This is a genomic window from Micromonospora sp. MGP-C2 (assembly GCF_057766525.1).
Map to the genome: position 1 here is coordinate 2,049,645 of NZ_JBYMEN010000002.1, position 57,671 is coordinate 2,107,315.

General features: G+C 69.0%; 43 protein-coding genes (2 of these 43 cut by a window edge). 20 read left to right on the plus strand and 23 right to left on the minus strand.

Annotated elements, in window-relative coordinates; genetic code table 11:
* From AC3CF1_RS08980 to AC3CF1_RS08995, 4 genes are all read right to left on the minus strand, one after another.
* On the minus strand, positions 1-709 hold the 5' portion of the coding sequence (locus tag AC3CF1_RS08980; RefSeq protein WP_354981035.1) for a carbohydrate ABC transporter permease. It extends 134 nt beyond the left edge of the window; the window shows 709 of its 843 coding nt (coding positions 1-709); the start codon lies at positions 707-709; its stop codon lies beyond the left edge, outside the window.
* Position 710: 1 nt separating this feature from the next.
* Positions 711-1,706 (minus strand): carbohydrate ABC transporter permease, encoded by a 996-nt coding sequence (locus AC3CF1_RS08985; protein ID WP_354981036.1) that lies wholly within the window; start codon positions 1,704-1,706, stop codon positions 711-713.
* 114 nt (positions 1,707-1,820) lie between these two features.
* Entirely contained in the window at positions 1,821-3,107 is a 1,287-nt protein-coding gene (locus tag AC3CF1_RS08990; RefSeq protein WP_488450083.1) for an ABC transporter substrate-binding protein, read from the minus strand.
* Between the two features lie 287 nt (positions 3,108-3,394).
* Positions 3,395-3,649 carry a flavin reductase gene (locus AC3CF1_RS08995; protein ID WP_328376252.1) on the minus strand — a complete coding sequence of 85 codons (255 nt, stop codon included), beginning with the start codon at positions 3,647-3,649 and terminating at the stop codon, positions 3,395-3,397.
* A 280-nt stretch (positions 3,650-3,929) separates the two neighbouring features.
* On the opposite strand from AC3CF1_RS08995, the gene AC3CF1_RS09000 reads away from it, so the two are divergent.
* Positions 3,930-4,730: a helix-turn-helix domain-containing protein gene (locus AC3CF1_RS09000; RefSeq protein ID WP_488450084.1), complete on the plus strand. Its 801-nt coding sequence runs from the start codon at positions 3,930-3,932 to the stop codon at positions 4,728-4,730.
* Positions 4,724-4,906 (plus strand): DUF397 domain-containing protein, encoded by a 183-nt coding sequence (locus AC3CF1_RS09005; RefSeq protein WP_112583309.1) that lies wholly within the window; start codon positions 4,724-4,726, stop codon positions 4,904-4,906. Before AC3CF1_RS09000 ends, AC3CF1_RS09005 begins: the two co-directional genes overlap by 7 nt.
* Before the next feature lie 197 nt (positions 4,907-5,103).
* Here the strand turns inward: AC3CF1_RS09005 and AC3CF1_RS09010 are convergent, their stop codons facing one another.
* Entirely contained in the window at positions 5,104-6,177 is a 1,074-nt protein-coding gene (locus AC3CF1_RS09010) for a hypothetical protein (protein WP_488450085.1), read from the minus strand.
* Positions 6,174-6,515 (minus strand): PadR family transcriptional regulator, encoded by a 342-nt coding sequence (locus AC3CF1_RS09015; protein ID WP_396679363.1) that lies wholly within the window; start codon positions 6,513-6,515, stop codon positions 6,174-6,176. The genes AC3CF1_RS09010 and AC3CF1_RS09015 overlap by 4 nt, the downstream gene beginning before the upstream one ends.
* 115 nt (positions 6,516-6,630) lie before the next feature.
* Between AC3CF1_RS09015 and AC3CF1_RS09020 the strand changes: the two genes are divergently transcribed.
* From AC3CF1_RS09020 to AC3CF1_RS09030, 3 genes are all read left to right on the plus strand, one after another.
* Entirely contained in the window at positions 6,631-7,335 is a 705-nt protein-coding gene (locus AC3CF1_RS09020) for a VOC family protein (RefSeq protein WP_210926221.1), read from the plus strand.
* 185 nt (positions 7,336-7,520) lie between these two features.
* Entirely contained in the window at positions 7,521-7,952 is a 432-nt protein-coding gene (locus AC3CF1_RS09025) for a RusA family crossover junction endodeoxyribonuclease (protein ID WP_354981042.1), read from the plus strand.
* Positions 7,953-7,999: 47 nt separating this feature from the next.
* Entirely contained in the window at positions 8,000-8,278 is a 279-nt protein-coding gene (locus tag AC3CF1_RS09030; RefSeq protein ID WP_210795617.1) for a hypothetical protein, read from the plus strand.
* Between the two features lie 132 nt (positions 8,279-8,410).
* Here AC3CF1_RS09030 and AC3CF1_RS09035 read toward each other — a convergent pair whose 3' ends face one another.
* From AC3CF1_RS09035 to AC3CF1_RS09050, 4 genes are all read right to left on the minus strand, one after another.
* Positions 8,411-9,196 carry a L,D-transpeptidase family protein gene (locus AC3CF1_RS09035; RefSeq protein ID WP_488450086.1) on the minus strand — a complete coding sequence of 262 codons (786 nt, stop codon included), beginning with the start codon at positions 9,194-9,196 and terminating at the stop codon, positions 8,411-8,413.
* Positions 9,197-9,606: 410 nt separating this feature from the next.
* Entirely contained in the window at positions 9,607-10,317 is a 711-nt protein-coding gene (locus AC3CF1_RS09040) for an HAD family hydrolase (protein ID WP_488450087.1), read from the minus strand.
* Between the two features lie 43 nt (positions 10,318-10,360).
* Positions 10,361-10,984 (minus strand): TetR/AcrR family transcriptional regulator, encoded by a 624-nt coding sequence (locus AC3CF1_RS09045; protein WP_488450088.1) that lies wholly within the window; start codon positions 10,982-10,984, stop codon positions 10,361-10,363.
* A 175-nt stretch (positions 10,985-11,159) separates the two neighbouring features.
* Positions 11,160-12,044 (minus strand): RNA polymerase sigma-70 factor, encoded by an 885-nt coding sequence (locus tag AC3CF1_RS09050; protein WP_488450089.1) that lies wholly within the window; start codon positions 12,042-12,044, stop codon positions 11,160-11,162.
* A gap of 179 nt (positions 12,045-12,223) precedes the next feature.
* Between AC3CF1_RS09050 and AC3CF1_RS09055 the strand changes: the two genes are divergently transcribed.
* Positions 12,224-12,601 (plus strand): DoxX family protein, encoded by a 378-nt coding sequence (locus AC3CF1_RS09055; RefSeq protein ID WP_488450090.1) that lies wholly within the window; start codon positions 12,224-12,226, stop codon positions 12,599-12,601.
* A gap of 119 nt (positions 12,602-12,720) precedes the next feature.
* Here AC3CF1_RS09055 and AC3CF1_RS09060 read toward each other — a convergent pair whose 3' ends face one another.
* The 8 genes from AC3CF1_RS09060 to AC3CF1_RS09095 all read right to left on the minus strand — a co-directional run bounded on the left by AC3CF1_RS09060 (position 12,721) and on the right by AC3CF1_RS09095 (position 32,121).
* The gene (locus AC3CF1_RS09060) at positions 12,721-13,173 is read right to left on the minus strand and encodes an Imm26 family immunity protein (RefSeq protein WP_488452055.1); all 453 of its coding nucleotides are present in this window, start codon (positions 13,171-13,173) and stop codon (positions 12,721-12,723) included.
* A 165-nt stretch (positions 13,174-13,338) separates the two neighbouring features.
* Complete coding sequence (locus AC3CF1_RS09065; protein ID WP_488450091.1) at positions 13,339-14,046, minus strand: hypothetical protein; 708 nt, start codon at positions 14,044-14,046, stop codon at positions 13,339-13,341.
* 15 nt (positions 14,047-14,061) lie between these two features.
* Positions 14,062-15,033 carry a hypothetical protein gene (locus tag AC3CF1_RS09070; protein ID WP_488450092.1) on the minus strand — a complete coding sequence of 324 codons (972 nt, stop codon included), beginning with the start codon at positions 15,031-15,033 and terminating at the stop codon, positions 14,062-14,064.
* 1,177 nt (positions 15,034-16,210) lie between these two features.
* Positions 16,211-16,771: a nucleotidyltransferase family protein gene (locus AC3CF1_RS09075; RefSeq protein WP_488450093.1), complete on the minus strand. Its 561-nt coding sequence runs from the start codon at positions 16,769-16,771 to the stop codon at positions 16,211-16,213.
* 814 nt (positions 16,772-17,585) lie between these two features.
* On the minus strand, positions 17,586-18,284 hold the full coding sequence (locus AC3CF1_RS09080) for a hypothetical protein (protein WP_488450094.1): 699 nt from the start codon (positions 18,282-18,284) through the stop codon (positions 17,586-17,588).
* Between the two features lie 273 nt (positions 18,285-18,557).
* The gene (locus tag AC3CF1_RS09085; RefSeq protein ID WP_488450095.1) at positions 18,558-27,215 is read right to left on the minus strand and encodes a golvesin C-terminal-like domain-containing protein; all 8,658 of its coding nucleotides are present in this window, start codon (positions 27,213-27,215) and stop codon (positions 18,558-18,560) included.
* A 212-nt stretch (positions 27,216-27,427) separates the two neighbouring features.
* On the minus strand, positions 27,428-29,263 hold the full coding sequence (locus AC3CF1_RS09090; RefSeq protein WP_488450096.1) for an AfsR/SARP family transcriptional regulator: 1,836 nt from the start codon (positions 29,261-29,263) through the stop codon (positions 27,428-27,430).
* A gap of 149 nt (positions 29,264-29,412) precedes the next feature.
* On the minus strand, positions 29,413-32,121 hold the full coding sequence (locus AC3CF1_RS09095) for an MGH1-like glycoside hydrolase domain-containing protein (RefSeq protein ID WP_488450097.1): 2,709 nt from the start codon (positions 32,119-32,121) through the stop codon (positions 29,413-29,415).
* Positions 32,122-32,163: 42 nt separating this feature from the next.
* Between AC3CF1_RS09095 and AC3CF1_RS09100 the strand changes: the two genes are divergently transcribed.
* The 12 genes from AC3CF1_RS09100 (at position 32,164) to AC3CF1_RS09155 (ending at position 49,250) form a co-directional block, all read left to right on the plus strand.
* Positions 32,164-34,107, plus strand: coding sequence for an amylo-alpha-1,6-glucosidase (locus AC3CF1_RS09100; protein WP_488450098.1), 1,944 nt, complete (start codon positions 32,164-32,166; stop codon positions 34,105-34,107).
* Between the two features lie 137 nt (positions 34,108-34,244).
* Positions 34,245-35,579 carry a glycosyltransferase family 4 protein gene (locus AC3CF1_RS09105; protein ID WP_488450099.1) on the plus strand — a complete coding sequence of 445 codons (1,335 nt, stop codon included), beginning with the start codon at positions 34,245-34,247 and terminating at the stop codon, positions 35,577-35,579.
* An 83-nt stretch (positions 35,580-35,662) separates the two neighbouring features.
* Positions 35,663-37,366 (plus strand): serine/threonine-protein kinase, encoded by a 1,704-nt coding sequence (locus tag AC3CF1_RS09110; RefSeq protein WP_488450100.1) that lies wholly within the window; start codon positions 35,663-35,665, stop codon positions 37,364-37,366.
* Positions 37,367-37,485: 119 nt separating this feature from the next.
* Positions 37,486-39,123: a serine/threonine-protein kinase gene (locus AC3CF1_RS09115; protein ID WP_354981054.1), complete on the plus strand. Its 1,638-nt coding sequence runs from the start codon at positions 37,486-37,488 to the stop codon at positions 39,121-39,123.
* Positions 39,124-39,226: 103 nt separating this feature from the next.
* Entirely contained in the window at positions 39,227-40,036 is an 810-nt protein-coding gene (locus AC3CF1_RS09120) for a metal-dependent hydrolase (protein ID WP_354981055.1), read from the plus strand.
* Positions 40,033-40,941, plus strand: coding sequence for an amidohydrolase family protein (locus tag AC3CF1_RS09125; RefSeq protein ID WP_354981056.1), 909 nt, complete (start codon positions 40,033-40,035; stop codon positions 40,939-40,941). Before AC3CF1_RS09120 ends, AC3CF1_RS09125 begins: the two co-directional genes overlap by 4 nt.
* 335 nt (positions 40,942-41,276) lie before the next feature.
* A complete protein-coding gene (locus AC3CF1_RS09130) occupies positions 41,277-42,317 on the plus strand; it encodes a LacI family DNA-binding transcriptional regulator (RefSeq protein ID WP_210795792.1) in 1,041 nt (346 codons plus the stop codon).
* Positions 42,318-42,395: 78 nt separating this feature from the next.
* Complete coding sequence (locus AC3CF1_RS09135) at positions 42,396-43,700, plus strand: ABC transporter substrate-binding protein (RefSeq protein WP_354981860.1); 1,305 nt, start codon at positions 42,396-42,398, stop codon at positions 43,698-43,700.
* 67 nt (positions 43,701-43,767) lie between these two features.
* Positions 43,768-44,733, plus strand: coding sequence for a carbohydrate ABC transporter permease (locus tag AC3CF1_RS09140; RefSeq protein ID WP_354981861.1), 966 nt, complete (start codon positions 43,768-43,770; stop codon positions 44,731-44,733).
* 1 nt (position 44,734) lies between these two features.
* Positions 44,735-45,616, plus strand: a complete 882-nt coding sequence (locus tag AC3CF1_RS09145; RefSeq protein WP_088949141.1) for a carbohydrate ABC transporter permease — start codon at positions 44,735-44,737, stop codon at positions 45,614-45,616.
* Positions 45,613-47,844, plus strand: a complete 2,232-nt coding sequence (gene yicI / locus AC3CF1_RS09150) for an alpha-xylosidase (protein ID WP_355161538.1) — start codon at positions 45,613-45,615, stop codon at positions 47,842-47,844. The genes AC3CF1_RS09145 and yicI overlap by 4 nt, the downstream gene beginning before the upstream one ends.
* Complete coding sequence (locus tag AC3CF1_RS09155; RefSeq protein ID WP_354981863.1) at positions 47,841-49,250, plus strand: GH1 family beta-glucosidase; 1,410 nt, start codon at positions 47,841-47,843, stop codon at positions 49,248-49,250. Before yicI ends, AC3CF1_RS09155 begins: the two co-directional genes overlap by 4 nt.
* A gap of 164 nt (positions 49,251-49,414) precedes the next feature.
* Here AC3CF1_RS09155 and AC3CF1_RS09160 read toward each other — a convergent pair whose 3' ends face one another.
* The 3 genes from AC3CF1_RS09160 to AC3CF1_RS09170 form a co-directional block, all read right to left on the minus strand.
* Complete coding sequence (locus AC3CF1_RS09160) at positions 49,415-50,173, minus strand: hypothetical protein (protein ID WP_354981864.1); 759 nt, start codon at positions 50,171-50,173, stop codon at positions 49,415-49,417.
* Between the two features lie 56 nt (positions 50,174-50,229).
* Positions 50,230-50,823 (minus strand): nucleotidyltransferase family protein, encoded by a 594-nt coding sequence (locus AC3CF1_RS09165; protein ID WP_088951889.1) that lies wholly within the window; start codon positions 50,821-50,823, stop codon positions 50,230-50,232.
* A 171-nt stretch (positions 50,824-50,994) separates the two neighbouring features.
* Complete coding sequence (locus AC3CF1_RS09170; RefSeq protein WP_435794542.1) at positions 50,995-52,674, minus strand: bifunctional 3'-5' exonuclease/DNA polymerase; 1,680 nt, start codon at positions 52,672-52,674, stop codon at positions 50,995-50,997.
* Between the two features lie 150 nt (positions 52,675-52,824).
* Between AC3CF1_RS09170 and AC3CF1_RS09175 the strand changes: the two genes are divergently transcribed.
* Together AC3CF1_RS09175 and AC3CF1_RS09180 are read left to right on the plus strand one after the other, a co-directional pair.
* Positions 52,825-54,558 carry an ABC transporter transmembrane domain-containing protein gene (locus AC3CF1_RS09175; RefSeq protein WP_355161539.1) on the plus strand — a complete coding sequence of 578 codons (1,734 nt, stop codon included), beginning with the start codon at positions 52,825-52,827 and terminating at the stop codon, positions 54,556-54,558.
* Between the two features lie 50 nt (positions 54,559-54,608).
* On the plus strand, positions 54,609-56,306 hold the full coding sequence (locus tag AC3CF1_RS09180) for an ABC transporter ATP-binding protein (protein ID WP_488452056.1): 1,698 nt from the start codon (positions 54,609-54,611) through the stop codon (positions 56,304-56,306).
* 4 nt (positions 56,307-56,310) lie between these two features.
* Here AC3CF1_RS09180 and AC3CF1_RS09185 read toward each other — a convergent pair whose 3' ends face one another.
* Both AC3CF1_RS09185 and AC3CF1_RS09190 read right to left on the minus strand, forming a co-directional pair.
* A complete protein-coding gene (locus tag AC3CF1_RS09185; RefSeq protein ID WP_088949148.1) occupies positions 56,311-57,240 on the minus strand; it encodes a carbohydrate ABC transporter permease in 930 nt (309 codons plus the stop codon).
* A protein-coding gene (locus AC3CF1_RS09190; RefSeq protein WP_099855633.1) for a carbohydrate ABC transporter permease crosses the window boundary here: on the minus strand, positions 57,240-57,671 show its 3' end. The gene runs 477 nt beyond the window's last position; 432 of the gene's 909 nt are visible here — the last part of the coding sequence; the start codon falls outside the window, past its right edge — the gene reads right to left on this strand; its stop codon occupies positions 57,240-57,242. Before AC3CF1_RS09190 ends, AC3CF1_RS09185 begins: the two co-directional genes overlap by 1 nt.

The following is a 57,671-nucleotide window of genomic DNA, read 5'->3' on the forward strand; positions in this document are numbered from 1 at the left end:
CGCCGGTGAAGAACGACAGGGCGACCGGCACCGTACGGGCGCGTTCGGTGGAGGTCAGCGTGATGGCGAACAGGAAGTCGTTCCAGCAGAAGATGAAGACCAGAATCGCCGTGGTGAACAACCCGGGCGCGGCCAGCGGCGCGATCACCCGCCGGAACGCCTGCCCCTGCGTGGCGCCGTCCATCTTCGCGGCCTTTTCCAGGTCCCACGGGATCTGCTTGAAGAACGCCGACAGCGTGTAGATCGCCAGCGGCAACGCGAAGGTGATGTACGGCAGGATCAGCCCGGGCCAGGTGTCGAAGAGGCCGAGTTGCCGCTCGATCTCGAACAGCGGCGACACCAGCGACACCTGCGGGAACATCGCGATCAGCAGGGAGACGCCGACCAGCAGCTTCTTGCCCGGGAAGTCCAGCCGGCTGATCGCGTACGCGGCCATCGCCCCGAGCACCACCGCGATCAGCGTGGCGATCAGCGCGATGCCGATGGAGTTGACCAGGGCCCGGACGAACTGGTCGGTGTCGAAGATGGTCTTGTAGTTGTCCAGCGTCCACTCCCGGGGGATGAACTTCCCGTCGGTGAGGGTGCCCGGCGTCTTGAACGACAACGACGCGATCCACAGCACCGGGACGAGCGCGAAGACGACCACCAGGACGTCCAGCAGCCCCCAGCGCACCTTCGCCCGGGTGGTGGTTTCGGTACCGGTGGCCATGTCAGCGCCTCTCCCCGTCGTCGCTGCCCGGGGCAGCGGTGCCGAACAGCTTCACGAAGACGAAGGCGATGATCGCCACGGTGATGAAGATCAGCACCGACATCGTCGAACCGATGCCGAGGTTGAGACCCCGGATCAGGTTGTTGTAGGCGAGCATCGACACCGACGACGTCTCGTTGCCGCCGGCGGTCAGCACGAAGATGTTGTCGAAGACGCGGAACGCGTCCAGGGTGCGGAACAGCAGCGCGACCAGGATCGCCGGCTTCATCACCGGCAACATGACCTTGGTGAACTTCTGCCAGGCGGTCGCGCCGTCGGTCGAGGCGGCCTTGAGCAGGTCCTCCGGCACCAGCGCCAGCCCGGCCATCAACAGCAGCGCCATGAACGGGGTGGTCTTCCAGATCTCCGCCAGCATGATGATCGCCAAGGAGCTGGCCCGCTCGGTGAGCGGCGCGCCGTCGCTGAACAGGTTGGCCAGGTACCCGGTCTCCGGCGTCCAGGCGTACCGCCAGGAGAACGCGGCGACCACGGTGACGATCCCGTAGGGAATGAGCGCCGAGGTTCGGACCAGGCCGCGCCCGATCAGGGTGCGGTGCATGATGATCGCCAGGCCCATGCCGAGCACCAGCTCGACGGCCACGGTGACCACCGTGATCAACGCCGTCACCCCGAACGCGGTCCACCAGAACTCGTTGGTGAGCACAGTGACGTAGTTGTCCAGCCCGATGAACTCGCGCTGGTCGGGAAAGCGCAGGTCGAAACGCTGCAACGACAACCAGACCGAATAGATGATCGGGTACGCGGTCACCAGGACCATGACCAACGCGGCGGGTGCGCAGAGAAGCAGACCCAACCGGCGTTCGGCCTTCTTGTTCTCACTCAACGGCCCCTTGCCACGGCCGCCGCGTTGCTTCGGGACGGTGGCGGGCCGGCCGGTGGAGCGGTCGGTCTCCTCGGCGGCGACATCGGCGCCCGTCGGCGTGGCGTTGATACTCACGGGGCCACCTTCCTTCGCGACTGCGGGGCTCGCAGGAACGGCTCACTCCTCGCGCTCACGGGGCCACCTTCCTTCGCGACTGCGGGGCTCGCAGGAACGGCTCACTCCTCGCGCTCACGGCAGCACCCCCTTCGACTGGAGGGCATCGGCGATGGCGCCACGCAGCTCGTCGGCGGTCTTCTGCGCGTTGATCGCCGACGGCGGGGACAGGATCGCCGACATCACCGTGGAGATGCTCTGGTAGGCGGGGGTCAACGGCCGGGTGGCCGGGTCCTTCAGCTCCTCCAGGATGGTGTCCTTCATCGGGTACGCCTCGGTCATCTCCGGCTCGTCGTAGACGGCTTCGATAGTGGGAGGCACACCGTCGTTGATGGCGGAGAACTTCTGGTGCTCGGCGCTGCGAATGCACCGGGCCGCCTCAAACGAAATCTCCGGGTGCTTGGAGTAGGAGCTGACCGCCAGGTTGACCCCACCGATGGTGACCTTGCTGGGGGTGCCCTCGTCGATGCCGGGGATCCGCGCCCAGCCGACCTGCTTGGCCAGCTCCGGGTTGGCCTCCTGCATGGCCGGGTAGACGAACGGCCAGTTCACCTGGAAAGCGCCGGAACCGGACTGGAACTCCAACCGGACCGGGTCCTCGGTGGCGTTGCTGAACGACGGCGAGGTCACGCCCGACGTGGCGAACTTCTTCAACTGCTCCAACGCCCGCACCGTGCCGTCGTCCATCACGGCCTGCTTACCGTCGTCGCTGAGGATCTTTCCGCCGGCACTCTCGGCCAGGGTGTTGTAGAGGACGACCAGACCCTCGTACTGGGCGCCCATGGTGAGCACCCGGTACGGCTTGTCCTGGTCCTTGAGCTGCTGGGCCGCGCTGATCATCTGGTCCCAGGTGGTCGGCGGCTGCGGCACGAGGTCCTTGCGGTACCAGAGCAACTGCACGTTGGTGTTCTTCGGTGCCGCGTACAGCTTGTCCTCGTAGCGGGCGGTGTCCAACGGCCCGGCGAGGGTGCCCTGCTCGACCTCGGCCTTGTCCTGGCCGGTCCACTCGCGGATCCAGTCGGCGCTGGCGAACTCCTGGGTCCACGTGACGTCCAGACCGAGCAGGTCCATGCCGCTGTCCTCGGCTGCGAGCCGGCGCACCATCTGCACCCGCTGGTCGTCGGCCTGCCGGGGCAGCACCCGGTAGGCGATCTCGTAGCGCCCCTGGGCCTGCGCGTTGCAGTCGTCGACGACCTTCTGCAGGTTCTGCTCCGGCGGGTAGTACAGGTTGAGCGTCGGTGGGCCACCAGCGTCGTCGGCGCCGCACGCGGCCAGCGGTGCGACCAGCGCCAGCGTGGCGGCCGCCGCCCCCAGCCGAACAATCGGCCGGCGTCGGTGTCGAGCCGTTTCGGGGTCCGTCATCGCCCTCCCCCTCTCTTCGGCGAAAACCGGGGAGGGGCCATCCGTGCCCCGGCGCACGGCGAGACGATTCCGGGCCAGTGAGCTGCGGAAACACCCCGACCCGGATGCTCCGTGCGGCTACTCTGCCCCACCTGCGGAGTCGCGAAACCTGGCTGTCACACCGAGAGTGCGCACAGCGACCGGCCCTGTGTGCCCTGCGCCCCGACACCGCTCATGATCGACTCGGCCGCCCTGATCCGACGGGGTGCCTGATCCACTTTCCGGGATGAACAACAGCGGGCCGAGCGTCAGCCCCGGGCCCTGGCCCAGGAGAGGAAGCGCTCGGTCATCCTGGTCGGTGGATGATCCGGGTGGAGTTGGGTGAGCTGGTTCGTCGCCTCGTGCATCAGAGTGCCGAGGTAGATCAGCAGTGCGGTCCGGCTGGCCCGGTACTCCGTCAGCAGAGCGAGCTTGGCCGGTTGGCAGGGCCACTCGGTGCCACAGTTCCGGCACCGCCAGAGCGGGCGCATGGCGACGTGCGGGACGGGCGGCCGGACCACCATCACCGCCACCGCGCCGAGGGCTGCTGGACTATCGAGGTGAGCACATCGACCTCCTCGGGGACGGGGAAGGGGCCGCTCCCGCAAGGGGGAAACGGGAGCGACCCCCGAGGGCAGGGCCCGCCGCCGCCATTCCGGCCACCGGCGGACCCGCCACTGGTGACAGTGTGGTGATGAGGCGACTACCGTCGATACGTGCTCGCGCCATTTGTGCAGCTCAGCGGTCCAGGTGAGCACCCCTGAGGGACACGCCGAGCCAGACTGAGCGAAGGTTGGGGAATCGATGGGGACGGTCACCGACTACGTACTGGAGGAACTGCGTCTGTTCCGGACGGGGTTCGGGCTCAGTCAGGACGACTTCGGCAGGGGCATCGGTTATTCGGGTTCGCACGTCAGCTCGGTGGAGACCGGCGGGCGACCGCCCACGAAGGAGTACATGAGGGCGGTCGACACCCACCACCAGACCGGCGGACGTTTCCTCCGCATGCTGGACGGGTTGGCCCGGCTCGACGCCGAGCCGGCCTGGCTCCGCGAGTGGATCGAGTTCGAGCGGGAGGCGACCACGCTGCGCTGGTTCGAGCTGGCGTACGTGCCGGGCCTGCTTCAGACCGAGCGGTACGCCCGCGCCACGCTGGCCGGTGGCCGGTTCGACGCCGAGGATGTGGACCGGATCGTCGCCTCCCGGCTGGAGCGCCAGGCGATCCTGCAACGCCCACGCCCGCCACAGCTCATCGCCGTGCTGGACGAGGCGGTGCTGCGCCGGCCGGTGCTCGACCAGCCGGGTCTCATGGTCGAGCAGTGCGAGCCCCTGGCCCAGTTGGCGACGGCGGAGCATATCCAGGTGCACATCGTGCCTGTGGATGCTGGGATGTACCTGGGGATGGGCGGTCAGTTCATCATCGCCGAGATGCCCGACGGTGAGCGCGTGACCTATGCCGACAACCAGCTCACCGCGCAGATCGTCGATGCACCGGCCGACGTCGCTAAGCTGGCGAAGACGTGGGAGATCGTGCGGAACGAGGCGCTCCCCCGCCGGCAGTCAACCGAGCTGATCAAGGGAGTGGCGAAGTCATGGGCATGTTGACCCCACAGTGGCGGAAGTCGACCCGGTCCGGCGGCAACGGCGGGTCCTGCGTCGAGGTCGCCGACAACCTGCCGAGCGTGGTGCTGGTGCGCGACACCAAGGACCGCGACGGCGGCACCCTGCACGTCGATCCGACGGCCTGGAAGGCGTTCGTCGCGTACGCCAAGCAGCACTGAACCTGAACTCGGAGAAGCTCCCTCTGCCTAAGGCATTCTCCCCCGGATCTGCAGATCTTGGACAGTTTCCCGTTATGACAGACAGCTATGACAGAACGGAAACTGTCCAAGATCTACCCTGAAAGGTCCCGCGACCGCCGGCAGTCACTTCGATGACGAACTACCGTCCCGACCCTCGGACAGCAGCGGCCGAAGCCTCAGTTCGCTATCGCCGCTCCCTGCGTCTCTCGCTGCACGCCCGGACGGGCGAGCCGGATCGCGGCACCCGCGAGCACGGCACCGGCGATGGCCAGGGCGAGAATCTGCCAGGCCGGCCCCAACGGGTAATAGGGGCCGGGTGTGAATGCGCTGTGCACGGTGAAAACCGGACCGACGTCTCCGTGATCCCGGAATGCCCGCAGCACGTTGCCGTACAGGGCTACTGCCGGCAGAGCGAGCGCGACCAGCGCGACGGCGCAGAGCCCGGCGGCGGCGCGCCGTCGTTCGGCCGACGCGTCCACGATCCGGTAGGCGAGGGCCGCTGCGAACAGCCACCCGAGGACAAGTCCGATCAGGATGCCCGTCACGATCAGAGGTAAGAACATGGGCCTGCTCTGCGCCCAGCCGTCGAGGTGGACAGAGCCGTGGTCGGCGGTGAGGTAGCCCCGCACCTGGAGTGTCAGCCCGTTCGAGTTGGCGCTGAACGTTGAGTTGCGCATCGGAAGGTCGACGAAGGATTTGGTGTCACTGTTGAACGCGACCGCTTTGCCGCCGAGCGGCGTGATGTCGGAGACCGACCAGCCGTCAGCCGCGAACCGCTGCCGGGCCTTCTCAGCGTCCCAGGCGCCATCGACTTCGGTAGTCGTCGAGATCGACTCCTCCAGCCACGGTGACGCGACACGCAGCTGGACGGAATCGCTGGCGGCACCGCTGGCCCGCTGGGCCAGGCTGGCGATCGTGGCGTCGTCGGGCAGGTCCGCGAACGTCTGGGAACCTGCCCACGACCCGGCGGCCCCACCGAACGCGCCCATTGTCAGGGCGAGGAGGACCGCCGCGATCACCCCGAGCGGCCGGCGTGCGGGGAGCCGGAGCCGGTGGCGCATGCCGCTGGCGAGCAGGTGCAGGGCCTCCCCGGGCCGAGGGCGGCGCTGCCCGGGGGCCGCCATCTCAAGGAGCGTCGTGATCATCTCGGTGCCGTACCGCTGCCGGTGCCGGCCTGGGTACGCCAGCAGCAGCTTCCGGTAGTGGCGTTCGAGACCGTGATCGTCGGTCGACCAGGTGGCGGCGGTCATGCGATCACCGTCCCGAAGCCCAGAGCACCACCGAGGCGCTTGCTCAGCTGGGTGTCGGCCGCCGTGGCATGCCGACGCAACCGCTCGGCCTGGGTTTGCAGGGCGGCCGCTCCCGCCTCGTTGAGCCGGTAGTAGCGACGCAGCCTCCCGTCGACGGCCTCCTCCCGGTCAACCTCGATCAGATGTTGCTCAACCAGGCGGTCGAGTGCGCCGTAGAGGGTGCCAGGCCGCAGCTTGACGTCGCCCGCCGACAACTCCTCCACCGCCTGTACGACCCCATAGCCATGCAAGGGCTGCGCGGCCAGAGCGGTGAGGATGAGGAAGGTAGATTCATGCATGAGCGCATAGTACTTGCGACGTTATATAACGGCAAGGATCCTATTCAGAATCGCTCCAGCCCCGAACCTTCTGCCCGGACATGTTCGCCCGGACCGGACCAGGCATGCTGGAACGATGATCGCGCGCTTCAAGGACCTCTGTCTGGACGCCGCCGACCCGCTCGCCCTGGGCGCCTTCTGGGCCCGGATGCTCGACGGTGACGTGGCCGATGCCGGCGACGGCGACACCCGGGTGGACCCGCGCTCGGCGCGCTCGAACGCCGAGTCGATCTGGGTGAACCGGGTGCCCGAGCCGAGGGTCGGCAAGACCCGCGTACACCTGGATCTGCGGTTGGCCGACGCGGACCCGGCGGCGCTGCTCGCGGACGGCGCCCGACTGGTCCGCGAGCCGAGCGGCGAGGTGACCTGGTGGGTGCTGGAAGACCCGGAGGGCAACCCGTTCTGTGCGTTCCCGGCTCGCGACGGCGCCCGGCCGGGCCCGTTCGAGCTGGTCGTCGACTCGATCGACCCGGTCGCGCAGGCGACCTGGTGGGCCGGGGTCGTCGGCGGCACCGTCGAGGACGAGGGGACCCACGCGGGGGTGGTCGGCGCGTCCGGGTTCCCCTGGGACTACTGGGTGTTCGCCGGGGTGCCCGAGCCGAAGACGGTCAAGAACCGGCTGCACTGGGACGTCGACCTGGTCGACCCGGAGCCGACCGCGCTGCTCGCCGCGGGTGCGACAGTGCTGCGGGAGCCGGTCGACAAGGCCCACTGGTGGTGGGTGCTGGCCGACCCGGAGGGCAACGAGTTCTGCGCCTTCACGCCGCGCCCAACCGGGTGAACGACCGACTACCGAGCGCGGGCGACGTCAGCTAGCGTTTTCCTAGCGCCGCAGTCAGCGCGTTCGCCGCCGCCGTCGACACGCCTCCGGCCGACCCCAGCCTGCCCGATCGGTTGGTAATCGCGGGAACGTCCCACCGCCGCTGCCCCGGTTCGGCAGGATCGTCCCAACGAGGAGGTGCCGTCGTGCAGGACACCCGCGCTCTCGCCCTGACGTTCGAGGTGAGCGGCCTGCCACCGGTCAAGACCGAAGCGTTGTCCATCTTCGCCGCCGGGCATCGGCAGGCGACGAGGGTTCGCACCCTGCTCCAGGCCGCTCTCACCGCGGCCCAGCGCACCGGCTGGACGCCGTTGCCCGGGCCGATCGAGGTGGACCTGGTCCTGCGCTGCCCGCCCGGGCACCGTACGGCCGACGCCAGCACCCTGCTCGGCGGCGTCTGCGCGGTGTTGCAGGACAAGAAGCGGGTGTCGTCCATCGGCCTCACCCACCTCGGCGTCCTGGTGGACGTCGCCCTCTACGCCGACGACCGGCAGATCCGCCGATTGTCGTACCACGAGGAGCCGGCGGAGGACTTTTCGTACCAGGTGCGGGTCGCCGCCGCACCGACCGGGGTTTGACCGACGTCCGCGGTGGGGTACCGCGGACGCCGACGAAGGGAGCACCGATGTCGGAGCCACATGTCACGCTCGACCCCCGCGGGCTCGACCCTGTGCAGCAGAAGCTGCGGGGCCCGCTGGAGGACCAGCTGACCTCGGCGCTTCAGGCGGCCACCGACCGGATCCGCAGCGGTTACGCCGGTGAGCCGGTCGAGCAGGTCTGCCAGCGACTGTTGGAGGAGACCCGCTCCGGGTTGCATCCCGACATCGCGGCCGGGTTCAACCCGGACATGGACGAGTTCTGCAAAGTGGCGGTGGCGATCGTCCGGGGAGGCGAGGTTTCCTGAGCTGGTGCGCCGCGACGCGTTGATGGTCGGCAGACCGGCCACGAAACCCCTCTCCGCCCCGGAGCGGGGCTCTGTCGACACGAGGGCCGCCCGGCGCCGTAGCGCGGGCGGCCCGTCGGGAGGCGGTGGACGTCAGTAGCGGCCGAGCTGGGCGTAGGGGCTGAGCACGATGCGCGGCGACAGCGTCGGGTCCAGCCAGCTCAGCACGTCGACCAGGTTGTCGTGGGAGAGGGACACGCAGCCGGCGGTGGCGTTGCCGGCGCTGGTGCTGAACTGGTGCAGGAAGATGCCGCTGCCCGCGTTCGGCACCGGCTGCGCCACGTTCGGCACCATGTTGTAGGTGATCACCGCGAAGTGGGTGTACGCCGGCACCTCCGTCCACAACGCCTCACTGGCCCCGCCGGGGTTGGTCGAGGTGTGCTGGAAGGAGTTGTACTGCGCGGACGCCGGGTTCTCGTTCCACCAGTCGCCACTGACCAGACGGTGGTACGGGTAGCGGACGCCCGGGTTCGCGGCGATGCCGTACATGGTCGGGCCGATGGAGTAGACCCCGGTCGGCGTGGTCGGCACACCCTCGACGTGGTTGTCGCTGAAGCCCTTCGAGCCGATCCGGGCGGGCAACGACGCCGAAGCTGGCTGCCAGCGACCCCTGACCTTCACGTACGCCTCCAGGGTGGCGTAGGTGGTGGTGTAGCTGGTGGAGCCGACGACGATGACCTGCTTCGTCTGCGTCGGCAGGGTGGTCAGCCGGGCGGCCAGGTTACGGCGCGGCACGGTCGGCCTGGTGGAGTGCGGAACCGGCGCCGTGCCCCAGGCCGGCCGCGGCCGGGTCGCCCCGAGCGCGGGAGCCGTCGGGGCGAGCACGGCCGGTGCCACCAGGCCCACAGCAGTGCCGAGCAGGAGGGATCTACGCTTCATTCCGTCATCCTGACAGTCGGCCCGGCTCACGGTCTGCCCCGCTCACCGGTGATGATCGATTCGTGGGCCGGATCAGGACCGGGTCCGCAACTACCCGGCCCTGACCCCCGGCTGCCCGGCAGAGGAGCGGACAGCTACGGCGCCCCGCCGCTCGGGCGTGGCACGGGGCCACGCGCGGCACCGGGGACAGCCGGCCGCTCTGCACTCAGCTCCACGGTGCCCAACCCGCCGAACGCCGGTGCGCCCCGACACACCTCGAAGGGTCGTGGACGCCGGCCCAGGCTAGGCGGGGCCGCGACGGCCGGACAAGCCGAGCCGTACGGCCCGGGGCGTGACTTACCCCAAGGTGAAAAACCGGCATGTGGGCGTAACACGATCATGATCGCGGGCGCTGTTCGGCTTCGGTGGGGTCAGAAGTGCCGCAGCAGGTCGCGGAACGAGGCCAGCCGCAGGACGCCTGCGTCGGTCGGGTCCAGTTCGTCGTCCTCCAGCACCCAGGTGTTCTCGTTCGGGATGAACACCGCGTTCAGCCCGGCAGCCCGTGCCGGCAGGATGTCCGACTTCGGGGAGTTGCCGATCATCCAGGCACCCGACGGGTCGAAGCCGTGCTCCCGCACCAGCCACCGGTAGGTCTCGACGTTCTTCTCGGCGACGATGTGCGCGGCCCGGAAGTGGTGCAGCAGGCCACAGGCGTCGAGTTTGCGCTGCTGCTCCGCCTGATCCCCCTTGGTCAGCAGCAGCAGCTCGTGCCGGACGGCCAGCTCGTCGAGCGCCTCGGCCACGCCGGGCATCAGCTCCACCCGGTGTTCGACGAGTGCCACGGCCAGTCGGTCGATCTCCTGACGCTCGAACTCGGTCGCCGGCCGTTCGCGCAGCCGCTCCAGGCACTCCGCCAGGCTGCGCAGGAACACCTTGCTGCCGTAGCCGTGCGCCACCGCGTTGGCCTGCTCGATGTCGTCGAGAACGGCCCGCAACTCGGCCCGGTCCAGGGTGGGGTGGTCCAGCCAGGCCAGGAAGTCGTCGATCACCCGCTCGAAGACGACGTTGTTCTCCCACAACGTGTCGTCCGCATCGAAGATCAGCACTTTCGCCTGCCGCCGCCCCGTCACGTCCACCGTCATGCCGCCAGCTCCTCGTGATCAACTCCTCCGACGATCGGGGACTTTAGGGCAGATCGTCCGACGTACCCAGCGACTTTCCGCCCACCGGTCGGGGCCACCGCAGCAACCGTTCGGCGATCATCGTCTCCCGCTCCTCCTGCGCGTCGGGGCGCAGCCGCCCACCCCTGGTCAGCATCACCACGCCGTGCAGCAGGCTCCAGCCCATCTCGGCCAGCACGTCCGGGTCACGCCCCTCGGCCAGCGGGGTCAGGGCCGCCCGCAGCTCGGCGAAGACCGCCCGCGGCGCGGCCGGCACGCCATCGACGCCGAGGGCCAGGTCGGGGGTCAGCGCGAGCATCGCGTCATAGACCTCGGGATTCGTGTACGCGAAGTCGAGGTACGCGCTCGCCACCGCCGGCCAGGCCCCCTCGGGACCGTCGACGGCTTCCGCGTGCGCCTCCGCCAGGTCGGCGGCCAGGTCGGCGAAGGCGCACACGGCGACGGCGGCGAGCAACGCCTCCAGATCCGCGAAGTGCCGGTAGAGGTCACCGACGTCGATCTCGGCCCGCTCGGCCAGCCGTCGGGTGGTCACCCCCGCCCAGCCCTCCGCCTCGGCCAGCTCTCGCGCGACCGCGACGATGAGGTCGCGGCGGTCCTGTTCGGTGGCCTTCTCGGCAGGTCCGGGCACGCCCACGAGCGTAAGGGCGCACACCTGTCGTAGCTGACTGGTGACGGATTGGTGACTGTTGGGGATGGAAGGCGCCTGCGGCCGGTCTCTTTCTCCGCGTGCCACAGCCGACACCTTGCTCGTTGAGCGAGGAGATCACCGGGACGGGAGGGCAACGCGAGCCGAGGGTCGCGGCTCACCGGCGCAGCGCGTTCTCGCTCCGCATGTGCGACAGCTTCTCCGGGTTACGCACGGCGTAGAGCCCGCTGACGCGGCCATCGTCGATGCGCAGCGCCACTACCGTGTCGATCTCGCCGTCGGATCGGAACACCAGCGCCGGGGAGCCATTCACCTGGGCCGGGTGCAGCGACAGGGCAGCGACCTGGAACTGCCTGCTGGCCAACAGTCGGGCCACCTTGTCAGCCCCGGCGACCGGCCGCAGCAGCGCCTGTCTGATACCGCCGCCGTCGCCAACGAGCACGACATCCGGCGCGAGGACGTCGAGCAGGCCCTGCACGTCGCCGGTCTCGATCGCCCGCTGGAACGCGTCGAGCACCCGTCGGGTGTCGGCCGCGGAAACCACTCCCCGGGGTCGACGCGCGGCGACATGCGCCCGCGCCCGGTGGGCGATCTGGCGGACCGCGGTCGGGCTCTTGTCGACAGCTGGGGCGATCTCGTCGTAGGCCAGGTCGAAGACCTCACGGAGTACGAACACCGCTCTCTCGATCGGCGTGAGCGTCTCCAGCACCAGCATCATCGCCATCGAGACGCTCTCGGCCAGTTCGACGTCGTCGGCGACATCAGGGGCGGTCAGCAGCGGCTCGGGCAACCACGAGCCGACGTAGGACTCCCTGCGCCGGCCGACCGTCCGCAGCCGGTTGAGCGACTGGCGGGTGGTGATCCGGACCAGGTAGGCGCGCTGGTCCCGCACCGTCGCGAGGTCGGCGTCCGCCCACCGCAGCCAGGTCTCCTGGAGTACGTCCTCGGCGTCGGCGGCCGAGCCGAGCATCTCGTAGGCGACAGTGAAGAGCAGGTTCCGGTGTGCGACGAACGCGTCGACAGCAGGGCCGCCCTCACTCATGACTTCTCCCCCGGCTTTCATGCCGCCTCCAGTCTCGTCGATCTCGGCTGCGCCACCCACAGGACACCGCTCCCCCGCCTGGTGTGACACCGCTGCGTCGTGCGCCACGTCACGTGTCGAGCCGTCACAGCGAGCGGGCCGGCGGTGTCTCGTGTTCGACCCCACGCGGAAGGAAGATCATGAACGTGGCTCTGTGGATCGCGGCCGGACTGTTGGCCGCAGTCGCCCTGGCCGGCGGCATCACCAAAACGTTCGTACCCAAGGAAAAGCTGGCCCGGGCCAACGGCGGAGGGTGGACGGCGACCGCGAGTGTCGGCTTCGTCAAGACCCTCGGAGTCCTCGAAATCCTGGCCGCGGTCGGCCTGATCCTGCCCGCCGTGCTGGACATCGCACCGGTGCTGGTGCCGGTGACCGCCGTCTGCTGGGTGTTGCTGATGATCGGCGCGATGATCACCCACCTGCGTCACAACGAGGCGAAGTTCATCGTGCTGAATCTGTTCTACCTCGCCCTGGCCGCCTTCGTGGCCTGGGGCCGACTCGGACCCGAGCCCTTCTAACGGAATGACCTGACCCGGGAGACCCGTTCCCGGCCGCCAGATCCGCGCCCGCTCCTCCCAGACCTGAGCGAGCCGATCGCGTCGACAGAGGCCGTATCGGGAAGCGGCCATAGTAGGCCTTAGCTGAGAATGCTGGACAGCCTGTTCCGCACAATAACGTACCCGTGCAAATCATCCGATGGGAGATCTTCGTCGCCAGGCTCCGAGAGCCTTTCCCCTGCGACCTTATTCGGGTCCTCGTCATCATAGAGGACGACGAAACCACGAGCCCTGATGTCACCCCTATAAAATTCCGATGATGGCCACATCATTCGGTCCCAGTCAGGAAGTCGGCCAACAAGAGGCCATTCGCCGTTGACTAATGGAATATCGCCGAACCTGGCAATAAGGACCGCGTTCCCTGGGTGCAGACTCGGAGGTTCTTCTGGAACGGCAACGAGCGCTGGTCCGAAGAAGTACCCGACAGTGACCGCACTACGCCCATGCCTGGTGACAAGAGCAAGAGCATTTGCGCCGAATCGAAGGGGAACAGCGAATACCATTCCCTCTTCTATATCGCGCCGTTTCATCATCAGCCCCCTCGGATACCCCAGCCCCTCACCCGTTAGGGGCCACCATGCGTCGAGCCGGATCGAGTAATTCACCCACCGGAGTGGTGTCAGCACCCATTTGCATGTCGTCGCAGCGATCGGGTTCCCATCGATTGTTGCCGTCCGCTGCAACGCAGACCTCGCGGGCTAGAAACCGGGTTCCACCGAAAGTGCCGACGAGATTTCAAGCAAATCAGCAAGCACGTGCCCAGCCGGCCCCTCAGGGTTGCGACGGCTGTAGCGGTCGTCGCAAGCTAGTGCACCCTGACTCTGCCGGCGCCACCGCGGCCATCCCTCAGGATCCCGCAGTAGCCATTGGGCCAGCTCACGGGAGCCCGGACCACCCCCACAGTCCCTCAACGCGGATTCCACAACCGCTGTTGCATCCGCCGGAAAATCCGCATCCCCGAACGCGGGCAGCAACAGCAGCAGCCGTTGCTGTGGCACAGTTACCCCGAATGGCGCGTCCGACCAGTTGGCGGCTGCAATCAACTCGGGCCAACTCAACCCCGGGCGAAATTCGTGACCCCCAACGTTTGCCAAAACTATTCGATGCGCATTGCTTGACCGACAAAGGATGTAGTCCGTGCCCATGTCATCCGGCAAATTACGATACACCACATCAATTTCGTGCCCGTCACGCAACCCGAGCCGAAAGACGGGCCACCTGTCCGCGTCGGTCAACAGGCTGAAGTAACTCAAACAGGCGGACTCGACTACTTCAAAAGCCGCAGTTACCACCGAAGGATCACTGGACGCGAGCGTGTCGCACAGATACGTCGGCCAAAATATCGGGTCGGTGAGGAATGCGGAACCGTCGATCAAAAGGAAGTCTTCGTATCCGGGTATCTTCACGTTCATATCCGTCCACTAGCCGTCGAACTGGTCCCACCTAAAGCCGGGGTAGCGGAGGGCCCGCAAGGCACAGCGGTGGCGGGCTCCGACGTAGACTTCAATGGTGTCGTCGCGGGTGGTGGTGGTGACGACGAGGCCAGGGGCGACGTAGTGGCGGGTAGGATCGCCGGTCCAGCGCATGGGTCGCAGCGGTACCGGCTGTAGTGGCTGGACGAAGTGTTCCGCCTGCTGAGGGGTGACGACAGCATAGCCGGTGAATGGGCTGGAGAAACCTGTTTCGCACAAAAGGAACTGGAGGAGGAAGCTGCTGAGTGGTTCTCGTTCCCGCTCGGCTTCGAGTCCGTCGTAGTGGACGGTTGGATCGGCCTCCCTGGGGTCTATGAGCATGTAGAAGCCGCCCTGGTTTTCGGACCCGAACAGCACCAGTCCTCTGGGATCGGGATCCAACTCGTCGGCAGGGTAGATCCGGTTGAATTGCCCGAGCACTTCTGAGCGTCCGGCGGCGACGCGGTAGAAGGCGAGAAGCGGGTCGGGTAGGGCGTGGTCACTCGTGGCCTTGTCAGCAACCGGCGGGACGTCGGCGTACCAATCAGCGACGAAGTCGGCTAGGGCGGTGATGGGGTCGCGGGCAAGGGTGTGCAGCCAGTCCAGGCTCGGCAGTGGTTCCTGTCGGGTGGGTCGTACCTGGTCGAGAAGGTCGAACGGCAGCCGCTCGGCAAAGGCAAGCTCGACCGACACCAGTGTTGGGCGAATGTTGTGGGGGTACGGTTTGTTACCAACCTCGAGTGCCCTAGATCGACTTGAGATCTTCCGCAGTTCTCCCATTAGCGCATAGCCGCCATCCACCCGCGCGAAGCCGATGATCCGAAGCGCGGACACCAGTCGCTGGTGGGCGGGTTCAGGGAACGGCTCGCTTAGCACCAGTCTGTCGAAATTCTGCACGACGCTGGCCTGGCGTGGGTCGCCGCCGTCGATGATGATGATCATAGCCGTCGCTCCGACTACATAGGTGACGTCGTCTACGCTTAGGATCTGCCGGTGATCCCCAGCGGACGATAAAGCTTCCGCTTCTGTCATGACCAACCATCGCTTCGACACGGCAACAGAGTAGATGACCGGACCCGACGGTAGGAACCCGGAGTCAAAGCAAGGTGGTAAATCAGCGTCATCCCGCCGCACTTCAGAGCGGCCCGTTCAGTTGGGTAGCCAGCAAGGGCGGGGCTTGGCCGAGACGGGCGGTAGAGCTTTCGGTCGCGTTCGTAAAGCGCGAGTGCTGTCACGGGCGTGATGCCGGCTGGCGGCAGCGATGTTGGTGATGCCGGGGTGCGTGGGCGCCGCCATCGGTGGTGCACATAGCAACCAAGATCGGGCTTTTTGCCCCTGCGGATCTGGGGCTGCTCTCCGTCTTAGGTGCCGTCTCGGGCCCAGCGAGGCGTGTCTCGATCGACCGTTTACTGCAGGTCCAGACCCGAAATGTTTCTGCCTGGCTGCATTTACCCGCCCGTCAATAATGGACTAAATGGTCTCGGTCCTGCATTGATCGGCGACGGGGTCCGCACCGTGCGGTGCGGACCCTTGCCAAAGATCACGTCACATCAGGCTATCCGCCTTCCACTTTGCCTATCCAGTCATACTCGGTGGCATCGGACAGTAGCCGCGATATCCCATTTCACATAGAAAGTCTTCACCCATACTTGGGTTACTCAGCATCGCGGCTCCCATTGCAACATAGTAAAGATCGTTGAGAATACTGAAAGCACCAGCGGCCATGCCCAACCCGCGCCCCGCACCGGGCCCGATCTCATCCGTGCCAGGAAGAGGGTTTTGCGGGTTTCGCATACTCTTTGGAACCGCTGGCGCACCCTTCAGCTTGCCCCACTCCTTTTCGTCCCTAGATTCCACGGGGGCCTGACCAGGGGTGCTATAGATGATTCGAATACCTTTTTCGGCAGCGGTTTTCGCCAACAGGCCATGGCACGCCGACCTCCCGCAGCTTCTCACCCCGGTCGGTGTAGGTGTACGTCGTCACCTTCGCTGCTCGCCGAGGACGACCGGAGAGCCGCCACCGAGCAGCACGACCTCATCGCCACGGTCGACGGCGCGCAGTACCTGCTGCACCACGCGTCGCCGTTCCCCTTCACCCCGCCGAAGGACGAGGACGAGGTCACCCGCCCGGCCCGCGACGGCGCGTTGCGGGTCCTGCAGGCCGCTCGCGAGGCCGGGGTACGGCGGGTCCGTGCTGACTCGTCGTACGCGGCGGCGGGTTACACGGTGAAGCCTGCCGGGCACTACAGCGAGGCGGACTGGACGAACATCGACAACGACATCCCGGCTTACCACAAGTCGGAACCCCCACCGAACGTGCCGCCTGGAATGACGTACGGGACAACGGCGGAATCGAGCCGAGCGTCGTCCACCCGACCGGCACCTTCGGCCCGCTGCTGGGCTTGCGGATGTCCGCGTCGACCGGACGATCCGGCCAAGCCCACCAGCCGCCGGGAAGCCCGGTCGTCGTTGTCGCGGCTGAGGCCCGCGGGTCGAGGAAGACGACTTCGACGTCACGCACCGATGACGGGGCGAAGCCGTCGCCATACCGCTCACCCCAGACGAAGTCGCGGACGGCGCCAGCGCCGATCCAGGCATCCGGCAGGCCGCAGTCCGTGGAGGCCGCCAAGAACCTCGTCATGGACCTCGAGGACGCCGGTTGCCGGACGCGGTTCCTCATCCGGGACCGGGACCCGCCCACAACAGTGCATTGCGAACGCCCATCCGCTGCACCCGTTGCCCGCACCGATCGTCGATCCAGACAAGACGGCCCGCATCGACATCCGAAGACGCGACCGCCTCGGCCGGAACACTTTACGAATACGATTGTGCCGCCTGACCAGCACTGACAAGGTTTTCGGCAAGGGCAGGACTGACGGTCGTGGTTCAATTCTCGGGGCTGCTCATACGTCTAGCACCAGGGTCTCTGACCGTCGCCAGAATCCCGCCTCCTTTTGGCCCATATCGTTGCTTCTTGTCAAATGCCGCGTCTTACAAATCGATGCGGTCTTTGGCCACTGTCCGCTGCGCGGCGATGGGCCCAGACCAGATCAGATCAGAGGGGGAGATCATGAACAGTCAGGGTGTCATCGTCAAGCGGTGTCGGTGTACGGACCCAGTGATGGGTCGGCGGCGAGGCACATCGTGTCCGCGCCTGGCCGAGCGCGGTCGTGGCAGCTGGTACTTCCACTGCTCGACGCGGAACCTGCTGCCAACGCCGCCCTCTACCGCGTCGCCGTGACCCGATCACGCTGCGACCGACGCACCCGCGACTACCTCGACCGACGCACCGCCCAAGGCCTCACCCGCTGCGGAGTCATCCGCTGCGTCAAACGCTACGTCGCCCGCAAAAAACCCTCTGACGAATCGAGGTCGGCATCACCTGACGACTTTGTCGGGCCCCGGAAGACTGTCACGCCGGGATCTGTCAGAGCCGGAGGGTGAGACCCCATCCGGCTGCCCGACCCTGCCGACTCCGCAAAATGAATAATTGATCAACTGGAGCCGAGTGCCGATGAGAGCTCGAGCAAATCGGCAGGTGAATGCGCAGCCGGCCCTCCAGGGTTGCGCCGACTGTACCGGCCATCATTAATGAGAGCACCGCTAACGTTCATCCGCCAGTGCGGCCACCTCTCTGGCTCCCGAAGCATGTATGCGGCGAGGTCGCTGGCCCCCGACCCTGCGCCGCAACTCGTCAACGCGGCGGTCACCGTCGCCGTTGCCACCGCCGGCAGATGGGCGTCCCCGAACGCGGGTAGCAGTAGCAGCAGCCGGGCATGCGGATCGACAATCCCGTACGGCGCGCTCGACCAGCTTGCGGCAGTGACTAGCTCTGGCCAGCTCAGCCCCGGGCGAAATTCGTGCCCTCCCACGTTCGCCAGATCCACCTTGTACTCCTTACCGGATCGGCGAAGAACATATATTATGCCCTTTTCGTCGGGTTCGTTCCAGTAGAGTATATCGATCTCGTACCCGTCGCGCAGCCCAAGCCGGAACACCGGCCAAGCATCAGAATCGGTCAGGCGGGTGAAATATTCGGAAAAACCCTCGGTATCAACGCCGAAAGCTGCGGTGACCAGCGAATCGTCGTGGGGCGCCATCGTGTCGGCCAAGTAGGTCGGCCAGAAGAACGCATCATTCAGCAACGGTGCGCCATCGACTAACGGGAGATCCTCGAAACCAGCAATCATCACGCCCTAGATCATGCCATTTCACTCTGTATAAAAAAAGGCTGCTCGACCAACTTCTGCAGGCAACTGGTGGGGCGCCCCGGGCAGGCAGGAGGTAGCCACGACCCAGACCATGCCCTGCTCGGCCCGTCGCGTCAGTAGTCAGTCCGAGAAGTAGCTGTTGGGGCATGCGAATGGTGCCACATCGTCGTACCGATGTGGCACCATTCGCCGCTCACCGACTCAAGCCATGCAGCCCCTTCTTGCCCCCGACTACCGACAGCCGGTGACGCGCGGTTACGGTGCTGGTGCGGGTGCGGGGTTCGGCACTAGGGGACCCGCAGGAGCTGTAGATGCGGGAGGTGACATCCAAGGCATGAAGGGCCGCCAGAAGGCGCTGTGCTTGGTGGTGCCGTACGACCTTGGGGCATATTTACCACCAAGCTGCATCCTGGGCCCCAGCTCGGCATTGCAGATATACATGCAGACGCTACGGTTCGCGCCGCCCTCGACGATCACCTCACTGTCGCCCAGACTATCGATAATGTTCTCCTCGGCATGTATCCCTTCACCCTTCCGGACACGCACGTTCTTGACGTACTCGATTGCGAGCCCCTCTCCGTAAACCGCCCGGATCTTTTCCTCCCAACCCTCCGGCATTACATCTTCATCAGGATCTGGCTGCGCAACCGCAACCTTGATCTTGTACGTATTTGTTTCCGAGTCCCACACCTTGGCCACAGCCGTGGTTCCGCGCTGGGCCATGCGAGGTCTCCTCGTGTCGTTCAGGTCCTTCGCGAGATTGGCCGCCTGCTCGGCCCCCTCCTCAGTGCCGTGGATTCCGGCCTGGTCCGCCTTGTCGTCGGCGGACAATTCCCCCCCGTCAATGTTAGCCAACAGCGCCGCGATGCCCACGATGCCCACGACGGCCGCGCCCGCGGCGACCCACGGCGCAGCCGCGACCGCAGCAGCACCAACGGCTGCAACAGCACCAGCGGCTGCAGCTGCACCAGCAGCAGAAGCAACGGCTGGGCCGATGGGGACGGCCGTATGTCCGTCGATCTCCACCATGCTGATCGGGTTCCCGCCACCGAATGCATATCGGTTGCCGGTCCAGGGGTTGAGTCCGAGTTTCATATCGGAGAGCGCGCCGCTGTAGCTATCGCGGGTGAGGAACCGGTTCAAGCCTGGGCTGTAATTTCGGAAACCCGTGTCGTACGACTGCGAGTTCTGGTCCCAGCGTTTGGCGTTGTACCGGTAGGCGTTGTAGGGCTCCTTCGTCGGATCCGCCGCGTCCGGCTTGTCGATACCCGTGAACTGGGTGTCGTCGTTCTTGCCGTAGGCGGTGTAGCCGTAGGTGGCCTTGGTGTCGCCATTCTTGTCGGTGAGGGTCTCGACGTCGGTGTGCGGGTTGTAGCCGTAGTAGCCGTCCTCGGCCGTGCCATCGGCGTTGTGGGTGACCTGCGACAGGCGCTGACCCCACGGCGAGTACTGGTAGGACTTGGTCAGCTTCCCGGCGACCTCCTCGTCCAGGACCTCCCCAGAGAGGCCAAGGTAGTTGAAGGTCGTGGTCTTCGCCTTGGCGCCGCCGGCGTCCGTGGTCTTGGTCGTCGTGCGGTCCATCGGGTCGAAGGTGTACTTCGTCGTCGAGGTGCTGGTGCCGTTGTTCTTCCGGTTCTCGACGATGTGGTCGAACCCGTCGTACACATTGCGCTCGATCACGGTCCCGGCTGCGGTGACGGTGTCCAGGCGGCCGAACGGGTCGTAGTTGTACGACGCCGTCGACCCCCCGGTCACCGCGGTCAGCAGTCGGTTGCGCTCGTAGTTGAAGGTGGTCGACGTGCCCTTCACCGTTTGGCTGGTGACGTTGTTGTTCGCGTCGTGCACGTAGGTTTCCGTGCCGGCGCCGTCACCGGTCTTCGTCAATCCCGCGAGCCGGTCTCGGGGGTCGTAGGTGAAGTCGCTGGTGGTGGTCAGATAAGCGCCGTGGTTGTCGGCGTTCATCTTCTTGGTGACGTCGTGCGACCGGTTGCCGTTGAGGTCGTAGTCGATGGTCGACTCGGAGACCAGCGTCGTCCCGTTGGGCTTCTTCTCCGTCTGGGACTTCAACCGCCCGTCGAGGAAGTACGTGTAGTCGACGGTGTTGCGGTTGCCCTTGACCTCCTTGAGCTTCTCGGCCCGGTCGGTGTAGGTGTACGTCGTCACCTTCGCCGACGTGTCAGCGGCCGACTTGCCGTTGGTCACCGTCGACACCAGGTCCCGGGCGTCGTACTGGTAGGACGAGTACTGCTTGTTGTGGGTCGTGGTCAGCGGCGCGCTGTTCTCGTTATAGCTGAACGACGTCGAGTTCACCTCCGAGCCCGACTTCGACTCGGTGACCTTCTCGACCTGGTTCAACCGGGTGTACGTCACCGCGTAGCTGTCGACCCGGGCACCCTGGGAGGCGTCCGTGATCGTGGTCAGGTTGCCGTTGGTGTCGTACCGGTAGCTGTAGTCGTGCTTCTCGTTGTCGACGTCGGCGGAGTTGTCCCGGACGAGCTTCACCGCGTCCGCGACGACAGTGCCGGTGGCCTGGTCCGACAGCGTCACCTTCTGGGCGTTGCCCTCGGCGAAGCTGTACGAGCCGAGGCTGACCCAGGTGCCGGCACCGGCGGTCTGGTTGACCGTCTTCACCGTCGGGCCAGCGCTGGAGGTGACCGTGTACTTCGCGTCGGTCGCCGCCCCGGACACCGTCGGGAAGCGGGCGTACACCTGGTAGCTGCCCGCCTGGGGCACGTTCAACTGCCAGGTGAAGACGTTGGTGCCCGTGCCCGCCGCGTGGGTCGCGTAGGTCGTGCCGTACTTGTTCGTAGCGGCGTCGGCCGTCGGCCAGGTGCCCGTGGCGCTGGTGTTGTTGAACTCGGAGTTGTCGACCAGCACCACGTGCTTGCCCACCGGCACACCGTCGTCCGAGCGGGACTTCAGCTTTCCGTCCGGGAAGTACGACCAGCCCATGGTCCGGTTCGAGGAGCCGCCGGCGGACGTCAGCGTCCGGGCCGTCTGCGCACCCAGTTCGTTGTAGTCGTACGAGGTGACGATGTCCCAGGGGTCGGAGGACTTCTTCGTCCACCCGTTGTCGTAGTAGTTGTAGGTGGTGTCGTTCCGCACCGACTGCCCCGCCGACGGCGGCGCGGACAACGTCGCCAACCGGCCCACCTCGTCGTACAAGTAGGTGGTCTTGTCCGGAGTCGTGTAGCGGGCGTCGTCCTTGTCGTACGCCGACCGGGTCTCCTTCACCCGGTTCAGCGCGTCGTAGTCCGTGACCTGGGCAAAGTCGTCCGGGTCGTCGGTGGTTGCCACACCCCGCGGGCTGATGACCTTGGTGGTGTTGCCCACCTGGTTGTACTCGTACTTGGTGATGCGGTAGGAGATGGTGCCGGAGACGTTCTTGTACGGCACCTTGACCTCGGTCGGCTTACCTCGCCGATCAAGATTGACCAGTGTGGTGTTGCCGAGCTGGTCGGTGCTGCCGGTGACCAGGCCGTCCTTGTCGTAGGTGCTGCTGGTGAACTTGCCCAGAGCGTCCGTGGCCTTCGTGACCCGGTGCGCCTGGTCGTACGCCATCGTCGACGTGTAGTCGAGGGTGTCGGTGGTCGCGTTCTTACGCGGGTCGACCACCTTCTGCACGTTGCCGACGTTGTCGTACTGATAAGTGATCCTGTCGCCCTTGGCGTTCGTCACCGAGGTCAACTGGTAGATCTCGTCGTACGCGTTCGTCGTTCGGTAGTCGGCCGGGTTCGACGTGGGGAGATTGCCCTTCGGCTCGGTCGTGGTGATGAGATTGCCGGCCTTGTCGTACGTGAACGACGTCTTACGCTCCGGGTCTCCGGACACGTCGACCGGTGCCTTCGTCCAGGTGAGCTGGTCGGCGGCATCGTAGGAGGCCGTGGAGAAGGCTCCGTTCGGCGCGGTGGACTGGGTGACGTTGTCGTTCGCGTCGTACGTCGGCGCCGGCGTGGTGATGAACACCCCGGCGGCCTGGTCCTTCGGCGTCCTGCTGTCCAACGGACGGCCGAACGTGTCGTACGTCTGGGTGGTGTCCTTGCCCAAAGCGTCGGTGACCTTGGTGACCTGGCCGCGGACGTCGTAGACGAAGGTGGTCGCCCTGGTCAGGGCATCCGTGATCGTCTGCGGGTAGCCGTTGGCGTCGTACCCGCTGTATTTGGTGCTGTTACCCCTGGCGTCCTTCGCGGTGTCGAGCTGTCCCCATGCGTCGTAGGTGTTGTAGGAGGTGTAGTCACCGGCCGTCGTCGTGGAGGTGCCCATCGGGTCGGTGACGCTCGCCAGGTCACCGTCGGGCTCGTAGGTGAAGCTCCACTTTCGGCCTTCAGGGCTGGTCTTCTCGGTCAGGTCGGCGACGTAGCCGTTGAGCTGACGTTGGTAGGTCAGCACCGTGCCCGCCGTGCCGTTCTTGACCGCCTCGGCGTCCTTGATCTCCGTCGGGTAACCGGTCTTGGCGTCGTACGCCCAGGTCGATACGGCCAGGTTGTCCTCGGTGAGCTTGGTGACGTTGTGGTCGCCATCCCACTCGAGCTTGGTGACCTGGTTCTTCGCATTGGTGGTCTCGGTGGGCCGGCCGTAGCCGTCCTGGAGGTAGACGGTGGAGTGGTTCTCCGCGTCCGTGACCGTCGTGCGGATGTTGTCGGTGGCGTCCGGGTCGACGTAGGCGAACCGGGTCAGGTTGGCCTTGTCGTTCCGGTCGGTGTAGTGCTTGGTCCGCCAGTGCCACTTCGGGTCGTCGCCGGTCTGGGGGTAGTGGTAGGCCAACTCGGTGGCGTTGCCCCGCGGGTCGGTGACCTTGACCAGCTTGACGTTCTTGTTCCCCTGGGTCATGTCGTAGGCGAACTTGAACGTCTTCGGCGCGCCCATGGTGCCGCTGGAGCCAAACCCGTCAACCAGCTCGCCGAGCAGGCCCTTGTCGGTGTAGGTGAAGGTCATCTTCCGACCGGAGATGTCCGTGACCTGTTTGACGTGGTCAATGATCTTCGGGTTGGTCAGGTTGGTCGCCCCGGAAACCCTGGCCCAGGTGGTGTCGTTGATGTAGTCGTAGGTCTGGCCCTTGGCGTAGTAGTCGATCGTCAGGGTCTTCCGGCCGGCCGCGTCGGTGATGTACCGGAGGAACTTGGTCGGCTTGTTGTTCGACTTCCGCTCCTCGTAGGTGAACGTCATCGTGTTGCCGTTCTTGTCCACCGTGCTGGTGAGGAAGCCCTCGCAGTCGTAGTAGAACTGTGTGCGGTCCGGCTTGGTCAGCCGCCACGCCTTCGGCTCCTGGGTGTTCGGCTTGCAGTCGAGACTGGTCACCTTCTCCAGGTAGAGGTGGACGCCCTTCGGGCTCTTCCACGTGGAGGTCGCCGAGTCCCAGGTGAACCAGTGGCTGGTGCCGTCACCATCGGTCATGGTGATCTTCGTCGGGTTCGGGTTGGGGTGGAAGTCCAGCGGGCTGCCCAGCCGCATCAGCGATGAGGCCTGCAACGACCAGCCGTACCCGGCGACGGTGTCGGACGTGTCCAACGAGTTGTAGGACATCCGGACGAACGTCGACAGGCCCCGGGACGGGTTGCTCAACGCGTCGTACGACCACACGGTGTTGCCGGAGTGAAGGTTGTTCATCAGAGTGCCGCCGGCGCCGGTGTTCTTCCCCGCGTACGAGTAGAACCTCTCCAGACCGAGCTGGTCGGAGGTCGGCTCCACCACCGCGACGTTCTGCGCCAGGGCCGCGATCGGCGCTATCTCTGACAGCCACTGCTGTGTCAGCTTGTTGCGCAGCTGCCAGCTCAGCACGTAGTCGGTGCGCTTGTTGCCCTCCGTCGTGCTGGCCGGCGTCTTCACCTGCGCGGTCAGGTCCACGGTGCCGCCGGCCGGGATGTCCGCCGGCAGCGGGGTGGCGACCATCGCGTTGGCGTCGGCGACCGGCTCACCGTTGGCCCGGGACCACTGGTACGCCAACTCCCAGTCCGTCGTCTTCCAGGCCGTCTGGGTCGGGTTGGACACCGACACCGGGGCGGTGTAGGTCGACGCCGGGGCAAGGTTCGTCGGCGTCTTGGCGGCGTAGTAGGTCGACTCGGGCGTCTGCTCCAGGTAGGTGACCTCCAGCGTCGGCTCGAAGATCGGGTCCTCGGCCTCGGAGGCGAGCATCATCATCCGGGCGTTCTGGTTGGCCTCGTCGCGCATCCGCAGCAGCAGGCCGTTGTTGGTGTTGGGCGTGGCGACCCAGCCCTTGACCGGGCTCGTGACGTCCCAGGTCTCCCACTCGGGGTCGTTGGTGAAGCCGTTGAAGCCGGCCTTCCACGACGTGTCGTAGTCACCGCCGGCGGTCCACGCGTTCGTGCCGTCGTACGTTTTCCAGGTAGCGGAGCTCTCGACGAAGCTGCGGTTCAGCTTGTAGACGTCGACGTACTGGCTCTTGTCGAGACCCGGTTGGAGGGAGATGTTCCACATCCGCAGTTGAGCGGCGGTGACCTGGGCGTTGGTCGGGATCGCCCCGGCCAGACTGGACCACTTCACGACGCCACGGGTGACGCCGTAGGCCGGGGAGTTGTTGCCCACCCCGACGTACGGGTCACCGTCGTAGACGTTGACGTTTGTGGTGTCCAACGTCTTCGACAGGGTGGTGTCGGTGACCCCGGTCCGGAAGATCTTGGTGATCTGACCGGCCTTGGGGAGCATGGCGGGCACCGTCGGCCCGGCCACCAACTGACCATCGGCCGTCTTGGCCACCACCATGTAGTAGTAGAACTGCCGGTCCATCGGGTTCGTCTTGTCCGCCGGCGTCGGCGTGGCCGTCGTGTCCTGGAAGGACAGCGTGCTCGTCGAGACCGGGGCGACCAACGTCGCCGCGCTCGGGTTGTAGGTCTGGTCGGGGCTGCGGTGCACCTGGTACTCGACGACATCGTCGGCGGTGCCGGTCTGCCCGTCTGGGTCCTTGTACTTCGGCCAGTCCAGCACCGCGCCGGTCGACGTGATCGTGGTCGGTGGGTTCACCGCCACGCCCGGACGGCCGTACGTGACGACGAGCTTCGGCAGGTTGTAGTCCCGCCTGTCGTTCATGTACGCGTACTCGGAGGCCTCGAAGATCGCGCCGCCCTGCTTCGCCAGCGACTCGTTCTTGGCCTTCAGCATCACCCCGTAGTTGGGCTGGGTGCCGCTCGCCCACTGCTGCACGAGGCCGCGGACGGGGAACGACAGCCAGGTGCTGGAGTGCGACGCCTCCTTGAGCGCGCCGTTCTTGCTGAACCGCACGGCGTCGGCGATGACGGCCTTGTTGGCCTGGTCGCCGAGCACGACCTTGCCCGTGGTGCCCGCGTCGAACGGGTAGAAGCCCAGGGTGGTCCATCCGCCCGTGCCGGTCGGCGTCCGCTGGTCGACCGGCACCGTCTTGGTGCCGCCCTTGTAGTGGACGGTGTACGGCGCGATATCCGCCCGGTCGGAGGCTCCAACGTAGTGCGCCTCGACCTTGTACTCGCCCGCCTCGGTGATGGTCGGCGTGTACGTGTAGGTATCGCCCGTGGTCGCGTCGCTGTTGGTGCGGTAGTCCTTGCCCACCGCGTACGCGGTGAGGTTGCTGGTCGAGGCGGTCCAGGTGCCCTTGGCCGTGGCGTTGGCGTCGCCGTCGTCCACGGTGACGATGGTGCCGGGCAGCGAGGTGTCGCCGGCCGCGCTCATGGTGCTCCAGTTCGCGGAGCCCTCGGTCCAGCTCGACTTGACCCGCTGGACCTCCATCGGCACGTCGTTGGCGTAGATGCCGTCAAGGCTCTGGTCGTAGTAGACCATCACCTCGGCGTCGTCGATCGTCGTGTTCGCCGGGATCTGGCTCACGTCGAACTTCAGCAGCGAACGCCAGGTCGCGTCCGTGCCGGTGCCCACCTTGAGCTGATAGGTGCTGCTGAAGTTGGTGGTGGGAGCACCCGAGGAGATCTGTACGTCCTGGCCGTCGATCGGCACCGGCTGGATCTTGATGGTCGGGTCGATCACCACCGGGTACGTCCGGGCCTTGTCGCGCAGCCACGAGGCATCCGCCGAGACGGTCACCGTGGTCTGCCCGTACATCTGCTGGACCCGCTGGCTGACCGCCGTGCTGGTGGCCGGGGACTTGGCACTGTCGTACATGTACGCCGGCGGCATGACCAGCTCCGGGTCGCCGCCCTCGGGCCGGACGAACGCGATCGAGCCGTCCGCCTGCGGCTGCGCCACCAGGCCCTTGGTGTCGAGCGTGAAGGTGTACGAGACCGGGCCCTCCGGGGCCTGGCGCAGTACGATCTTCTCTTTCAGTGCGCCGGCGGTGACGTCGTAGACCAGGTCAGCGCCATCGGCCAGACCGGGATAGGTCACCGTGGAGCCGGCGACCTTCGGTGCGGCGGGCCGTTCGCCACCGACGAGACCCAGCTGCACCGCGCGGCCGTCCCGCTCGAAGCGCACCAGGTTGTCGGTGCTACCCCCGAAGAGGCTGGTGAAGCTGTTGGTGGAGTTCTGCTGGACGTACCCGCTCCGGTTGGCCGGCACGACCCGCGTGTCGATCGGCTGCCAGTGACCCTTGGCGTCCCGGTAGTTCATCGGTAGCGCCGACAGTTCGGCCTGGAGTCGTCCGTCGGAGAGCTGGAAGACCCGCCCGTTGGCCGTCCGCCGGTCCGGGACCTCCCGCACCCGCTTCGGCGCCGGCAGCTTCTTGGCGGCCGGGGGCTGCTCGTTCACCGACAGCCCGGCGCTGACCACCTCCGGCTCCGCGCCGCCTGGACCGCCGTTCACCAACTGCCGAGCGGCCCCGCCCAGCCGGGAGAGCAGGCCCTGGTCGTCCTTCGCCTCAGCCACCTGATCGGTGCGCTCGGGAGTGCGGTCCGGTAGGACCTCCATCCCGCCGAGCGTGGCCACCATGACCAGCGCCAGTCCCCCGATCAGGGGACCTCGTGATCGTCGTTTCACCCGTAACCCTCCGCCTGTTCGTAAGCACAACGGGTGAAGGCTAGAAACGAGGAATACTCAGCCGGCTATCTCCCAGATACCTTTCAGGTTTGCCTCCTCGGGCACACGTGGAGCAGCGCGAACGCGGTATCCCCGCCGACCGCATACCGCGCGCATACTTTCCGGCACGTCTCCGCGGTGGACGGTGGGCCGGCCGGTGGCGCGGCCGAGGGTCAGGCCGCCGCCGGCGGATGCACCCGTCGCTTGGTCAGGGGGCGCGTCGGCGCGGGCGGCAGCGCCAGTTCGGCGGCGTAGTCGCGGACCAGCGCAGGCAGTGTGTAGTGACCAGCGGCGCGATGGACGAGGTACGCGTCGACCAGGCCCTCCAGGGCCCGGTGCAACCGCTGGATGGAGACCCCGAGGTGCGCCGCGGCCCAGTCCAGCAGGGCCGGGTGATCCGGCTGCGTGGCGAGCAGTTCGAGGAGTCGCCCCGCCACCTCGTCGTCGGACCGGACCGCCGCCACACCGGCGGCGAGGCTCGCCCGCACCGAAAGATCCTCGTAGGCCAGCAGGTCCAACCGGTCCGACCCGTCGCGCAACTGCGTGACCAGACCGGCCACCGGCATCGCTGGATAGCCGGCGAGACGACTGCCCGCGATCCGCAGCGCCAGGACCGACCCGGCACAGAGTCGCGCAAGCTCCACGGTGGCCGCCGGGTCGGCGACCAGCCGCTCCGGACCTGCGAACGCGGCCAGCAGGTCGCGCGCCGGCACCCCGTCGAGCGGGTGCAGCGTCACCCGGCGTACGCCGTCCAGACTGCTGAGGTGCCGTTGACCGACGACGATGAGGGCCGGCCCGGGGGCGGCGGGGAGCAACGGTCGTACCTGGGCCGCCCGGGTGACCCCGTCCACGACCAGCAGAAGTCGCCGCCTCGCCACGAGGGAACGGAACCAGCCGGCCCGCTCGTCGGTGTTGGCGGGGACGTCGGCCGGGGCGACGCCGAGCGCTCGCAACACTCGGGCGAGCACCTCGCCCGGGGTCATCGCGGTGTCGTAGCCGAGGTCGACGAAGACCTGCCCGTCCGGGAAGTCACCGGCCACGGTGTGCGCGGCCCGCACCGCCAGCGCGGTCTTGCCGCTGCCCGCCGCGCCGCCGACGACCACGGCGGCCGGCGTCGCGGCGTTGAGCGCGGCCACGACGTCGGCCGTCTCCCGGGTACGGCCCACGAACGTCGCCGGAGTGGCGGGAAGTTCGCGGGGCACCGCCCACCCGAGGGCGGGTCGTGCCGGCGCGGGTGACGCCATGGCGGCTGGGGCGGCCAGCGGTACGTGCGCCAACTCCGGCGCCCGGTCGAGCATCGCGCGGTGCAGGCCGACCAGTTCATCGCCGGGTTCGATACCGAGTTGCTCGTGCAGGGTCGCGCGGGCGTGTCGGAAGACGGTCAGTGCGGCCGGCACGTCCCCGCAGCGGTAGAGCGACAACATCAACTGCCCCCAGCCACGCTCGCGCAAAGGGTGAGCGGCGAGGTGTTCCCGCAGTTCGGGCAGCAGATGACCGTGCTGCCCGGCGGCCAGCCGCGCCTCGGCCAACTCCTCGAACACCTGGAGCCGCTGTTCGTCCAGGGTGGTCCACCTGTTGTCCAACGCGGTGCCCCGGGGCAGGCCGTCACCGGCCGGACCGCGCCAGCAGGCCAGGGCGGCACTGAACGTGGCGATGGCGTCGGCGGGCTCGACGGCGGCGAGGGCACGCCCCTCGCCGGCCAGTCGCTGGAACTCGGCGACGTCCAGCTCGCCCGGCGCCAGCCGCAGCTCGTACGCGTTGGGCCGCGCGACCAGCCGGTCGCCAAGCGTGCGGCGCAGTACCGCCGCGTGGGTGCGCAGATTCGCCACGGCGGAGGCCGGCGGGGCCTCCGGCCAGACCATCTCCGCCAGTCGGTGCAGCGAGACGACGTGGTTCGCCTCCACAGCGAGGCCGGCGAGAACCGCTCGCCGCTTCGCCGCGCCGGGTGTGACGCTCTTTCCGTCGACGCACAGCTCCACAGTGCCCAGAAGCCTGATCTGGAGTTCCATCTTGCCGCTCCCCCGTTGAACATGAGCGGGCTCTCAGGCTAGGTGGGCGGTACGCGGGCAACAACCCGTAAAGACGAGGCGAGAGCGTGACGAATATCAATGCCCTCGCACGGAGTGTTCATGTAACGAATGCCCCCTCGTGGGCGCTTTCAGCGGCGCAGGGTGAGGATCAGGTCGGCGACCAGGGCTGTCCAGCCGGTCTGGTGCCAGGCGCCCAGACCGGCCCCGTTGTCGCCGTGGAAATACTCGGGGAACGCCACCAGGTCCCGCCAGTCGGGGTGGGTCTGAAAGAGCTGGCACGCGCCGTAGATGGGCCGCCGCCCCCAGTCGTCCTGGGTGAAGAGCGAGATCAGCCGGGCGGAGAGGTCGTCGGCGATCTCGTCCAGCGTCCGCTTCACCCCGGAGCGGGTCGGGTACTCCACCTGGAGATCGTCGCCGAAGAACGCGGCGTAGTCGCGCAACGCGCTGATCAGCAGGAAGTTCGTGGGCATCCAGATCGGCCCACGCCAGTTCGAGTTGCCGCCGAACAGGCCGCTGGTCGACTCGGCCGGTTCGTAGCCGACGGAGAACTCCTGCCCACCGAGGCTGACCGAGAACGGCTTGTCCAGGTGCGCGCGGGACAGCGTACGCAGGCCGAAGTCGGAGAGAAACTCGTCGGGGTCCAGCATCCGGGCGAGCAGCCGGACCACCTGCTCCGGGCCCACCATGGACAGCAGCCGCTGCTGCCGGCCGTCGGGGCCGAGCCTGCGGGTGCCGATCACCTGGGCGTACTCCGGGCGGTTGGTGAGAAACCAGCGCAACCGCGCGCCCAGCTCCGGCAGGCGGTGCAGGGTCTTCGCGGTGAGCCGGGTGGTGGCGGCCAACGGCAGCAGCCCGACCACCGAACGGACCTTCAGCGGCACCTTCGTGCCGTCGGCGAGGCGCAGCACGTCGTAGAAGAAGGCGTCCTCGTCGTCCCACAGCCCCTGCTCGTACGCGGCTGCGGCGATGTACGCGAAGTGCTCGAAGAACTTGGTGGCGGTGTCCACCCAGGTCCGGTCGTGCTCGGCGAGGACGATGGCCATGTCCAGCAGGTTGAGCGCGTACATGCCCATCCAACCGGTGCCGTCGGACTGCTCCAGCACACCGGCCACCGGCAGCGCCGCCGAGCGGTCGAACGGGCCGACGTTGTCCAGCCCGAGGAAGCCGCCCTCGAAGACGTTGTTGCCGCCGGTGTCCTTGCGGTTGACCCACCAGGTGAAGTTGAGCAGCAGCTTGTGCATCACCCGGGCCAGGAAGTCGTAGTCCCGGCCGCCGTCGATCTCGAACACCTTCAACGCCGCCCACGCGTGCACCGGCGGGTTCACGTCGCCGAACGCCCACTCGTACGCCGGGATCTGCCCGTTTGGGTGCAGGTACCACTCGCGAAGCAGGAGCAGCAGTTGTTCCTTGGCGAAGCCCGGGTCGACCCGGGCGATGCTCACGCAGTGGAAGGCCAGGTCCCAGGCCGCGTACCACGGGTATTCCCAGGGGTCGGGCATGGAGATGACGTCGAAGCTGGTCATGTGCCACCAGGCGCTGTTACGCCCGTGTCGGCGACCGGCCGGCGGCGGTGTCGAGCCCGGGTCGCCTTCGAGCCAGCGTTTGACGTCGAAGTGGTAGAACTGCTTGCCCCACATCAGCCCGGCGATGGCCTGCCGTGCCACCAGCGCCTCGTCGGCGGTGGCAGCCGGCGGGATCACCCCGGCGAAGAACCGGTTCGCCTCGGCCCGCCGCGCCCAGACCACGGCCTCGAAGCCGTCACTGAGGTCGGCCGGGGGCGGCGGCGCGGCGGCCGGTGGTGACGCGGTGCTGGTCAGCCGCAGCCGGATCTGGCGCTGCCCGCCGGCCGGCACGTCGAGCACATAGTGCAGCGCGCCCTTGGTGCCCTCCCGCGCGGGGTTGACAGTGGCCGCGCCGTTGACGACGTGGTCGTTGATGCCGTCCTTCGGGTACGGCGAGCGGCCGGGCAGGCCCCAGAGTCGTTCGGCGTTGGTGTCGTTGTCACAGAGCAGTGGCACCGGCCCGCCGTCGCCCTCCAGCAGCAGTTGGCCGAGCACCCGGTGCTCGCCGACGAGCCGGGTGCCCTGGCCGGTCAGTCGCGGGATCCGGTCGCCGCCGGGCAGGCCCCAGGCCCAGGTGTTGCGGAACCACAGGGTGGGCAGCACGTGCAGGGTCGCCGCCCGGTCGCCCCGGTTGGCGACGGTCACCACCATGCAGAGGTCGGTCGGGGACGCCTTGGCGTAGTCGACTGTCACCGCCCAGTACCGGTCGTCGTCGAAGATCCCGGTGTCCACCAGCTCGTACTCGGTGTCGTCGCGGCCGCGCAACGCGTTCACCGCGACGAGTTCGTCGTACGGGAAGGCTGCCTGGGGGTAGTGGTAGCGCCAGCGCATCCAGGAGTGGGTGGGCGTGGAGTCCTCGTACCACCAGTACTCCTTGACGTCCTCGCCGTGGTTGCCGCCGTCGCCGCCGAGGCCGAACATCCGCTCCTTGAGGATCGGGTCCTTGCCGTTCCAGAGCGCGAGGGCGAAGGCGAAGGTCTGTCGGTCGTCGCAGACGCCGGCCATCCCGTCTTCATTCCACCGGTAAGCTCTGGACCGCGCGTGGTCATGCGGGAAGTAGTCCCAGGCCGTACCGTGCTCGCTGTAGTCCTCCCGTACCGTCCCCCACGCCCGTTCGGACAGATAGGGACCCCATGCGCGCCAGTCCTGCTCCCCCGAGTCGGCCTGGGCGAGCCGGAGCCGCTCAGCGTCGGGTGGCGAGGCGTCGGAGGACGATCGGTCAGTGATCACGTGCACATCTTTGACGTCGCCGCGGTACTTGACCACAGCGGCCATTCTCGTCGTGGCGTGTTACACCCCGCCGCCGATGGAGGAAAGTTGATCGACATGCACTTCGGCCCACAGGTCTGCGGCGATCTGACCAGCGCCGCGAGCCGGGAGTGGCTGGTTCCCGACGGCCTCGGCGGATATGCGATGGGCACCGTCGGCGGGCTCCGGACGCGCCGCTACCACGGTCTGCTGGTGGTTCCCGGCGAAACTCCGGCCTCCCGCCAGGTGGGACTGGTCAGTCTCGACCCGGCGGTCACGCTGCCGTCCGGCGCGCGGGTACGGCTCGGCGCGCACGAGTGGTCCTCCGGCGTCGTGGACCCGCGCGGTTTCGAGTTGCTGGAGCGCTTCGACCTGGTCGACGGGCTGCCCCGGTGGCGGTGGCGGATCGGCGCGGTGGTGATCGAACGGGAGCTGGCCATGCTGCCCGGCCGCTCCTGCGTGGCGGTGGTGCACCGGCTGGTCGCCGGCGGGCCAGTCCGGCTGGAGCTGTCGGCCGCCTGCACCTGGCGGGACGCGCACGGCGAACGACGGGCCGACGGCCCGACCCCGCAGGTCGAGGCGGTGGCCGACGGCGCGGTGGTCGAGGGCGCGTACCGGCTGGCCGGCCCGGGCTGGGCGCCCGAGGGGCAGTGGTGGTTGGGCGTGCACCACCGCGAGGAGGCCAACCGGGGTCTGAACGCGGACGAGGACCTCTGGTACGCGGGACGCTTCGTCGGCGAGCTGGAACGTCCCGGTGACACGGTGTCGGTGCGGGCCTGGGCCGGTCGACTCGACGAGGAGCCGCCGCCAGCCGCCGAGATCGTGGAGACGGCCCGACGGCGCAACCGGCAGGTGGTGGCGGCGGCGAAGCCGGCAGACCCGGTCGACGCGACGCTCACGCTGGCCGCGGACGCGTTCGTGGTGCGGCCCGGGGGCAGGGCCGTCGACGTGGTGGCCGGCTACCCGTGGTTCGGGGCGTGGTCGCGGGACACGATGATCTCGTACGAGGGGTTGTTCCTCTGCACGGCTCGCGCCGACGAGGGCCGGGAGCTGCTGCGGTCGTACGCGGCGACGCTGTCCGAGGGGATGCTGGCCAACACGGCCGACACCGGTCGGGTGGAGTACAACACCGTCGACGGCACGCTGTGGTTCCTGCACGCGGTGAGCCGGCACGTCACCGTCACCGGTGACACCGACCTCGGTGACGAGTTGCTGCCCGCGCTGCGTGCCGTGATCGACGCCCACGTGGCGGGCACCCGGTACGGGATCTCCGTCGACCAGGCCGACGGGCTGCTCGCCCAGGGCGCCCCCGGCACCGCGCTCACCTGGATGGACGCCCGGGTGTACGGGGTGCCGGTCACCCCGCGTACCGGCAAGCCGGTCGAGGTCAACGCGTTGTGGATCAACGGGTTGGCCGGGCTCGCGGAGCTGAGCGAGTTGGCCGGGCAGGACGCGGACGAGCTGTGGCGACGGCACGGGCAGGCGACCGCCTCGTTCCGGGAGCGTTTCCCGTCGCCGACCGGCTGGCTGCACGACGTGCTGGACGCGCCCGCGCCGGCGTACCCGCTCGGTGGAGCCGCCCTGCACGACGACGACGCGTTGCGACCCAACCAACTGCTGGCCTGGTCGCTGCCGTACGCGCCGATGGAGCCGGACGAGGCGACTCTCCGCCGCGTCGGAAACGGTCTGCTCACCCCGCTCGGGCCGCGCAGCCTGGCCCCGGATTCGGCGGAGTTCGTGGGCCGGCACCGGGGTGGTCCTGCCGAGCGCGACGGTGGCTACCACCAGGGCACGGTCTGGCCCTGGTTGCTCGGGCCGTACGTGGACGCGTGCCGCCGGAGCAAGATGTCGGTCGATGACGTATTCATCGGCATTGAGGCCCATCTGACCGAATATGGGCTAGGCTCGGTAAGCGAGACGGCCGACGGCCTCGCGCCGCACGCCGCGACCGGCTGCCCATTCCAGGCGTGGTCGGTGGCCGAGCTGCTGCGGGTGCGCCGAAAGGGCCAGTAGCGCTTTACACGACCGCAACGGTGGTGTCTCCGCTGGTTATCTCGATCCCGGCAGGATTGGCCCCGATCCAGACGCGACGGCGACATCGACTCCGGTGTCGGTCGGCGCGCGCCCGGGGACAACTCAAAGGGGGCCGCATGTCACCCGACGCCCACGTGATCGACATCCACGCCGCTCGGCAACTGCGGGTGCTGATGCTCTCCTGGGAGTATCCGCCAGTGCTCGTCGGCGGCCTGGGCCGACACGTGCACGCGTTGTCGGTGGCGTTGGCCGCCGCCGGCCACGAGGTCACCGTCGTCACCCGTCATGCCGACGGCGCGCCCCTGGAGGAGTACGCCGACGGCGTGCGCATCCTGCGCGCCCCCGAGGACCCGGTCGCCTTCCCCCTCGCCACCGGCTCACTGCTGGCCTGGACCATGGCCTTCAACCACACCCTCACCCGCACCGCCCTGCGCGCCACCGAAGCCGGCGCCTACGACGTCATCCACGCCCACGACTGGCTCGTCGCCCACACCGCCATCACACTGGCCGATCACCTGGACCTGCCGCTGGTCAGCACCATCCACGCCACCGAGGCCGGCCGTCACCAGGGCTGGCTCCCGGAGGAGATGAACCGCACCATCCACGGCGTCGAGCACTGGCTCAGCGGCTCCTCCATCCGGGTGATTACCTGCTCGGGGTACATGCGCGACCAGGTCACCGCACTGTTCGACGTACCGACCGCGCAGGTCGACGTGGTGCCCAACGGGGTCGACAACAGGGCCTGGCGGGCCCGGCCGAGGGCGGTCGCGTCGGCCCGCGCACGGTTCGCCGGGGACGGCCCGTTGGTCGGGTACGCCGGGCGGCTGGTCTACGAGAAGGGCGTCCAGCACCTGGTGCACGCGGTGCCCCGGCTCCGCGAGCGGCACCCGGGGCTGCGGGTGGTGATCGCCGGCGACGGGCCGTACCGCGCCGAGTTGGAGGCGGAGGCCCGACGGCTGGCGCTCAGCTCGACCGTACGCTTCACCGGTTTCCTCGACTCCACCCAGTTGCCGGCCATGCTCGGTGCCACCGACGCGACAGTGGTGCCCAGCCTCTACGAGCCGTTCGGCATGGTGGCGCTGGAGGCGGCGGCCGCCGGGGCGCCCCTCGCCGTGGCCCGCACCGGCGGTCTCGCTGAGATCGTCGAGCCCGGTGTCACCGGGGTGACGTTCCCGCACAGCGACCCGGACGCGCTCGCCGGAGCGGTCGGTCAACTGCTCGGCGACGAGGTCTTCGCCCGACGGGTGGCCCGCCGGGCCCGCACCATGGTCGGCGAGCGTTACGGGTGGGCCACCATCGCGGCCCGTACGGCCGCCAGCTACGCCGCCGCACGCAGGGAACACGGCCCGTTGCAGGCCCGTCGGGCGGCAGCCCAACTGGCCGGTGGACGCACCCGGATCGCCATCCCCGAGGGCAACCTTCTGGCGCGCGACGGCCACGCCGCCTGCTGAGCCGAGGCGGACGACCGATTGGTGACTTCCGATCCGCTGGTTAGGGTGTAGCCCGGACAGCGGCTGAGGAGGTGCGTGCGCAGGTGCTGATCGCGGATCGGTACCGGCTGCTCGACCTGGTGGGTCGCGGGGGCATGGGCCGGGTGTGGCGTGCCCGCGACGAGATGCTGCATCGCGAGGTCGCGGTCAAGGAGATCGTGCCGCCCAGTTGGTTGGCCGATCGCGAACGGGACGAGTTGCGCTCGCGCACCCTGCGGGAGGCGCGCGCCGCAGCTCGACTCAACCACCCCGCCGTGGTCCGGCTCTACGACGTCGTCGCGGTCGACGGCAGCCCATGGATCGTGATGGAGTACGTCCCGTCCCGCACCCTTCAGGACGTGGTGGACGCCGAGGGGCCGCTGGAGCCGGCCCGCGCGGCCCGGATCGGCCTGGCCGTGCTCGACGCGCTGCACGCCGCGCACACCGCCGGGGTGCTGCACCGCGACATCAAACCGCAGAACGTGCTCGTGGCGCACGACGGGCGGGTGATGCTCACCGACTTCGGGCTGGCCACCTTCGACGGCGGCGACGGTGCGATGACCCGCCCCGGCGTGGTCCTCGGCTCCCCGCAGTACGTTGCCCCGGAGCGAGCCGCCGAGGGAGTGTCCACGATGGCTGCGGACCTGTGGTCGCTCGGCGCGACCCTGCACGCCGCGGTGGAGGGTCGCTCCCCGTACGCCCGCAGCACCGCCATGGCCACCCTGAGCGCACTGGCCGCCGGACCGCCGGATCCGGCTCCGCACGCCGGGCAGCTCGCGCCGGTGCTCGCCGGATTGCTGCGCCGCGACCCGCGCGACCGCCTCGACCACGACACGGCCCATCGGCTGCTCACCGCCGCGGCGACCGGGCGCACCGAACCGACCGCCGAAGGGCCGACAGGTTCGGGCGACCGGCCCGAGACGCACGACCCGGACGACCAGGACCTCACGATCCCGTTGCCCGAGCCCGACCCGCCGGCGAACCCGGGCGACCGGGCCCTGAACGCGCCGGCTGACACACCACCAGCTTCCCGCCCGCCAGCCCGGCAGCGCACCATCCGCCGGGCGGCGTTGATCGCCGTGGCTCTGGTGGTGGCCGCCGCCGCCGGCGTGGGCACCGCGATGGCCGTCACCGGTGACGAGCCCAGGGACACCGCCGGCCGGCCCACCGCACGGCCGCCGGACGGTGGTGGCGGCCCGGGCGGGCAGGGCCCCGGTTACGACCCCGACCGCCCCGGCCCACCGCCGGGAGGGCCGGGCATTCCTCCGCCACCCTTCCCGTGTGTCCGTCCGAAGGCGGCCGGTGCGCCCGTGCTGGCCGGCGCCCCCGCGGCGGGCGAACGGTTCCGCCCGCCACCCGGCTGGGTCTGGCACGCCGACACCATCGGGTTCCGGGTTGCGGTGCCGGCTACCTGGTACTACTCCCGCGACGGCGCGGTGGCCTGCTTCCAGGACCCGACCACCGGCCGGGCCTTCAGCGTCGCCAGCGGCGACGACACCGACCCGCTGGTCCGACTCCGCACGGTCCGCGACGTGGCTGCCCAGGCCGGTGCCCTGCCGGGGTACGACGAGATCCGGCTCGCCGCTGCCGACGGAGGGGCGGAGTGGGAGTGCCGCTGGCAGGCCCCGTACGGCGCATGGCTGCACGCCCGGCAACAGGTCGTCGGCGCAGGCCGGTGGACGCTGGCCTGGATCACCGACGACAGGGACTGGACCAGGGCCGGCGCGGACTGGACGGCAGTGCGAAACAGTTTCCGACCACCCCCCTGACCTGCACCGTACAGTCATGATCCGGACTACCGTCCGGCGTGGATCGAGGCCGCTCAGCGGATGAAAAGAGCGGGCGCGGTAGCTATCGTGTAACCCGGGGTGACCAAGGGGGAGCGACCGTGCAGCAGTTGCTGATCGCGGGTCGGTACCGGCTGCTCGACCTGGTCGGCACCGGCGGGATGGGCCGGGTGTGGCTTGCTCGCGATGAGATGCTGCATCGCGACGTGGCGGTGAAGGAGGTCGTGCCGCCGTCCTGGCTGGCCGAGGCCGAGCGCGAGGAGCTGCGACTGCGGACACTGCGCGAGGCTCGCACCGCCGCGAGGCTCAACCACCCCAACGTGGTCCGCATCTACGACGTGGTGCACGACCGGGAGAGCCCCTGGATCGTGATGGAGTACGTGCAGTCCCGGTCGGTGCAGCAGATCATCAGCGCCGAGGGGCCGCTGAGCCCGCAGCGCACCGCTCTTGTCGGGTTGGCGGTGCTGGCCGCGTTGCGGGCCGCGCACACCGCCGGGGTGCTGCACCGCGACGTGAAGCCGCACAACGTGCTGGTGGCCGACGACGGCCGAGTGGTCCTCACCGACTTCGGGCTGGCCACCTTCGACGGTGGTGAGGGTGCGATGACCGGGCCGGGCACCGTGCTCGGCTCACCGCAGTTCGTCGCCCCCGAGCGGGCCCGCGAAGGGGTGTCGGATCCACGCACCGACCTGTGGTCGTTGGGCGCGACGCTCTACGCGACGGTTGAGGGCCAGTCCCCGTACGCCCGGTCGAGCGCGATGGCGACGCTCAGCGCGCTGGCCACCGAGCCGCCGGACCCGATGCGGCGGGCCGGGCCGTTGCGCCCCGTGCTCCTCGGCCTGCTGCAACGCGACCCCTGGCGACGGTTGACCGCCGCGGAGGCGGAGCCGCTGCTGCGGCAGGCGGCCGCGGAGCCCGACCAGCCGGCCGCGCCGCCGATGTCCTCGGCGGTGGCGGCGTTGCGGAGCGCGGGCCGTACCAGATCGCCCGCCCCGGTGGACACGGCCGGTGCGCCCGACCACCCGCCGACGTCGGCCGGTCGGCCGGCGAGCCGCCCCCGCAGACGCCGACGACGCCTGATCGCTCTCGGCGGCGCGGCCACCGCTCTCCTCGTCGCCGGCGGCGTCATCGTGGGTCTGGTCTACCGCAACGACGAGCGGACGCCGCCGTCCGGTGCCGGTGGGGGCGCGTCGAGCGCCCGGCCGGCCGCGTTCGCCTGCGCGACGCCACCGCCACCGCCGCCGACGTCCACTCCGGTGGCGTCGGTCGCGCCGCCGACCGAGGCACGGTACCGGCTACGCGACGGCTGGACCTGGCACGACGACCCGACCGGCTTCCGGATCGCCGCGCCGGTGGGCTGGGCGCGCTGGACGGAGGGGTCGGTGACCTGCTTCCGGGAGACGGGCGGGGCCCGGGTGCTCAGCGTCGAGTCCGGGCCGGTGCGGGCCGACCCGGTGGCGTACTGGAAGGCCGAGGAGGCGCGACTCACCACCGGTGACGGGCTGCTCCCCGGCTATCGCAAGGTGGACATCTCCGCGATGGACATCTTCGAGGGTGGCGCTGTCTGGGAGTGCGGCTGGGAGAACGCGGCAGGCGAGCAGGTGCACAGTTTCCGGTTGCTGGCCAACACCTCGGCCGAGCGTTCCTACACCGTCTCGTGGTTGACAAAAGAGTTCGACTGGCAGGTCAACGCGGCATACTTGCCGATGATCCGGCAGAGCTTCACCCCCGCTCTCTGACAGCGTCCGATGTGGACCTTCCGGGTGATGCCCCTGCGACGCCGAGGCTGACTACAGTGGCGTAGTTTTGGGCGCTCAAGATCCCTGGGGAGGGTGAGCCGAAATGATGGGACCACAGCACGCGCTGTCCGGCGCGGCGGTGTGGTTGGCGGGGTCCTGGGCACTGGACCAGTTCGCCGACTACCACCAGTCGCCGCTCGCGTTGGCGGTGGGCACCGCTGTGTGTGCCGGCGGCGCGCTCTTTCCCGACCTCGACATGTCGGGCAAGGTGACCAGGAACCAGGGTGGTGCCACCGTGGCCCGCACCTTCGGGGTCTTCTCGCTCTTCGCCGCCGAGGTGATGGAGAAGATCTCGCTCGGGGTCTACTACGCCACGAAGCTCAGCAGGGACCCGCGTCGCAACAACGGGCACCGGACGCTGACCCACACCCTGCCGTTCACAGTGCTGGTCGGCTGGGGCACCACAGCGCTCTGCGCCGCGTACGGCAAGTGGGCGGTCATCACCATCCTGTTCTTCATGTTCGGCCTGGCGCTGCGCGGGCTGTTCGACGAGTGGGCGGAACGCGCCGGCTGGGTGATCATCACCCTCGCGTCGGCCGGGGCGGCCTGGTTCACCTTCGCCAACCTGCCGGGCGGTCGCGGCTATCCGCTGATCGGCACGGCCCTGGGGGTGGGCTGCTTCGTGCACATCCTCGGCGACATGATCACCCGAGCCGGCGTGCCGATCCTCTGGCCGATCCCGATCAAACGCCGGATGTGGATGATGATCGGCCTGCCGAACAGCATCGCCCTGCGGGTCGGCAGCAAGGCCGAGGTGGTCGGGATGCGCATCGCCCTGACCGTCATCTCGGCGCTCGCGACCGTCGGTCTGATCGCACCCTCGGTGCTGAGCCGGTTCGACATCGAGATATGACCGATCCGGCGCCGGAGCCGCCGCCAGCCGCCGACGCGCGGGTGCCGGCATTCTGGCGCGGACTGGGGCTGCCCGGCCTGGCCGACGTGCACGTGCACTTCCTACCGCCGCGCCTGCTGCGCAGGATCTGGGCGTACTTCGACGCGGCCGGCCCACTGGTCGGCACCGAGTGGCCGATCCGGTACCGGTGGAGCGACGCCGAGCGGGTCGCGTACCTGCAGCGTCTGGGCGTGCGGGCGTTCAGCGCCCTGGCGTACGCCCACCGGCCGGGCATGGCCGCGGACCTCAACCGGTGGTCGCTGGACTTCGCCCGGGTCACCCCGGGCTGCCTGCCCTCGGCCACCTTCTTCCCCGAACCGGGCGCGCCCGGTTACGTCGAGGCGGCGCTGGCCGACGGGGCCCGCGTGTTCAAGGTGCACGTCCAGGTCGGTGGCTTCTCACCGACGGATCCGGCGCTGGACCAGGTGTGGGGGATGCTGTCCGACGCGGGTGTGCCGGTGGTCGTGCACGCCGGGCACGCACCCGTGGGCACCGCGCACACCGGCCCGGAGCAGTTCGGCGAGTTGCTGGCCCGCCATCCTCGGCTGACCGCCGTGGTGGCACACCTCGGCGCCCCGGACTATCGGGCGTTCCTTGATCTCGCGGAGGCGTACGAGCGGGTCCGGCTGGACACCACGATGGCCTTCACGCCCTTCTTCGACCAGTTCGTCCCCTTCCCGGACGACGAGCTGCCCCGGCTGCGCGAGTTGGGACTGTCCGGCAAGGTGCTGCTGGGCAGCGACTTCCCCAACATCCCCTACCCGTACGCCGACCAGCTCACCGGGTTGGCCCGGCTCGACCTGGGCGACGACTGGTTGCGCGCGGTCTGCTGGAACAACGCGGCCGCGATGTTCGACCTGACCTGACGACCTGACCTGACCCGCCGCGCCGTCCCCGCCGCCGCACCGCAACCCCGCACCCCGCACCCCGCACCCCGCACCAAGATCCGAGCAACTTCCCGGATGTTGCTGCCTCCGGCTCGCGCGAGGCAGCAACATCCCTGTTGTTGCTCGGATCTTGCGCACCGGATCACGCGACGCGAGAGCGCGCGGGGCACCCCAGGCGGCACCGGGATCGTTTTCGACATCGGCTATTGACGTCGCCGTAACAGGTGGCCTAGCGTCCTGTCGAACCGCTTAGTCGAAGCGTTTCGACGGTGAATTGGGAGCGATCCCAACCCCCGGCCGGAGGAGGTAACGCGATGGCCACCATGCACGACGTCGCCCGCCTCGCGCAGGTCTCGGTCAGCACCGTCTCGTACGTGCTCACCGGCACCCGGCCGATCTCGCAGGCCACCCGCAACAAGGTGCTCGCGGCGATGGCCGAGCTCGACTACCAGCCCAACGCGATGGCCCGCGGTCTGGCCAGCCGGCGCAGCCGGATCCTCGGCCTGCTGATGCCGATGGACGAACGCGGGCTCGGCGCCACCGAAACGGCCTTCGTCACCGGTGCCGCCGCGGCGGCCAGCGCCGCCGGCTATCACCTGGTCCTCTCGCCGGTCGGCGGGGGTGACCCCGGCGAGCTGCGGCGACTGGCCAGCCAGCGGATGCTCGACGGCGTCGTGCTGATGGAGGTCCAGCTGGCCGACGAGCGGGTCACAGTGCTCCAGGAGGCCGGCGTGCCACTGGTGTTGATCGGCCGCACCGGTGACACCAGCACGCTCTCGTACGTCGACATCGACTTCGACCAGACCGTCCGGGATGCCGTCGCGCACCTGGTCGGCCTCGGGCACCGGCAGATCGTCTACGTCAACCACTCGGCCGCGACGCTGGCCAGCGGCTACGGGCCCGCGCTGCGTACCCGTGACGCCTTTGCCGCGGCCATGACCGGGCACGGCCTGGAGCCGGTCATGATCGCGGCCGAGGACAGCGCTGCCGGCGGGCGCGCGGCCCTGGCCGCCGCGTTCGCGCGGGCCCCGGAGCTGACCGCCGTGCTGGCCATGAACGAGACCGCGATCTTCGGCATCCTCGGTGAGCTGAGCGGCCGCGGGCTGTCGGTGCCCGACGACGTCTCCGTCGTCTCGATGGTCACCTCGCCGCAGGTCGCCGAGTTGGCCACCCCGGCGCTGACGGCGATGACCTCACCTGGTTCGGCGATCGGTCGGATCGCGATCGAGGCGCTGACGCGCCACCTGGATGACCCCGGCGACCACCGTCACCAGCAACTGCTGCCGTGCGCGTTGGAGATCCGGGGCTCGACCGCCGCACCACGAAGCCGCCAACCCATGGGGGCTGACCAGTAGGAACAGCCCGCCGCCGCGCTGCAACGCGACGACGGGCCCAGTGAAGTACCGGCTAGATACTCGACGAGGAGGATCGTAATGCAGCGATTCCGCCGGCTCGTCGCCGCGATCGCCATAGCGGCGACCGCGACGACCGCCATGGCCGCCTGCGGCGGTGACGACAACGGGGACGACAGCGACGCCAAGACCCTCAAGCTCTGGCACTACGAGAGCGAGAACAGCGCCATGGGGGTCGGCTGGAACCGGGCCATCGAGCTGTTCAAGGCCGAGCACCCGGGCGTCGAGGTGCGCTTCGAGCGCAAGGCGTTCGAGCAGATCCAGCAGAACGCGGGCATGATCATCAACTCGTCCGAAGGCCCGGACATCATGGAGTACAACAAGGGCAACGCGACCGCCGGCCTGCTCTCCTCGCAGGGCCTGCTCACCGATCTGAGCACCGAGGCCGACAAGCGCGGCTGGGCCGGCAAGCTCAGCCCCAGCCTGCAGACCACCGCCCGCTACAGCGACAAGGGCGTGATGGGGTCGGGCAAGTGGTTCGGCGTGCCGAACTACGGCGAGTACGTCACGGTCTACTACAACAAGGACCTGTTCCAGCAAAACGGCGTCAAGGTGCCGACCAGCATGGCCGAGATGACCGCCGCGATGGACACCTTCGTCGGCAAGGGCGTCACCCCGCTGGGCATGGCCGGCGCCGAATACCCGGCCGGGCAGCTCTTCTACCAGCTCGCCCTGTCCAAGGGCGACCGGCAGTTCGTCGACAACTACCAGCTCTACAAGAACCCGGTCGACTTCAAGGCCGACCCGCTCAAGTACGGCGCGGACACCTTCGCCGACTGGGTGCGCAAGGGCTACGTCGCGAAGAACTCGGCCAGCCTCAAGGCCGAGGACATGGGCACCGCCTTCATCGGCGGCAAGGTTCCGATGATCGTGTCGGGTAGCTGGTGGTACGGCCGGTTCAAGGCCGAGATGAAGGCCGACTGGGACACCTTCCTCTTCCCCGGCAACACCCTTCAGGCCGGCTCCTCCGGCAACCTCTGGGTGGTCCCGGAGAACAGCAAGGCCAAGAGCCTGGCGTACGACTTCATCGACATCACCCTGCGTCCGGAGATCCAGGACCTGATCGGCAACAACGGTGGTGTTCCGGTCGCCGCCGACGCCTCGAAGATCACCGATCCGAAGGACCGCAAGCTGATCGAGGACTTCAACACGGTCAGCAAGTCCGACGGGCTCGCGTTCTACCCGGACTGGCCGGTCCCCGGCTACTACGACGTGCTGGTCTCCGGCTTCCAGGGCCTGATCAACGGCTCGAAGTCGCCCGACCAGGTCCTCGACACGATCGCCAAGCCGTACGCCGATGGCGTCAAGGAGATCACCGGCAAGTGACACGGCGAGCGGCGGGCGCGACCGGCACAACCGACGCGCCCGCCCGCCCCGCCGGGAAGGATCTTCCATGGCAGTCTCCGAGACCCTCGCCACCACCCAACCGGCGGCCCCGACCCCACCGCCACCCGGCCGCAGACGCCGCGGCCGCAACGCGGCGTACTGGCTCTACCTGCTACCCGGAGCGGTGCTCTTCCTCCTGGTCATCGGTGCACCGCTGGTCGGCACGCTCTACCTGTCGCTGACCAAGTGGTCCGGCATCGGCGACCCCCGCTGGGTCGGCCTGGACAACTACCAGCAACTGCTGCACGACGACGTGTTCTGGGCGTCGTTCCGCAACACCGTCTGGATGATCGTCGCGATGGTGGTGGTGCCCACAGTGCTCGGGCTGCTGCTCGCCGCGGTGCTCTTCGACGTCATCGGCCGCCGGTTCAAGCCCCGCACCGCCGCCGCGCTGCGGGCCGCCTTCTACCTTCCGCAGGTGCTGCCCGTCGTGGTGGCCGGCATCGTCTGGGGCTGGATCCTCCGCCCCGACGGCGCGTTCAACAGCCTGCTCGACGCGGTGGGTCTCGGCGCGCTCCGCCACGACTGGCTCGGCGACCCGGGCACGGCCCTGCCGGCCGTGATGGCGGTGATGATCTGGGTGCAGATCGGCTACCCGGTGGTCGTCTTCATGGCGGCGCTTCAACGGGTCGACCCCGAGTTGTACGAGGCGGCCGAGGTCGACGGCGCGAACTGGCTGCACCGGTTCCGGGCGATCACCCTCCCGCAGATCCGGCCGGAAACCTTCGTGGTGGCCCTGACCTGCACCATCGCCGCGCTGAAGGTGTTCGGGCCGATCTTCGCCCTGACCCGGGGTGGTCCGGACAACGCGACCAACGTCCCGTCGTACTTCGCCTACTACACGTTCTTCAAGAAACTGCAGGTCGGCTACGGCTCCGCGATCTCGACGGTGCTGACGCTGATCATCGTTGTGGTGGCCGTGGTCTTCATCTGGATGCAGGCCCGCAGCGAGCGCCGGGACCGGGGGTTCTGAGATGGCCGTGACGATCACTGGAGCCCCCGCGCCGGTCCGCCGGCCCGTACCCGACCGCCACCACCGGGGCGTCAGCCGCTGGGTGGTGCTCGCCCTGGTCATCCTCGGCGCGCTGGTCATGCTGGTGCCGTTCGCGTTCATGCTGCTCAACGCGTTCAAGTCGCCCGGTGACTACTCGTCGGGCGGGCCGCTGAGCTGGCCGAGCGAGTTCTACACCAAGGGTCTGCGCACGTACTGGACCGAGGTGAACTTCCCGCTCAAGCTCTGGAACTCGGCGCTCATCGCCGGTTCGGTGGCGGTGCTCGGCGTCGCCGTGTCACTGCTCAACGCGTACGCCCTGGGCATCGGTCGGGTCCGCGGTCGGCTCTGGATCGTCGGGTTGTTCCTGCTGGCCAACATGCTGCCGCAGGAGGCCCTGATCTACCCGCTGTACTACGTGGCCAAGGAGGTCGGGCTCTACAACACCCGACTCGCGGTGATCATCATCTTCACCGTCATCCAGAGCGCGTTCGGCACCTACCTGCTCGCCTCGGTGATGGGCACGTTCCCGCGCTCACTGCTGGAGGCCGCCGCGCTGGACGGCGCCGGCAAGTGGACGGTGCTGTGGCGGGTGGTCTTCCCCAACCTGCGGCCCACCCTCGCGGTGCTGCTCATCTTCTTCTTCATCTGGACCTGGAACGAGTTCCTCATCCCGCTGGTCATGCTGATCGACAACCAGACGCAGACCATCCCGGTCGCGCTCGCGTCGTTGCAGGGCGACCGGCTGATGGACGCTCCGACCACCAACGCCGGCGCGCTGATCAGCCTCGTGCCGGCCATCCTCTTCTTCCTCATCTTCCAGCGCACCCTGGCGCGCGGCATCACGGCAGGAGCCGAGAAGTGAAGTTCACCGACGGGTACTGGCAGCTGCGCCCCGGTGTCAGCGTCCTGCGTCCCGGCGTCGTGGAGTCGGTCGAGCCGGACGAGCGTGGCTTCACCGTCTTCGCACCGACCGGCCAGATCAACGGACGCGGCGACACCCTCAACCGGCCCCTGGTCACCGTCCGGTTCTTCTCCCCCGCCCCCGGCGTCATCGGGGTGACCATCGCCCACCACACCGGCGGGCTGCCCCGAGAACCCCATTTCGGGCTGAGCACCGGCGACACGCACCCGGTCACCGTCGACGTCACCGGGATCAGCGCCACGCTGACCACCGGTGAGCTGACCGCGCGGGTCGCGCTCGTCGACGGGTGGCGGGTCGACTTCCTGCACGGCGACCGGCTGGTCACCGCGTCCACCGGGCGCAGCATCGGCGTCGTCACCGACGCCGAGGGCCGCCGGCACGTGCACGAACGGCTCGCGCTGGGGGTCGGCGAGACGGTGTACGGGTTGGGCGAGCGCTTCGGCCCGTTCGTGAAGAACGGCCAGACCGTCGACATCTGGAACGCCGACGGTGGCACCGCCAGTGAGCAGGCGTACAAGAACGTGCCGTTCTATCTCAGCAGCGCCGGTTACGGCGTTTTCGTGGACCACCCGGAGCACGTGTCGTTCGAGGTCGGCTCCGAGGTCGTCACGCAGACCCAGTTCAGCGTCGAGGGGCAGTCGCTCACCTACTACGTCATCGACGGGCCCACCCCGAAGGACGTGCTGCGCCGCTACACCGCGCTCACCGGCCGGCCGGCCCGGATCCCCGCCTGGTCGTACGGGTTGTGGCTGTCCACGTCGTTCACCACGGCGTACGACGAGAAGACCGTCACCGAGTTCGTCGACGGGATGGCCGAGCGCGGGCTGCCGCTGTCGGTGTTCCACTTCGACTGCTTCTGGATGCGCCAGTTCCACTGGGTCGACTTCGTGTGGGACCCGGAGACCTTCCCCGACCCGGAGGGGATGCTGCGTCGGCTGCACGAGCGTGACCTGAAGGTGTGCGTCTGGATCAACCCGTACATCGCGCAGCGTTCGTACCTCTTCGAGGAGGGCCGCGAGGCCGGTTACCTGGTGCGCAACCCCGACGGTTCGGTCTGGCAGTGGGACAGGTGGCAGGCTGGCATGGCGCTTGTCGACTTCACCAACCCGGACGCGGTCCGCTGGTTCACCGGCAAGCTCAAGGCGCTGCTCGACATGGGCGTCGACTGTTTCAAGACCGACTTCGGTGAGCGCATCCCGACCGACGTGGTGTGGCACGACGGTTCGGATCCGCAGCGGATGCACAACTACTACTCGTACCTCTACAACAAGGCGGTCTTCGAGCTGCTGGAGGCCGAGCGGGGCAAGGGCGACGCGGTCCTGTTCGCCCGCTCGGCCACCACCGGCGGGCAGCAGTTCCCGGTGCACTGGGGCGGTGACTGCGAGTCGACGTTCGCCGCGATGGCCGAGTCGCTGCGCGGAGGGCTGTCCCTGGCCGCTTCCGGCTTCGGCTACTGGAGCCACGACATCGGCGGCTTCGAGGGCACTCCCGACCCCGTGGTGTTCAAGCGGTGGGTCGCTTTCGGTCTGCTCTCCTCGCACTCCCGGTTGCACGGCTCAGGGTCGTACCGGGTGCCGTGGGCGTTCGACGACGAGGCCGTCGACGTGCTGCGGCACTTCACCCAGCTCAAGCTCCGCCTGATGCCATACCTGGCGGCCGCCGCCCAGGAGGCGCACCGCGACGGGACGCCGATGATGCGACCGATGGTCGTGGAGTTCCCGGACGACCCCGCCACGACGCACCTGGACCGGCAGTACATGCTCGGCCCGGACGTGCTGGTCGCCCCGGTGTTCAGCGCCGACGGTGACGTCACCTACTACGTACCCGCCGGCACCTGGACACACCTGGTCAGCGGCGCGCAGGTAACCGGTCCGGCGTGGGTCACCGAGAAGCACGGGTTCGACAGCCTGCCGGTGCTGGCCCGGCCCGGCGCGGTCATCCCGTTCGGGTCCCGTGACGACCGACCGGACTACGAGTGGGCCGACGATGTGCGCCTGCGGATGTACGCACCGGCCGAGGGGCAGCGGACCCGCGTACGGGTACCGTCACCCGGGGACGGGCCGGGCGCCGAGTTCGACGTGCGCTACGAGGACGGAACGGCCAGTGCCGCACTGGTCGCCGGCACCTCGACGGGCTACATCTGCGAGATCCAGGGGACTGAACGATGACGCGACACCACTTCCCGGAGAGCTTCGTCTGGGGTTCGGCGACGGCCGCGTACCAGATCGAGGGCGCGGCCACCGAGGACGGGCGAGGGCCGTCAATCTGGGACACCTACAGCCACACACCCGGTCGTACGCTCAACGGCGACACCGGCGACGTGGCCGCCGACCACTACCACCGGTGGGCCGACGACCTCGGGCACATCGCCGAGCTGGGCCTCAGCGCGTACCGGTTCTCCATCTCCTGGCCACGGGTGCAGCCCGGTGGCTCGGGCCGGTTCAACCAGGCGGGCATCGACTTCTACTCGCGGCTGGTCGACGGGCTGCTGGAGCGGGGCGTCCGCCCGGTGGCGACGATGTACCACTGGGACCTGCCGCAGGAGCTGGAGGACGCCGGCGGCTGGGCGACGCGGGAGACCGCGCTGCGCTTCCAGGAGTACGCGGCGGGCATCGTCGGTGCGCTGGGCGACCGGGTGCACACCTGGACGACGCTCAACGAGCCCTGGTGCTCGGCCTACCTGGGCTACGCCTCCGGTGTGCACGCGCCGGGTCGGACCGAGCCGGCGGCGGCGCTGGCCGCGGTGCACCACCTCAACCTCGCGCACGGTCTGGCCGGTCGGGTGGTCCGGGAGCTGGCCCCGGCCGCCGAGCTGTCGGTGACGCTCAACCTGCACGTCATCCGGGGGGCGTCCGACTCCGACGCGGACTCCGACGCGGTACGGCGGATCGACGCGTTGGCCAACCGGGCGTTCCTCGGCCCGATGCTCGACGGCGCGTACCCGGCCGACCTGCTGGCCGACACCGCGTCGGTCACCGACTGGTCGTTCGTCCGCGAAGGCGACGAGAAGCTGATCGCGGTGCCGCTGGACGTGCTCGGGGTCAACTACTACTCCAGCACCCTGGTCCGGGCCTGGGACGGGGTGTCGCCCCGCTCCGACGCCGACGGGCACGGTGCGTCGACGTCGACGCCGTGGGTCGCCGCGGACAACGTCGACTTCCTGCCGCAGCCCGGCCCGTACACGGCGATGGGGTGGAACATCGACCCGCCGGCCCTGACCGAGCTGCTGCTGCGCCTGCACCAGGCGTACCCCAGCCAGCCCATGATGATCACCGAGAACGGCGCGGCGTTCGACGACGTGGTGGAGGCCGACGGGCGGATCCACGACGACCGGCGGATCGACTACCTGCGTCGGCACATCGGCGCGATGGCCGACGCCCGCGAACAGGGCGCCGACGTGCGCGGTTACTTCGTCTGGTCGCTGCTGGACAACTTCGAGTGGGGCTACGGCTACGACCGCCGCTTCGGCATCATCCGGGTCGACTACGACACCCAGGTCCGCACCTGGAAGGACAGCGCCCACTGGTACCAGCGCCTGGCCGCCACCGGAAAGCTGGACTCGGCGCAGGACTGAAGTACCCCGCCACGCCCGCACCGAGCTTGCGGCCATGTCCTGACGAGCGTGATGCCTGTGAGTCATCCTGATGACTCACAGGCATCACGCATTCCGGGAAGCCCGACGCAACGCTCCTGGACCGTCGGCTCGACCCGGAACCGTCGGGAACGCGCTTTCGCCGATCACGGCCGGGGCAGGTCGGCGCAGAGCTTCCTCGGGAAGGCCGGCTCGGTGGTGCGGACACGTCCGCAGCCGGCCTCCGTCGAGTTGGCGATCGTTTCCCAACCGCCCTGGCCGGCCCACCGCAGAAAGTAGCGGCGCACGTTGACCGACGCGTCGCAGCCGGGCCGCGCCTCGGCACCGCAGGGCACCGGATCGAACGGCACCGTCATGACCAGCCAGGTGCCGTCGCAGCCCTCGACCGATCCGGTCGAGTGCCGGGACACGTCCATGCCGCGGACCACGACGCCGACCCACGCCTGGTCACAGTGGTCGTTCGGCATTGGATCACAACCGAACGTCGGGTCGCAGCGCTGGTACCCCGCACCGTCGGGCTTCCACGGCTGCTCGTTGAGCACGACAGTCCGGCCGGCAATCGGCCCTGGCGCTGTCAACGTCACCTCGCCCGGCGTGTGGGTGGGACAGGCCCCGACCACCCCGGACAGGCGCGAATCCTGCACCACGTTGGCGTAGATGCGGTTGTTCTCCTCGGTGAAGTAGGTGATTCGCGGATTCCGGGAGCAACCATCCGCGTCACCCAGCAGCGCCACGGTCAGCACGAGCGAGCGCGGATCCGCGCCGGCCCGGACGGCCGTGACATCAGTCTGGTAGGTGGTCCAACCGGTGTCTGCGGCCGGGCCGGCCTGCACGGGCGCGTCGCCCGGCCTGGCGCAGCCGACGAGCACGGCCAGACACAGCAGGGCGGTGGTGAGTCGACGCATGCAACGAGTATCGCCAGTGGACGGCCCGGCACATCCGTACGGATACTCAGTCCGCCTCAGACCCCGACCCGCTGCGGCGGGACGGTCAGGCCGTACAGCTCCATCAGCTCGGGGGTGTCGGCCCGACTGCCGTCCGCCACCGAGTCGCAGGCGATGTCGACGATCTGGTCCTTGTGCGCCAGCAGGTAAGGTCGGGCGCCCACGTCCGCGCTGGCGAGGGTGGCGATGCCGGGCCAGTGCCGACGGCCGAAGAGCATCGGGTAGCCGCGCAACCCGTCGTAGGTGGCGCAGACCAGCACGTCCGGGTACGGCAGCGCGGCCACCCGGCTGACCGCCGTGACGGTCAGACCCGGCATGTCGACCGGGACCACCACCACCGCCTCGATCCCCTCGTCGTCCATGGCGGCCAGGCCAGCCCGGATGGACGAGCCGACCCCGGTGCCCCACGCCTTGTTGATCACAACGGTGGCCTTGCCCAGGTCGGCGGTCTCCTGGACCTGTTCCGCGGCGGCACCCAACACGACCACGATCTGCTCGCAGCCCGCCTCGGTCATCGTGTCGATCATCTGATTGACCAGGGGCTTGTCACCCTGGTGCAGCAGTGCCTCAGGACCACCGATCCGTCGTCCACCACCCGCCGCGATGATCATTCCTGCGATCCGGTTCAGCTGCGCCCCCTCCAGCAGGGGACCGACCGTGACCGGCCCGTCCCTTCCTACGGACACTGCAACGAGGACGGCCAGCCGAGGGTGGCGGGGCGAAAAGGAGAAATAGCACAACCGTTACACGCCCGGCACCTGCCGGCACTGACACTCCGTCGGTCAGGCCGCGTCGGCGTAGCAGTCGACGATGGACAGGTCGAGCGGAAACCGCACCGGCGTCGCACCGAAGAGCAGCGCGGAGGCCCGCTCACCGGACCGGTTGACCGCCTCGGCGACCGCAGCCGCCTGATCAGCGGGAGCATGCACGACCACCTCGTCGTGCTGGAAGAAGACCAACTCGGCGTCGGTGCCGGACAACTCCGTCCGCAGCGTGGCCAGCAACGTGGAGGCCCACTCCGCGGCGGTGGCCTGGATGACGAAGTTGCGGGTGAAGCGACCTCGGGACCGGGCGGCACGGGCCCGGGGACCGCGCGGGTCGGCCGCCTCCTCCGGATCGGATGGGACGTCGTCGGGATCACCGAACCCGGCCGAACCCGGCGGGCACGTCCGCCCCAGCCACGAGCGCACCAGCCCGCCCGCCTCACCGGTGCGCGCCGCCGACTCCACATAGGCGAACGCCGTCGGGTAGCTGCGCTTCAACACTGCCAACGCGGGCACCGCCGCCCCGCCGGTCTGCCCGTACATCGCCCCGAGCAGGGCCACCTTGGCCTTGGCCCGGTCACCGCCGAACGAGTCACGCGCCAGCGCGGCATAGAGGTCGCCGGCCCCGCCCGCCGCTGCCAGTCGCGCGTCGCCGGACACCGCCGCGAGCACCCGAGGCTCCAACTGGCCGGCGTCGGCGACCACCAGCCGCCAGCCCGGATCGGCCACCACCGCCCGCCGGATCACCTTCGGGATCTGCAACGCGCCACCGCCCCGAGTGGCCCAACGGCCGGAGACGACCCCACCCGGCACGTACTCCGACTGGAACCGGCCGCCCTGCACCCACTGCTCGCGCCAGGCCCAGCCGTGAGCCGTCCAGATCCGGTAGAGCTCCTTGTATTCCAGCACCAGCGGCACCGCCGGGTGGTCCACCCCGCGCAACACCCAGGCCCGGGTGTTGGGCAGCTCCACGCCGACCCGGGCGAAGGCCTTCAGCAGCTCCGCCGGGGAGTCGGCGTGCAGGCGGCGTACGCCGAGCGCGCCGGCGATCTGAGCGGCCAGCTCGGCGAGCCGTCGCGGCGGACCACCGACCGGGGACGCCTCGCCGAGCAGCTCGTGCAGGATCTCGTCGTGCACATCGGCCCGCCAGGGCAGCCCGGCCATGCCCATCTCCACAGCGATCAGCGCGCCGGCGGACTCGGCGGCCACCAGCAACCGGAACCGGCCCGGGTGCTCGGTCGTCGCGATGCGGGCGAGCTGGTCGGCGTACACCTGGGTCAGTGCCTCTATGCCCGGGCCCGACGGGCCGGGCAGGGTGTCGAAGAGCGCGCCCTGGCCGTGCCCGGGCGGCGCGGCGGCGCGCGGCGGTGGGTCGGGCGGCACCGCCGCGCCGGTCAGCCGGGCCCAGGCCGCGGCCAGCGAGCGCGGCTCGCCCCAGCGGCCCGCGTGCCCCAGCAGCAACGCCTCGGTCAACTCCACGTCGTGACAGCGATCGACCCGGACGCCGGCGCGCAGCAGCGTCGGATAGACGGACGCGGCGCCGGACCACACCCAGCGCGGGTGCTCGGCGGCCTCGCGCGCGGCGACCGCGGCGACCAGGTCGGTGACGACGTCGGCCGGGCCGGCCGGTCGACCGACGGCGTCCAGCGGGCACAGCACTCCCCCACCCCGCTCGTCGGACACCACCGCCACCAGCACGAACGTGATTCTGCCTCCCCCGTCCGACAGAAACGGAGGCGCACCTCACCGGTTTCGGGACGGTGGGGTGTCGGGGGCGCTCGGTAGCGTGACCAGGTGCCTCCGCAGATCCCTCATCCCGATCCTGGCACTCCGGACACCCGCGGACCGATGCGATACCTGTGGTGGCTCACCCGCCTCCAACCCTGGCGGGTGCTGCGCGGCAGCCTGTTCGGCACGGCCTGGATGATGGGCCTCTCGGCTCGGCCCTACCTCATCGCCCGCGCCGTCGACGACGGGTTGCGCGCCCGCGACATGCGCGCCCTGGCGCTCTGGGTCGTGGCGATCGTCGTCGCGGGACTGGGCCTGTCCTACCTGGGCATCATGCGACACCGCACGATGACCTTCATCCGGGAGGACGCAAAGGCCCGCTCGGCGGAGGTCCTGCTGCGCCACCTGTCCCGGATCGGCGCAGTGCTGCCGCGCCGGGTCGCCGCGGGCGAGGTGTCCACCATCGGTGGCTCCGACATCGACTGGACGGCGCAGGTGCTGACGCTGACCGGGCCGGGCGTCGGGGCGGTCGTCGCGTACGGGGTCATCGCCGTGGTGCTCTGGTCGATCTCCCCGATGCTCGCGCTCTGCGTGCTGGTCGGAGTGCCGGTGGTCGGGCTGGTCGTCGGGCCCCTGCTGCGCCGCCTGGAGCGGGCCGAGTCGGTCTACCGCAAACAGCAGGGAGCGCTCACCGCACGATCCGGCGACATCGTGGCCGGCCTGCGGGTGCTCGCCGGGGTGGGCGGCCGGGACCTGTTCGCCCGACGGTACGCGGCCAGGTCCCAGGAGCTGCGCGCCGAGGGCTACCGGGTGGGCGCGGTCTACAGCTGGATCGACGCGGCGACCGTCGCCATCCCGGGGCTGTTCCTGGCGGCGGTGGTGTGGCTGACGGCGCGGATGGCGGTGACCGGTGACGTCACGATCGGCGAACTGGTTGCCGTCTACGGCTACGTGGCGACCCTGATCGTGCCGGTCTGGTTCCTGCTGGAGGGCAGTCACCAGTTGATCCGGGGACGGGTCGCCGCCCGACGGATCGCCGACCTGCTCAACGTGACCTCGGACGACGTCGGTGGTCCGGGTCGTCGGTGGTCGGGCTCGGTGCCCGACCCTCGCCGACCGGGAGCCCCGGCCGCGCCGGCCGGCCCGGCCGACCTGCACGACCCGCTGACCGGGCTGACCGTCCGCGCGGGCTGGCTGACCGGTGTGGCCGCCGACGATCCGGCGGAAGGGCTGGCGCTGGCCGACCGGCTCGGCCGGTACGTCATCAGTGACACCACCTGGGGTGATGTGCCGCTGACCGGGGTCGCCCTGGACGAGGTCCGTTCCCGGATCATGGTCGCCGACCACGACTCGTACCTCTTCGCCGGGACACTGCGCGACATCCTGCGCCCCCTGGCCGACGACGACCACCGGATCGGCGCGGCCCTGCGGGCCGCCTCCGCCGAGGACGTCGTCGACGCGCTGCCCGCCGGTCTGGACACCCCGATCGACGCCCGGGCCCGGACGCTCTCCGGTGGTCAGCGCCAACGGGTACGCCTGGCCCGGGCGCTCCTCGCCGAGCCGGAGGTGCTCATCCTCGTCGACCCGACCTCGGCGGTGGACGCGCACACCGAGGCGCGGATCGCCGAACGGTTGCGCGCAGCACGGGCCGGGCGGACGACAGTGGTGATCGCCACGTCGCCGCTGCTGCTGGGCCGGACCGACCTGGTCGCACACCTGAGCGGCGGCCGGATCACCGCCACCGGCAGCCACGCCGACCTGCTCGACTCCGACGCCGGCTACCGGCACCTGGTGGCCCGTGGCAGCGACGATCCCGACATCGAGGCCGCCGACACCGAGGAGGCGTACCGGTGAACCGGCTGCCGGTGGCCGACCGCCGCACCGTACGCCGGGCCTTGCGAGACATGATCGGCCGGCACCGCCGCGCGGTCGGGATCGTGCTGGCGCTGCACAGCGCCGCCGCGGTCGCCGGGCTCGCCCCGCCGTGGCTGCTGGGCACCATCGTCGACCGGGTCACCGCGGGCGCGGGAGTGGCCACTGTGGACCGGCTGGCGCTGGCCATCGCCGGTTGCGTCCTGGTCAGCGCGTTGCTCTCCCGATACGCCCAGTACGCCGGTCACCGCTTCGGTGAACGGGCCGTCGCCGAGCTACGCGAGGAGTTCGTCTCCCGGACTCTGGGGCTGCCGGTCTCGGTCGTCGAGCGCGCCGGCTCCGGGGACCTGGCCACCCGCAGCTCGGTCGACGTGGCGACGGTCGGCACCACCGTCCGGGACGTGGTGCCCACCATCGTCATCGCCGGGGTGCAGTTGACGTTGCTGTTCGGGGCGGTCTTCCTGCTGCATCCACTGCTCGGGCTGGCAGCGCTGGCCGGGCTCCCGTCGATCGTGACGGTGACCCGCTGGTACCTGCGCCGGGCCAGCTCCGCGTACCTCACCGAGGGCGCCGCCGCAGCCGAGCTGACCGAGACGCTGACCACCACCGCCGAGGGTGCCCGCACCGTGGAGGCGCTGCGACTGACCGACGACCGGATCCGGCACGGCACCGGTCGCATCACCCAGGTGTGGCGGGCCCGGCGGGCGACCCTCGCGCTGCGGACGGTGTTCTTCTCGATCGTCGAGGCCAGCTATCCGCTGCCGGTCGCCCTGGTCCTGCTCGTCGGCGGTTACCTGTTCTCCAGGGACATGGTCACGCTCGGCGCGGTGGTCGCCGCCGCGCTCTACCTGCAACAGGCGATCGAACCGTTGGACCGGCTGTTGCAGTGGACTGAGCAGGCGCAGCGCGGTTTCGCGTCGTACGCCCGGGTCCTCGGCGTCGGCATGGTCCCGGCGGAACCGACGGGCCGGACGGCCACGTCGCGGGGAGAGCGGCTCGTCGTACGCGGGGCGCGGTTCTCCTACTCCGGCGGCCCGGACGTGCTGCACGGCATCGACCTGGAGGTGCAGCCCGGTGAGCGGCTGGCCGTCGTCGGTCCGTCGGGCGCCGGCAAGTCCACCCTGGCCCGGCTGCTGGCCGGGATCGACGCGCCACGGCAGGGCGTCGTGAGCATCGGTGGCTGCCCGATCACCGACCTCGACCCCGCCGAGCGGCGCCGCCGCATCGCCCTGGTCACCCAGGAGCACCACGTCTTCATCGGCTCGGTAAGGGACAACCTCTCGTTCGCCGCGCCGGACGCGTCGGACGAGCAGATGCGGGCCGCGCTGGTCACCGTGGGCGCGGACTGGTACGACGCCCTGCCGGCGGGGTTGGACACCGCGATCGGCGACGGCGCCCGGCAGCTCGGCGCCGCGGAGGCCCAGCAGCTCGCGCTGGCCCGGTTGGTGCTCGCCGACCCGCACACGCTGATCCTGGACGAGGCGACCGCCGCGCTCGATCCGAGCACCGCCCGTCGGACCGAGCGGGCGTTGGCCGCCGTGCTGGCCGGACGGACCGTCATCGCGATCGCGCACCGGCTCAACACCGCGCACGACGCCGACCGGGTGGCCGTGCTGGCCGACGGCCGGATCACCGAGATCGGCAGCCACGATGATCTCGTGGCTGCCGACGGGGCGTACGCGGACCTGTGGCGCTCCTGGCACACGCAGGCCGACGAGCGGCCGCGGTGACCGGCTACTTCACCGCGCCGGAGGTGAGGCCGGCCTGGATCTGGCGCTGGAAGACCGCGTACACGATGATCATCGGAAGGATGGCGATGGTCAGCGCGGCGAACAACCCGGACCAGTCCGCCTCGTAGCCGGCGTTGACCGAGATGTCGGCGATGCCCTGGGTGAGCACCCACTTGTCCTTGGCGTTGGAGAGCAGCACCAGCGGAAGTTGGTACTGCGCCCACTGACCGATGATGTTGAAGATCGCGACACTGATCAGACCGGGCTTCGCCATCGGCATCATGACCTGGAAGAACAGTCGGCTGTGCCCACAACCGTCGATCATGCCCGCCTCGGCCACCGACGACGGCAGCGTCTTGAAGAACGCAGCCAGGAAGAACACAGTGAACGGCAACGAGTACGCGGTATAGACCAGCACCACACCGGTGTGGGTGTCCAGCAGGCCCAGGTTCTTCACCACGAAGAAGAGCGGCACCAGGGCCAGGAAGACCGGGAACGCCAACCCGGAGACGAAGAGGTAGTAGACCGCCCGGTTGCCCCAGAACTTGTAGCGGGCCAGCACGTACGCGGCCATCGAGCCGAGCAGCATGGTGAGGAACGTGCTGCACGAGACCACGATGACGCTGTTCAGGAAGTACCGGCCGACGTTCGCCTTGGTCCAGGCCCGCCCGAAGTTCTCCCAGCGCAGCTCGGCCGGGAGCGTCCACGGGCTGCTGAAGATCTCGCTCGTGTTCTTGAACGCGGCGAGAAAGGTCCAGAGGATCGGCACGATCACGATCACCGCCCAGACGGCGAGCGCGATGTGCCCCAGGCCGGCGAAGAGCCGTACCTCCGAGCGGGGGCCCTTACGCCCCGGCCCGGCGGGGTCGGACGGATCACCGGTCTTCGGCGGTAGCGCCGCCGGGGTCGGCGGCAGCGTCGACTGCGGATTCATCAGTACTCCACGCTTTCCCGCTTGGTGAGCCGCAGCGTCAGCGCCGCGAACGTGAGGGTGAGGAAGAACAGCGCCACGCCCATCGCCGAGGCGTAGCCGTACTTCGAGTAGACGAACGCGTTGCGGTAGATCTCCATCGCCAGCACGGTGGTGGCGCCGTCCGGACCACCGCCGTCCACCGAGAGCACCGCCACGATGGCGAACGCGTCGAACGCCGCGATGCCGAGGTACACCCAGGCCACCTGGAGGGTGTCCCACAGCAGCGGCAGGGTGACCCGGAAGAACAGGGTCACCTTGGTCGCCCCGTCCATCTCCGCGGCCTCGTAGATCTCACCCGGGATGGAGGCCATCCCGGCCGAGAAGAGCACCACGTAGAAGCCGACGGCCTGCCAGACGAGGACCGCGATGATCGACCAGAGGGCCAGGTTCGG

Coding starts and splice junctions, on each gene's coding strand:
- AC3CF1_RS08990 (WP_488450083.1), bottom strand. CDS start 3,107: ATGACGGACCCCGAAACGGCTCGACACCGACGCCGGCCGATTGTTCGG.
- AC3CF1_RS08995 (WP_328376252.1), bottom strand. CDS start 3,649: ATGGTGGTCCGGCCGCCCGTCCCGCACGTCGCCATGCGCCCGCTCTGG.
- AC3CF1_RS09000 (WP_488450084.1), top strand. CDS start 3,930: ATGGGGACGGTCACCGACTACGTACTGGAGGAACTGCGTCTGTTCCGG.
- AC3CF1_RS09005 (WP_112583309.1), top strand. CDS start 4,724: ATGTTGACCCCACAGTGGCGGAAGTCGACCCGGTCCGGCGGCAACGGC.
- AC3CF1_RS09010 (WP_488450085.1), bottom strand. CDS start 6,177: ATGACCGCCGCCACCTGGTCGACCGACGATCACGGTCTCGAACGCCAC.
- AC3CF1_RS09015 (WP_396679363.1), bottom strand. CDS start 6,515: ATGCATGAATCTACCTTCCTCATCCTCACCGCTCTGGCCGCGCAGCCC.
- AC3CF1_RS09020 (WP_210926221.1), top strand. CDS start 6,631: ATGATCGCGCGCTTCAAGGACCTCTGTCTGGACGCCGCCGACCCGCTC.
- AC3CF1_RS09030 (WP_210795617.1), top strand. CDS start 8,000: ATGTCGGAGCCACATGTCACGCTCGACCCCCGCGGGCTCGACCCTGTG.
- AC3CF1_RS09035 (WP_488450086.1), bottom strand. CDS start 9,196: ATGAAGCGTAGATCCCTCCTGCTCGGCACTGCTGTGGGCCTGGTGGCA.
- AC3CF1_RS09040 (WP_488450087.1), bottom strand. CDS start 10,317: ATGACGGTGGACGTGACGGGGCGGCGGCAGGCGAAAGTGCTGATCTTC.
- AC3CF1_RS09050 (WP_488450089.1), bottom strand. CDS start 12,044: ATGAGTGAGGGCGGCCCTGCTGTCGACGCGTTCGTCGCACACCGGAAC.
- AC3CF1_RS09055 (WP_488450090.1), top strand. CDS start 12,224: ATGAACGTGGCTCTGTGGATCGCGGCCGGACTGTTGGCCGCAGTCGCC.
- AC3CF1_RS09060 (WP_488452055.1), bottom strand. CDS start 13,173: ATGATGAAACGGCGCGATATAGAAGAGGGAATGGTATTCGCTGTTCCC.
- AC3CF1_RS09070 (WP_488450092.1), bottom strand. CDS start 15,033: ATGATCATCATCATCGACGGCGGCGACCCACGCCAGGCCAGCGTCGTG.
- AC3CF1_RS09075 (WP_488450093.1), bottom strand. CDS start 16,771: ATGAGGAACCGCGTCCGGCAACCGGCGTCCTCGAGGTCCATGACGAGG.
- AC3CF1_RS09090 (WP_488450096.1), bottom strand. CDS start 29,263: ATGGAACTCCAGATCAGGCTTCTGGGCACTGTGGAGCTGTGCGTCGAC.
- AC3CF1_RS09095 (WP_488450097.1), bottom strand. CDS start 32,121: ATGGCCGCTGTGGTCAAGTACCGCGGCGACGTCAAAGATGTGCACGTG.
- AC3CF1_RS09105 (WP_488450099.1), top strand. CDS start 34,245: ATGTCACCCGACGCCCACGTGATCGACATCCACGCCGCTCGGCAACTG.
- AC3CF1_RS09120 (WP_354981055.1), top strand. CDS start 39,227: ATGATGGGACCACAGCACGCGCTGTCCGGCGCGGCGGTGTGGTTGGCG.
- AC3CF1_RS09125 (WP_354981056.1), top strand. CDS start 40,033: ATGACCGATCCGGCGCCGGAGCCGCCGCCAGCCGCCGACGCGCGGGTG.
- AC3CF1_RS09130 (WP_210795792.1), top strand. CDS start 41,277: ATGGCCACCATGCACGACGTCGCCCGCCTCGCGCAGGTCTCGGTCAGC.
- AC3CF1_RS09135 (WP_354981860.1), top strand. CDS start 42,396: ATGCAGCGATTCCGCCGGCTCGTCGCCGCGATCGCCATAGCGGCGACC.
- AC3CF1_RS09140 (WP_354981861.1), top strand. CDS start 43,768: ATGGCAGTCTCCGAGACCCTCGCCACCACCCAACCGGCGGCCCCGACC.
- AC3CF1_RS09145 (WP_088949141.1), top strand. CDS start 44,735: ATGGCCGTGACGATCACTGGAGCCCCCGCGCCGGTCCGCCGGCCCGTA.
- AC3CF1_RS09155 (WP_354981863.1), top strand. CDS start 47,841: ATGACGCGACACCACTTCCCGGAGAGCTTCGTCTGGGGTTCGGCGACG.
- AC3CF1_RS09160 (WP_354981864.1), bottom strand. CDS start 50,173: ATGCGTCGACTCACCACCGCCCTGCTGTGTCTGGCCGTGCTCGTCGGC.
- AC3CF1_RS09165 (WP_088951889.1), bottom strand. CDS start 50,823: ATGATCATCGCGGCGGGTGGTGGACGACGGATCGGTGGTCCTGAGGCA.
- AC3CF1_RS09175 (WP_355161539.1), top strand. CDS start 52,825: ATGCGATACCTGTGGTGGCTCACCCGCCTCCAACCCTGGCGGGTGCTG.
- AC3CF1_RS09180 (WP_488452056.1), top strand. CDS start 54,609: ATGATCGGCCGGCACCGCCGCGCGGTCGGGATCGTGCTGGCGCTGCAC.
- AC3CF1_RS09185 (WP_088949148.1), bottom strand. CDS start 57,240: ATGAATCCGCAGTCGACGCTGCCGCCGACCCCGGCGGCGCTACCGCCG.